This window comes from Bradyrhizobium sp. 26S5 (assembly GCF_036923295.1).
In the GTDB taxonomy this organism is placed as follows: Bacteria; Pseudomonadota; Alphaproteobacteria; order Rhizobiales; family Xanthobacteraceae; genus Bradyrhizobium; species Bradyrhizobium septentrionale.
Map to the genome: position 1 here is coordinate 8,379,037 of NZ_CP145948.1, position 57,203 is coordinate 8,436,239.

Annotated in this window: 54 protein-coding genes, 1 tRNA gene and 1 pseudogene (2 of these 56 only partly in view); 19 read left to right on the forward strand and 37 right to left on the reverse strand. The window is 63.6% G+C overall.

What is annotated here, in order from left to right:
* Positions 1-903, forward strand: partial view of an ATP-binding protein gene (locus tag V5279_RS39695; RefSeq protein ID WP_166302651.1) — the 3' portion only. The gene continues 612 nt to the left of window position 1, outside the view; the window shows 903 of its 1,515 coding nt (coding positions 613-1,515); the start codon falls outside the window, past its left edge; the stop codon is at positions 901-903.
* Between the two features lie 124 nt (positions 904-1,027).
* Here the strand turns inward: V5279_RS39695 and V5279_RS39700 are convergent, their stop codons facing one another.
* From V5279_RS39700 to V5279_RS39715, 4 genes are all read right to left on the reverse strand, one after another.
* The gene (locus V5279_RS39700) at positions 1,028-2,233 is read right to left on the reverse strand and encodes an MFS transporter (RefSeq protein WP_338701647.1); all 1,206 of its coding nucleotides are present in this window, start codon (positions 2,231-2,233) and stop codon (positions 1,028-1,030) included.
* A 109-nt stretch (positions 2,234-2,342) separates the two neighbouring features.
* Positions 2,343-2,834 (reverse strand): cupin domain-containing protein, encoded by a 492-nt coding sequence (locus tag V5279_RS39705; RefSeq protein ID WP_338692288.1) that lies wholly within the window; start codon positions 2,832-2,834, stop codon positions 2,343-2,345.
* Between the two features lie 126 nt (positions 2,835-2,960).
* The gene (locus V5279_RS39710) at positions 2,961-4,322 is read right to left on the reverse strand and encodes an NAD(P)/FAD-dependent oxidoreductase (protein ID WP_338692290.1); all 1,362 of its coding nucleotides are present in this window, start codon (positions 4,320-4,322) and stop codon (positions 2,961-2,963) included.
* Positions 4,323-4,362: 40 nt separating this feature from the next.
* Positions 4,363-4,857: a DUF302 domain-containing protein gene (locus V5279_RS39715; protein WP_338692292.1), complete on the reverse strand. Its 495-nt coding sequence runs from the start codon at positions 4,855-4,857 to the stop codon at positions 4,363-4,365.
* A 197-nt stretch (positions 4,858-5,054) separates the two neighbouring features.
* Between V5279_RS39715 and V5279_RS39720 the strand changes: the two genes are divergently transcribed.
* Positions 5,055-5,762 (forward strand): peroxiredoxin-like family protein, encoded by a 708-nt coding sequence (locus tag V5279_RS39720; protein WP_166308028.1) that lies wholly within the window; start codon positions 5,055-5,057, stop codon positions 5,760-5,762.
* Between the two features lie 34 nt (positions 5,763-5,796).
* On the opposite strand, the gene V5279_RS39725 is transcribed toward V5279_RS39720, so the two are convergent.
* The gene (locus tag V5279_RS39725) at positions 5,797-6,696 is read right to left on the reverse strand and encodes a LysR family transcriptional regulator (protein WP_338692294.1); all 900 of its coding nucleotides are present in this window, start codon (positions 6,694-6,696) and stop codon (positions 5,797-5,799) included.
* A gap of 168 nt (positions 6,697-6,864) precedes the next feature.
* On the opposite strand from V5279_RS39725, the pseudogene V5279_RS39730 reads away from it, so the two are divergent.
* Together V5279_RS39730 and V5279_RS39735 are read left to right on the forward strand one after the other, a co-directional pair.
* Positions 6,865-7,038 (forward strand): annotated as a pseudogene (locus V5279_RS39730) (3-hydroxybutyrate dehydrogenase); the annotation flags it as partial.
* Positions 7,039-7,126: 88 nt separating this feature from the next.
* On the forward strand, positions 7,127-8,281 hold the full coding sequence (locus tag V5279_RS39735) for a patatin-like phospholipase family protein (RefSeq protein ID WP_338692295.1): 1,155 nt from the start codon (positions 7,127-7,129) through the stop codon (positions 8,279-8,281).
* A 244-nt stretch (positions 8,282-8,525) separates the two neighbouring features.
* Here the strand turns inward: V5279_RS39735 and V5279_RS39740 are convergent, their stop codons facing one another.
* The 19 genes from V5279_RS39740 to V5279_RS39830 form a co-directional block, all read right to left on the reverse strand.
* Positions 8,526-9,839, reverse strand: a complete 1,314-nt coding sequence (locus V5279_RS39740) for an alpha-amylase family glycosyl hydrolase (protein ID WP_338692296.1) — start codon at positions 9,837-9,839, stop codon at positions 8,526-8,528.
* Positions 9,840-9,858: 19 nt separating this feature from the next.
* Positions 9,859-11,289, reverse strand: a complete 1,431-nt coding sequence (locus tag V5279_RS39745; RefSeq protein ID WP_338692297.1) for an MFS transporter — start codon at positions 11,287-11,289, stop codon at positions 9,859-9,861.
* 212 nt (positions 11,290-11,501) lie between these two features.
* Positions 11,502-12,587, reverse strand: a complete 1,086-nt coding sequence (locus tag V5279_RS39750; protein ID WP_338692298.1) for an FUSC family protein — start codon at positions 12,585-12,587, stop codon at positions 11,502-11,504.
* 44 nt (positions 12,588-12,631) lie between these two features.
* A complete protein-coding gene (locus V5279_RS39755) occupies positions 12,632-13,915 on the reverse strand; it encodes a 3-hydroxyacyl-CoA dehydrogenase (protein WP_338692299.1) in 1,284 nt (427 codons plus the stop codon).
* On the reverse strand, positions 13,912-15,129 hold the full coding sequence (locus V5279_RS39760) for an acetyl-CoA C-acyltransferase (RefSeq protein WP_338692300.1): 1,218 nt from the start codon (positions 15,127-15,129) through the stop codon (positions 13,912-13,914). The genes V5279_RS39755 and V5279_RS39760 overlap by 4 nt, the downstream gene beginning before the upstream one ends.
* Before the next feature lie 66 nt (positions 15,130-15,195).
* The gene (locus V5279_RS39765; protein WP_338692301.1) at positions 15,196-16,374 is read right to left on the reverse strand and encodes an acyl-CoA dehydrogenase family protein; all 1,179 of its coding nucleotides are present in this window, start codon (positions 16,372-16,374) and stop codon (positions 15,196-15,198) included.
* 11 nt (positions 16,375-16,385) lie between these two features.
* Positions 16,386-17,495: an acyl-CoA dehydrogenase family protein gene (locus V5279_RS39770; RefSeq protein ID WP_338692302.1), complete on the reverse strand. Its 1,110-nt coding sequence runs from the start codon at positions 17,493-17,495 to the stop codon at positions 16,386-16,388.
* Positions 17,492-18,949 (reverse strand): CoA-binding protein, encoded by a 1,458-nt coding sequence (locus V5279_RS39775; protein ID WP_338692303.1) that lies wholly within the window; start codon positions 18,947-18,949, stop codon positions 17,492-17,494. Before V5279_RS39775 ends, V5279_RS39770 begins: the two co-directional genes overlap by 4 nt.
* Positions 18,950-18,979: 30 nt before the next feature.
* On the reverse strand, positions 18,980-20,143 hold the full coding sequence (locus tag V5279_RS39780; RefSeq protein WP_338692304.1) for an acyl-CoA dehydrogenase family protein: 1,164 nt from the start codon (positions 20,141-20,143) through the stop codon (positions 18,980-18,982).
* On the reverse strand, positions 20,140-21,201 hold the full coding sequence (locus V5279_RS39785) for an acyl-CoA dehydrogenase family protein (RefSeq protein ID WP_338692305.1): 1,062 nt from the start codon (positions 21,199-21,201) through the stop codon (positions 20,140-20,142). Before V5279_RS39785 ends, V5279_RS39780 begins: the two co-directional genes overlap by 4 nt.
* 142 nt (positions 21,202-21,343) lie before the next feature.
* Positions 21,344-22,102: an IclR family transcriptional regulator gene (locus tag V5279_RS39790; protein WP_338692306.1), complete on the reverse strand. Its 759-nt coding sequence runs from the start codon at positions 22,100-22,102 to the stop codon at positions 21,344-21,346.
* 239 nt (positions 22,103-22,341) lie between these two features.
* Entirely contained in the window at positions 22,342-22,731 is a 390-nt protein-coding gene (locus V5279_RS39795; RefSeq protein ID WP_338692307.1) for a hypothetical protein, read from the reverse strand.
* Between the two features lie 62 nt (positions 22,732-22,793).
* Positions 22,794-23,726, reverse strand: coding sequence for a DUF2950 domain-containing protein (locus V5279_RS39800; RefSeq protein ID WP_338692308.1), 933 nt, complete (start codon positions 23,724-23,726; stop codon positions 22,794-22,796).
* Entirely contained in the window at positions 23,723-25,459 is a 1,737-nt protein-coding gene (locus V5279_RS39805; protein WP_338692309.1) for a DUF3300 domain-containing protein, read from the reverse strand. Before V5279_RS39805 ends, V5279_RS39800 begins: the two co-directional genes overlap by 4 nt.
* A gap of 82 nt (positions 25,460-25,541) precedes the next feature.
* Complete coding sequence (locus tag V5279_RS39810; RefSeq protein ID WP_338692310.1) at positions 25,542-25,865, reverse strand: hypothetical protein; 324 nt, start codon at positions 25,863-25,865, stop codon at positions 25,542-25,544.
* Complete coding sequence (locus tag V5279_RS39815; protein WP_338692311.1) at positions 25,862-26,698, reverse strand: hypothetical protein; 837 nt, start codon at positions 26,696-26,698, stop codon at positions 25,862-25,864. The genes V5279_RS39810 and V5279_RS39815 overlap by 4 nt, the downstream gene beginning before the upstream one ends.
* Positions 26,699-26,818: 120 nt before the next feature.
* A complete protein-coding gene (locus V5279_RS39820; protein ID WP_338692312.1) occupies positions 26,819-27,232 on the reverse strand; it encodes a hypothetical protein in 414 nt (137 codons plus the stop codon).
* 24 nt (positions 27,233-27,256) lie between these two features.
* The gene (locus tag V5279_RS39825) at positions 27,257-28,489 is read right to left on the reverse strand and encodes an HlyD family secretion protein (RefSeq protein ID WP_166302602.1); all 1,233 of its coding nucleotides are present in this window, start codon (positions 28,487-28,489) and stop codon (positions 27,257-27,259) included.
* Complete coding sequence (locus V5279_RS39830) at positions 28,482-28,925, reverse strand: hypothetical protein (RefSeq protein ID WP_175619449.1); 444 nt, start codon at positions 28,923-28,925, stop codon at positions 28,482-28,484. Before V5279_RS39830 ends, V5279_RS39825 begins: the two co-directional genes overlap by 8 nt.
* A 154-nt stretch (positions 28,926-29,079) precedes the next feature.
* Between V5279_RS39830 and V5279_RS39835 the strand changes: the two genes are divergently transcribed.
* Together V5279_RS39835 and ppk2 are read left to right on the forward strand one after the other, a co-directional pair.
* Positions 29,080-29,532: a hypothetical protein gene (locus tag V5279_RS39835; RefSeq protein WP_166302599.1), complete on the forward strand. Its 453-nt coding sequence runs from the start codon at positions 29,080-29,082 to the stop codon at positions 29,530-29,532.
* A 25-nt stretch (positions 29,533-29,557) separates the two neighbouring features.
* Positions 29,558-30,358, forward strand: a complete 801-nt coding sequence (ppk2, locus tag V5279_RS39840) for a polyphosphate kinase 2 (RefSeq protein ID WP_166302597.1) — start codon at positions 29,558-29,560, stop codon at positions 30,356-30,358.
* Between the two features lie 42 nt (positions 30,359-30,400).
* Here ppk2 and V5279_RS39845 read toward each other — a convergent pair whose 3' ends face one another.
* The 3 genes from V5279_RS39845 to V5279_RS39855 form a co-directional block, all read right to left on the reverse strand.
* Positions 30,401-30,835 carry a hypothetical protein gene (locus V5279_RS39845; RefSeq protein WP_338692313.1) on the reverse strand — a complete coding sequence of 145 codons (435 nt, stop codon included), beginning with the start codon at positions 30,833-30,835 and terminating at the stop codon, positions 30,401-30,403.
* 34 nt (positions 30,836-30,869) lie between these two features.
* Complete coding sequence (locus V5279_RS39850; RefSeq protein WP_166302591.1) at positions 30,870-33,620, reverse strand: decarboxylase; 2,751 nt, start codon at positions 33,618-33,620, stop codon at positions 30,870-30,872.
* 196 nt (positions 33,621-33,816) lie between these two features.
* Entirely contained in the window at positions 33,817-35,511 is a 1,695-nt protein-coding gene (locus V5279_RS39855) for a SulP family inorganic anion transporter (protein WP_338692314.1), read from the reverse strand.
* 150 nt (positions 35,512-35,661) lie between these two features.
* On the opposite strand from V5279_RS39855, the gene V5279_RS39860 reads away from it, so the two are divergent.
* Together V5279_RS39860 and V5279_RS39865 are read left to right on the forward strand one after the other, a co-directional pair.
* Positions 35,662-36,549, forward strand: a complete 888-nt coding sequence (locus V5279_RS39860; protein WP_166302585.1) for an alpha/beta hydrolase family protein — start codon at positions 35,662-35,664, stop codon at positions 36,547-36,549.
* A gap of 49 nt (positions 36,550-36,598) precedes the next feature.
* Positions 36,599-37,153: an invasion associated locus B family protein gene (locus V5279_RS39865; RefSeq protein WP_248114484.1), complete on the forward strand. Its 555-nt coding sequence runs from the start codon at positions 36,599-36,601 to the stop codon at positions 37,151-37,153.
* Between the two features lie 16 nt (positions 37,154-37,169).
* On the opposite strand, the gene V5279_RS39870 is transcribed toward V5279_RS39865, so the two are convergent.
* The 3 genes from V5279_RS39870 to V5279_RS39880 form a co-directional block, all read right to left on the reverse strand.
* Positions 37,170-37,517, reverse strand: a complete 348-nt coding sequence (locus tag V5279_RS39870; protein WP_312022829.1) for a response regulator transcription factor — start codon at positions 37,515-37,517, stop codon at positions 37,170-37,172.
* Positions 37,518-37,733: 216 nt separating this feature from the next.
* Complete coding sequence (locus tag V5279_RS39875; protein WP_338701651.1) at positions 37,734-38,366, reverse strand: response regulator transcription factor; 633 nt, start codon at positions 38,364-38,366, stop codon at positions 37,734-37,736.
* Positions 38,367-38,449: 83 nt separating this feature from the next.
* Positions 38,450-40,213 carry a sensor histidine kinase gene (locus V5279_RS39880; RefSeq protein WP_338692315.1) on the reverse strand — a complete coding sequence of 588 codons (1,764 nt, stop codon included), beginning with the start codon at positions 40,211-40,213 and terminating at the stop codon, positions 38,450-38,452.
* Between the two features lie 330 nt (positions 40,214-40,543).
* Between V5279_RS39880 and V5279_RS39885 the strand changes: the two genes are divergently transcribed.
* A complete protein-coding gene (locus V5279_RS39885; protein ID WP_166302573.1) occupies positions 40,544-41,212 on the forward strand; it encodes a helix-turn-helix domain-containing protein in 669 nt (222 codons plus the stop codon).
* An 8-nt stretch (positions 41,213-41,220) separates the two neighbouring features.
* Here the strand turns inward: V5279_RS39885 and V5279_RS39890 are convergent, their stop codons facing one another.
* Entirely contained in the window at positions 41,221-41,628 is a 408-nt protein-coding gene (locus tag V5279_RS39890) for an ion channel (RefSeq protein WP_414645877.1), read from the reverse strand.
* A 29-nt stretch (positions 41,629-41,657) separates the two neighbouring features.
* The gene (locus V5279_RS39895; protein ID WP_166302568.1) at positions 41,658-42,737 is read right to left on the reverse strand and encodes an AI-2E family transporter; all 1,080 of its coding nucleotides are present in this window, start codon (positions 42,735-42,737) and stop codon (positions 41,658-41,660) included.
* A gap of 247 nt (positions 42,738-42,984) precedes the next feature.
* Between V5279_RS39895 and V5279_RS39900 the strand changes: the two genes are divergently transcribed.
* A complete protein-coding gene (locus V5279_RS39900; protein ID WP_338692317.1) occupies positions 42,985-43,398 on the forward strand; it encodes a hypothetical protein in 414 nt (137 codons plus the stop codon).
* 29 nt (positions 43,399-43,427) lie between these two features.
* Here V5279_RS39900 and V5279_RS39905 read toward each other — a convergent pair whose 3' ends face one another.
* The 3 genes from V5279_RS39905 to aspD form a co-directional block, all read right to left on the reverse strand.
* The gene (locus V5279_RS39905; RefSeq protein ID WP_338692318.1) at positions 43,428-43,745 is read right to left on the reverse strand and encodes a hypothetical protein; all 318 of its coding nucleotides are present in this window, start codon (positions 43,743-43,745) and stop codon (positions 43,428-43,430) included.
* Between the two features lie 88 nt (positions 43,746-43,833).
* On the reverse strand, positions 43,834-43,986 hold the full coding sequence (locus V5279_RS39910) for a hypothetical protein (RefSeq protein WP_338692319.1): 153 nt from the start codon (positions 43,984-43,986) through the stop codon (positions 43,834-43,836).
* Between the two features lie 195 nt (positions 43,987-44,181).
* Entirely contained in the window at positions 44,182-45,813 is a 1,632-nt protein-coding gene (gene aspD, locus V5279_RS39915) for an aspartate 4-decarboxylase (protein ID WP_338692320.1), read from the reverse strand.
* 362 nt (positions 45,814-46,175) lie between these two features.
* On the opposite strand from aspD, the gene aspT reads away from it, so the two are divergent.
* Positions 46,176-47,867, forward strand: coding sequence for an aspartate-alanine antiporter (gene aspT, locus V5279_RS39920; protein ID WP_338692321.1), 1,692 nt, complete (start codon positions 46,176-46,178; stop codon positions 47,865-47,867).
* Here aspT and V5279_RS39925 read toward each other — a convergent pair.
* Positions 47,804-48,058: a hypothetical protein gene (locus V5279_RS39925; protein ID WP_338701895.1), complete on the reverse strand. Its 255-nt coding sequence runs from the start codon at positions 48,056-48,058 to the stop codon at positions 47,804-47,806. The genes aspT and V5279_RS39925 overlap by 64 nt on opposite strands.
* Between V5279_RS39925 and V5279_RS39930 the strand changes: the two genes are divergently transcribed.
* On the forward strand, positions 47,951-49,588 hold the full coding sequence (locus tag V5279_RS39930; RefSeq protein ID WP_338701653.1) for an aspartate-alanine antiporter: 1,638 nt from the start codon (positions 47,951-47,953) through the stop codon (positions 49,586-49,588). The genes V5279_RS39925 and V5279_RS39930 overlap by 108 nt on opposite strands.
* 109 nt (positions 49,589-49,697) lie before the next feature.
* Here V5279_RS39930 and V5279_RS39935 read toward each other — a convergent pair.
* A tRNA-Met gene (locus tag V5279_RS39935) sits at positions 49,698-49,774 on the reverse strand.
* A gap of 327 nt (positions 49,775-50,101) precedes the next feature.
* Between V5279_RS39935 and V5279_RS39940 the strand changes: the two genes are divergently transcribed.
* The 7 genes from V5279_RS39940 to V5279_RS39970 all read left to right on the forward strand — a co-directional run.
* A complete protein-coding gene (locus tag V5279_RS39940) occupies positions 50,102-51,535 on the forward strand; it encodes a coniferyl aldehyde dehydrogenase (RefSeq protein WP_338692322.1) in 1,434 nt (477 codons plus the stop codon).
* A gap of 116 nt (positions 51,536-51,651) precedes the next feature.
* On the forward strand, positions 51,652-53,259 hold the full coding sequence (locus tag V5279_RS39945) for a choline dehydrogenase (protein ID WP_338692323.1): 1,608 nt from the start codon (positions 51,652-51,654) through the stop codon (positions 53,257-53,259).
* Between the two features lie 301 nt (positions 53,260-53,560).
* A complete protein-coding gene (locus tag V5279_RS39950; protein ID WP_338692324.1) occupies positions 53,561-54,076 on the forward strand; it encodes a CvpA family protein in 516 nt (171 codons plus the stop codon).
* Between the two features lie 137 nt (positions 54,077-54,213).
* Complete coding sequence (locus V5279_RS39955; RefSeq protein WP_029079681.1) at positions 54,214-54,996, forward strand: SDR family oxidoreductase; 783 nt, start codon at positions 54,214-54,216, stop codon at positions 54,994-54,996.
* 38 nt (positions 54,997-55,034) lie between these two features.
* Positions 55,035-55,982, forward strand: coding sequence for an NADPH:quinone reductase (locus V5279_RS39960; protein ID WP_338692325.1), 948 nt, complete (start codon positions 55,035-55,037; stop codon positions 55,980-55,982).
* Positions 55,983-56,083: 101 nt separating this feature from the next.
* The gene (locus V5279_RS39965; protein ID WP_166299331.1) at positions 56,084-56,932 is read left to right on the forward strand and encodes an MBL fold metallo-hydrolase; all 849 of its coding nucleotides are present in this window, start codon (positions 56,084-56,086) and stop codon (positions 56,930-56,932) included.
* Positions 56,933-57,072: 140 nt separating this feature from the next.
* On the forward strand, positions 57,073-57,203 hold the beginning of the coding sequence (locus V5279_RS39970) for a fumarylacetoacetate hydrolase family protein (RefSeq protein WP_338692326.1). It continues 712 nt past the right edge of the window; 131 of the gene's 843 nt are visible here — the first part of the coding sequence; it begins with the start codon at positions 57,073-57,075; its stop codon lies beyond the right edge, outside the window.

Below are 57,203 nucleotides of genomic sequence, written 5' to 3' on the forward strand. Positions count from 1 at the left end.
TTCCTCGATATCGACATGGCGCGCGCCGCCGACCTGCTCGGCATGGAGCGGCGGCAGGCGGAAGCCTTCCGCGACCTCGAGCGCGGCCAATTCATGGCGCTCGGGCCTGCGCTCTCGCGCCGTCCGCTCGGCTTGCGCATCGGTCCAACGGATACGCAGCCGCGCAACGCGGCACCGCGGCTGATGCCGCTGCCGGAAGCCGCACTGAAGGACGCGCGCGCCATCATCCTGGCAGCGCCGCCGCCCGAGACCGTGCGGCCACAGCGCCGGGCGCCGTCGCCGGACCTGCTCAGCCAGCTGATGGCCGCCAAGCAGCCAGCGCCGGAGCCAAATCCCGAAGCCGCGGAGCAACCACTCAGCGCCGAGCAATTGGCCGAGCGGCGGGAACGGCTGGACCGCATCCTGCGCGCCATCCTCGCCGAACCCGATGCCGGCTTCCGCGCCATCGGCGTGCTCTATCAGGAGTTCGTGGTCCGCTGCCGCATCGAAGGGCTCGGTGCTGTCGTGCCGGAGCTGACCGATTTCCGCCGCATGCTGACGCGCGCCCGCGCCGGGCTCGGCACCGAGATGGCGGAAGACGACGCGTGGCAGGATGTCTCGATGCGCGCCGCGCTGCTGCCCGAGGACATGCAGGGCGTCTTCATGATGATCGCCCGCGCCGCGAAGGAAGGCTGGCCCTGCCCGAGCGATGCCGCGATCGCCCGCGCCTACGGCACCCACTCGCTGCGCCGCGCCCGGCATCTTTTGACCTATATCGAGGAACAGGGCCTGATCGTCTGCCAGCTCGACGGCGCCGGCCGACGGACCGTGACCCTCGTCGAACTCGCCTGGGCGACGGCGGCGGCCGATCCGAATGCGGATGAGGCGACGGCGGAAGCGGCGTATAACAGCTCAACCCTGTGATCCAATCGGTCAAGCAGCGAAGCCCACGATCGAGACGTGCCGTTCAACACGAAAAAGCCCGCCGAGAGGCGGGCCTTTTCCTCTCTTCCGGTCGAGAGATCGGGGTCCGTTTGGAGCGCACCTGCTAGCTTCGCAGCCGAAGCTTGGCGGTAAGGCAGCTACCCGCCGCAAGGGCCGCACCGACGCCTGCAACGCAGGCGACCCATCCGAATTGGTCGAACACTTGGCCAAGCACAGCACTGCCGACCAGGCCGCCGAAGAAATAGCAGGCAAGGTAGGTGCCGCTGGCAACCCCGCGGTTTGTTCGTGCCGCCTGCCCGACAAAGCCGGTGGCGCAGGCTTGTGCAAAGAAGGTGCCGACCCCGACCAGCACCATCCCGGCGAGCACAGCCGCCAGATGCGACGAGAGCATCAGCGGCAAACCCAGCATCGCGATTGCAAGACCGCCCCAAAGCGAGGAACGCATGCCAAACAGTGCCACGGCCTTGCCCGCCAGCAGCGTCGTGACGATCGAGGGCAGGAATACGAAATAGACAAGGCCCACCCCCATCATGCCGAGCGACAGCGGAGCGCGGACCAGGATGAAGTTGACGTAGGTAAAGGTGCCAATGAAGGCGAACAAGACGCAGAAGCCCAGGCCAAAAGCGGCGCGCAAGGCGGGATCGCGCCAATGCTCGGCCATGGCCGAAAGCGGCGATTGTGCCGGACCGATCGCTCGCATGGGCTGGACGCGCCGGATGGTGAAATAGACCAGCAGCGCGCCTGCGAGATTAAGCAGGGCAAAGAAATAGAAATTCGTCGCCAGGCCCAGATTGTCCGACACAGTCGCCGAGACGAGGCGCCCGATCAGATTGCTGGCGACGTTCCCGGTGATATAGGCCGCGAAGGCGCCGCTGGCATCCATCGCGCTGCACTGCTCTCCGAGATAGGCGAGCGTGAGCGTGAAGGCCGAAGCCATGCAGAGACCCTGCATGATGCGAAGAATGGTGAAGACGGCCAGGTTCGGCGCCGCCGCAAGCAGGGCTGTCGGGATCGCGAGCAGAAGCAGGCTTGCCAGAATGCCCGTCCTGCGGTCGATATGCGGGCTAAACGACCCGACCACCAGCCCTGCGACGGCCATGCCGATCGTGCTGGCGTTGACCGCAAAGCCCATCGCTCCGGGCGTTACGCCGTAATGCCGCGTCAGAGCCGGCAGGATCGCTTGAGTCGCGAACAGATCGACCACGGTCAGGAATGCGGTGAGGCCGATCAGCAGAGATCGCATCGCTACGCCGGGCGAATGACCGTGCGCTTGCATTGCCTTCGCCGTTTCCATCGGCATGTCGGTCATGGCGATAACTCCGGTGATGGAAAAGGGGGATGTGACGCCCGGGCGTGCGGGGCCAACACGGGAGTCCCGGCCGTCACATCCGGTAACGAGGCGTGGGGGTCGGCACTCGTTACATGTTGTGGTCGGCCGGATCCTTGCGGAGGTCGCCGACATAGAGAATGACGGTCTCCTTGCCGAGGTTCTTCCACCAATGAGAAGTTCCGAAGACCTCCGGTCGTAGGTCGCCGGCCTTGTGCACGATCGGATCGACGCAGTTGCTGGCGTACTCCACGATCTCGCCCTGCTGGACAAAGATCAGCGCCGGCCGGTCGTCATGGCTGTGCCAGGGCACGATGCCACCAGGCTCGATGGTCAGTCTGCGGAAGCGCAGTTCGCGGCCCTCGATATGCGCGGGCTGCTTGCCAAGCTCGATGGAGCCAAGCGTCACGTCCGCGACGCCGACCGGCTTGTAGTCCACCATCGAGCGGGCGTTGGGCTTCATCTTGTCGGCGGGACATTCGCCGGCGAAAGCGGCGGGCGATGTCGCAAGCGAAACGGCAATAGCGCCGGCGACGCCGAGAGCTTGCCAGATCTTGCGCGAGGTTGCGATGTCTTTGAACATGTCGTGGTCTCCTTGCTTGTTGTCGCGGCTCCGAAAGGCTGGCCGGCATGTCATCAGCATCGCGCAGAGCGTTTACTTCTGGAAATGCCGGTTGGCTGTTGAGTCGATAGCGGTGGGCTATGCGGCTCACGCGTGGCCGAGCATGTGCTTGATGTCGGAAGCGAAGGTCGGGTAGGCGTAGACGTGCTCGCGAAGCTCGCTTGCGCGGATGCCGAACTTCATGGCCAGGCCGAAGATGTTGACGAGCTCGTGACCGGCGTGGCCGACGAAATGGGCACCGAGGATGCGGTCGCTGTCACGATCGACGATGATCTTCGACCAGGCGACAGTTTCGGCGTAGGTTCGCGCCGAAAACCACTCCTGCATGTCGTTGACATGGACTTCCGCCGGCAGACCCTTGGCTTTTGCAGCGGCCTCGGTCAAGCCGACGGCGGCAAGGGCGGGAACGGTATAGACCGCGGTCGCGATGGCGGCATAGTCGGGGCTGTGCTTCGGTCCATCGACGATATTGCGGCCGACCAGATCGCCTTCGTAAGTCGCGATCGGCGAAAGCTGCGGTGAGGTTGGAACGACATCGCCGCAAATATAGACGCGCGGATTGGAGATCGAGCGCAGATGGCTGTCGGCGGCAATGCGGCCGTTGTCGTGATCGACCTGGCCGGCGGCAAGACCGAGCGCATCGACGTCGGCGATGCGGCCCGCGCCGTTGACGACCCAGTCTGCTTCGGCCGCTTTCTCGATGACCTCGTGAGTAAAGACAACGCGAAACCGGCCGCCACTCTCCTCGATACGCTCGATTCCAACACCCGTGCTGATCTGCAACCCGATACGCTCGCTCTCCGCCTGGAGCCTGGCTACCGCATCGGTGTCAATCGCAGGCAAGAGTTGCGGCAGCGCCTCCAGGATCGTGACCGAACTGCCGGCTCGCGCATAGACATGGCCGAACTCGAGAGAGATCACGCCGCCGCCGATGAAGATCACGGAGTCGGGGCGCTTGCTTTCGCGCAACATGTCGTCCGAGGTCACCATGTGTCGGGCGCCGGGAATGGACAGCGGCCGGGGCTTTGACCCTCCGGCAATCACGATGTGGCCGGCGTGAAGCGTGCGATCCGCGACTCGAATGGTGTCCGGTCCGACGAAGGTGCCGTACCCCTTGATCACCTCAACGTCGCGCCGCGCCATGGCGCGCGCAAGGTTTTCCGGGATGTCCTTGATCATGTCCTTCTCGCGCGCGATCAGGGCTGCCCAGTCGAGTTTTGGTCGGCCTACTGAAATCCGGTGTACGTCGGCGCGCTCGATGTCGTGAAGGGCCTGCCCGGCGGCGACCAACACCTTCTTGGGCGTGCAGCCGCGGTTCGGACAGGTGCCGCCGAGGTCGAGCGCTTCGATCATCGCGACCGACAATCCCGCACGCCGGACCGGGCCGGTCACGCCGATCCCGGCATTGCCGCCGCCGATGATCACGACGTCGTATTCTTGAGCGCTCATCGGCCCCTTCCTTCGTCAGCGACTGGAAATTGTCGGGCCATCATTTGGCAGTGATGGTAGAGGTGATCGATTTGACGACCACCGTCGCCATGTCGAATTGGGCGTCACGATCCCGGATGTTGTGACGTCGCGCGATCCAGGCGAAATCGGTCCAGACCGCCCAGAGGTCACCGTTGTCGTCCTGCGTCAGCAGCAGGCGGACCGGCCAGTCCAGCCCTGCATCGGGATTGGACGTGATGAATTGCGTGCCGAGCGGCGGATTGCCGAAGACAAGCAGGGTGGAAGGACGTAGCTTGATTCCAGCGGCGGCGGCGAGTTTCGATTGGTCGATCTCGTCAACGAACTTGATGCCCTTTGCGGCAATATCGGCCTTGATCCGGACGATTGCCTCGGACATCGGAACGGCGCTCTTGACGCGAACGATGCCGTTGCTGCGCTCGATCCTGGCATCGATCGGCGCCGCAGAGGCCCAGAGAAGCATCAAGACGAGAAAGGTGCCAAATTTGCCGAGGCGCAAGGTGTTGTGGCGGGACATGGACGCTCCTGTCGGGTAGGCGGTTTCCGCGACAGAATCACCGCTTGAGCTTCCGAAATGAAATGCCGGCCCGCTCTGGTATCGATAGCCCAATGCTATTGTGCTTCGTGCAATGCTGCTGGCAGAGAGAAAACGCCCCTTGTGGGGAGTTTACGTGGGAACTTACTTTGTGAAGGTCCGACATGCCGGAGCAAGGGATGACATCGCTTTCGCCAGCCGACGCCGAGCGGCTCAAGCTCGCCTTTGAGCGCTGCCGGGAGATGGAAGGCACTCTCAAAGAGCAGCTCCAGGCCTATGCGGAGGCAGGTCGGGAGATCTTTCCCGCCTATGGCGATGCCGTCGACCGCCTCGTCGTCAGGATCAACGAGAATGGCGGTGGAGAAAACGCGCCGCGTCCCGGCGAGCCGATGCCATCTTTTCTCCTCCCCGATGACAGCGGTCGCCTGGTTGCCTTACCGTCTCTGCTCGAGCGGGGTCCCATGGCCGTGATGTTCTTCCGCGGCCATTGGTGCCCCTATTGCCGGCTCAATGTCAGGGCTGTGATCAAGGCTTATGACCGCATCAAGGCCCTGGGCGCGGACGTCGTCGCCATCATGCCCGAAACGCAGGAATATGCAGTTAAATTCAAGACCGAGTCGGACGCACCGTTTCCGGTGCTGACCGATCTCGACAACGGCTATTCGCTGTCGCTCAATCTGGCGATCTGGCTCGGCGCAGAGATTGAGCGTCTGCTCTCCTATCTCGACATGGCGAGCTTTCATGGCAACGACGGTTGGGTGTTGCCGATTCCGGCGGCTTTTGTCATCGGGCGCGACGGCATGGTCAAGGCGCGCTTTGTCGATCCCGACTTCCGGCGCCGCATGGCGATCGAGGATCTGCTCGCAGCTCTAAGGGATGCGAGGTAGGCTCGTCCAGGCGACCCGCGCGCGCCTCATGCTCTCATGCGGCAGCGCTCTTCTCCAAAAACTGCCGCCAGTCGGAACCGCGCAGCATACGCATCACGGCAGATGCCACCGCGGTGCGTTCGCGGCCAGCAACGCCATAAAGATTGACCGCGCGTCGCGCATCGAGCCCCTCGACCGAAGCACGCTTGAGCGTCCGCGGTATCCGTGAGGTGTCGGGAACTATCGCGACGCCGATACCGGCCTCCAGCAGCGCAATGAGATCGCGCTCGCTCGAGATTTCATGACAGTGATCGACATCTACGCCGTGTTCCCGCAGGACGGCATTCAAGCGCGAGGCATGCTCGCAATATCCGCGAGACAAGAGCTGCTCGGAACGCAGATCATCGAGGTCGATCCCATCTCGCCCGGCAAGCCGGTGGTCAGCGTTGACGACGAGTCGAAAGTCCTCCGTAAACAGCGGCCAGGCGTCGAGCCGGTCCCAATCCGGGTCGAGTTCAGTCGCGATGCCGAGCTCGGCGTCGCCTTTCTTTAGCATTTCCCCGACTTCGCGGCCGTTGCCACGGAGAAAGCGAAATTCCAGTCGATTGAACTGGCGCTTGATCTGATCAAGGAAGGGAATCAGCAGGGACAGATCGATCGAGTGGGTGAGCGCGATCCTGAGCGCTCCGATCTCGCCGCTCTTGAACGACGAGGCGAGCGAGCGCGCACCGACGGCGGCCTCGTAGCATTGTTTCAGCAAGGGGTGCATGCGCTGACCGAGCTCGGTCAATCCGGCCGGACGCTCGCGGCGAAACAGGTCGCCGCCAAGCTCAAACTCGAGCTGCTTGATCGCCCGCGTCAGCGATGGCTGGGTGACATTGCACTCATCAGCCGCACGCGTGAAATTGAGCGTGCGCGCGACCGCGAGGAAATACCGAACCTGATGCATTTCCATGGTCGAACTCCCCTGATCCGGTCAGCAGTCTAGCCGATTGAGGGCCAAGGCGGCCATAGCGCACACCTATGGTTTTGGAAGCCAAAAGGCATTTCCGCAAATGCGTTTAGCGATGCAGATTTTGGCGACCGTCGGACACTGCCGACGATGCAAGCGGGATTTCAGAAGATGAATATCCAGGTCAAATCGCACGCCACCGTCGACGCCAGAATACTCTGTGGCAGGGCAGCCCTGGTGACCGGCTCAACCAGCGGGATCGGACTCGGCATCGCCCGCGCGCATGCCGCGGTGGGCGCAAACGTGATGCTCAATGGCTTCGGAGTCGCAGCCGAGATCGCCAGGATCAACGACGACGGCACATTAAGACAACGCCGGTAACAAAGCCGGGTGCGCTTGCGAATATTAAACCGGGCTCAAATGGGAGCAGGACATGCAGGACAGGACTTCGTCGGGACGCCTCAAATCGCTCGCCAAGGATCTCCCCGGCCAGGTGGTGCTTGTGTTGCAGGGCGGCGGCGCCTTGGGCTCGTACCAGGCCGGCGTTTACCAAGCCTTGCACGAGGCGGGCATCGAGCCCGACTGGATCGTCGGTACATCGATCGGCGCCATCAATGCCAGCCTTATCGCCGGCAATCGGGTCGAGGACCGGGTTTCGAGACTGAAGGAGTTCTGGAAGCGGATGGAGCAAAATCCCGTCTGGAATATCCGCACCGCCTTTCCCGACTTCAATGAGCGGCTGACCTACTGGGCGACCATTACACACGGAATTCCGGGCTTCTTCCGGCCAAATGCTCTGGCCCAGGCGGGTGACAGCTATCCGTTGGGTGCCGAACGGGCCGGCTATTACTCGACCGCGCCACTCGAGCAGACCCTGAGCGAACTCGTCGATGTCAACTTGCTCAACAGCTGTTCGCCCCGCCTTACGATCGGGGCCGCCCACGTGCGGACCAGCCAGATGCGCTATTTCGACAGCCGCGACGGCGAACTCACCATCAGGCACATCATGGCCTCCGGCGCCTTGCCACCGGCGTTTCCCGCCATCCGCATCGACGGCGAACTCTATTGGGACGGCGGTATTCTGTCCAACACGCCGACCGAAGTCGTGTTCGACGACAATCCCCGCAAGAACTCGCTGATCTTCGCCGTCCACCTGTGGAATCCGGCCGGTCTCGAGCCGACGACGATGGCGGAGGCGCTGAATCGGCACAAGGATGTGCAATATTCTAGCCGCATCATGAGCCACATCGCGCGCCAGCAGCAGGCGCATCGGTTGCGTCACATCATCAACCAGCTGGCCGAACGGCTCCCCGACAGCGAACGCAACACTCCCGAGGTGCGCGAGCTGATCGGTTACGGCTGTCAAACGCGCATGCACGTCGTGCGTCTGCTTGCGCCGCAGTTGGATCGCGAAACCCATACCAAGGACATCGATTTCAGCCCGCGCGGCATCATGCAACGCTGGGACGCAGGCTACTCGCACACCGCGGCAGCCCTCGAACACGCTCCGTGGACGGGCGAATTTGATCCGCTCTCAGCCGTTATCCTGCATGAACAAATGGAGCTGATGCCGGTCGCAGCGGAGTGAGGCGCGTTCCAGAAGACAGCGCCGTGAGCGCCGACGCGAGGTCAAAAAACAACCCCAACAAACCTTTCGGATTGCTGGGATTTTTCACTAACTTGGTTGCGGGACATGCAACCATCTCGAATTGCTATTTCAGGCGGTCGCCTAGGCATCGCGAGCCCATCGGAAAATGGAGTTTCGTCTGCTGAAGCGGTGAGCGGGCATAGCACAAGCTTGCATTTTGCGGAGCCTGCCCAGCAAACTGTCGCTAACCCAGGATAGCCCACCCATGCGGTGGCAGCGTAAGCTCGGTCCTGACGCCCGTCCTGCGCACCGCGCCTGATCCTGCGAGCCTGTCGACGCCGGAATCGACGGTACGACCGACCGCCGCGTCGGCCAGGTTCAGAGCAACCCATAGCCGATTGCCTTCATCGAATGCTTCCAAGACAATGTCCGTGTTGCGAAGCGCGACCATACGGGACTTCGCTCGATGGAGCCATGGATGCCTCCGCCGCAGTCCAATCAGCTCCTGATGCAGCCGGTATGTTGGCCAGCCGAATGGCGCCAGTTCGGCTGGCGCCGCCGGAAAGCTTGGGCGGATCGCGTCGTCACCTCCGGCACGGCGCTCCTTGATCCCGCGGAACGCCTGTTCGTCACCGGCGTAGATCGAGGGCGTGCCGCCACAGGTCATGAGAATGACCAGCGCGTGCGGGATATGCCGTTCGTCCAGAACCTGGCTCGCGATCCGCGTGACATCGTGATTGCCGATGAACGTCTGCGGCACGAACCGGTCGATCATCGCATTGTGCCGCGCGAGCGCCCATGCGAGCTCATGGAAGTTGCGATCGTTCAGGGCGCTCCAGATCGCCTTCCAAAGCTCGTATTGCGTGACCGCATCGACACCGGTCTCGTCGACGAAGCCGGCGTAGTCACCGTGGATCACCTCGCCGAAGATATAGGCGTCGGCATGCCGCGCGCGAACCGCGGGCAAGACGTGCCTCCAGAATTGCCGCGGGACAGCATAGGCCGCGTCGAGGCGCCAACCATCGGCACCGCGATCAAGCCAGTGATTCATCACCCGGATGACATAGTCGGCGACTGCGGGTTCGTCATGGTCGAGCGTCACAAGCTGGTGGTGACCTTCGAAGGTCGCGCAATCGGGCTCCCTTCCGTCCGCCGGCCAGGTCAGACGAAACCACGATGCATCCGGCGATAGCGGACCGCTGGCGACGGCGCGCCGGAAGCGCGGCGATTCGCGGCCGACATGATTGAAAACACCATCCAGGATGATGCGCAGGCCGCGGCGACGGGCTGCTGCGACCAATGCATCGAAGTCCGCGTCGTCCCCAAGCCGCCTGTCGATCAGGAGGTGATCGATCGTATCGTATCCATGGGTCGACGAGGCAAAGATCGGGCCCAGCAGGATACCGGATGCGCCGAGCTCCACGGCGTAATCGAGCCACCGGACAAGGTGGTCGAGGCGATGCATGACACCGGCGCACGCGCCGGCCTCGCGTTCGGCGTTAACGAAGCCGAGCGGATACACATGCCACCAGACGGCGTGCTTGATCCAGTTGCTCACCCGACCACCCGCGCCACGCTCACTCCTCAAGCCGGTCGCCACCCTTGACGAAGAGCATGCCGATCGCGCCGAGGGTCAACAGCACGGCGATCGGAGCGAGACCGACGGCCTGGGACTGAAAGCGCGCCGTCAGGATACCGACCAGCATCGGGGCGATCCACACCGTCGTGCTGGCGGTCAGGCCGAACAGCCCGAAATAGGAGCCGACGCGCATCGGTGGCACGATCTGAATGATCATGGCGCGCCCCGACGCGATCGAGGCCACCGCAAACGCCGTCATCGATCCTGACAGCAGCATGAAGGCGACCTCGGGCAGGGTTCGAAACACCGGGCCGTTCCACAGCGGCTGCGCGGCCGGGTCATGGGGCCAGAAAAAGATCATCCGGTCCGGCGTTGTGCCGAGGACCATGACCAACAGAACGACCGTAATCGATATCTGAAGGATGATGGCGCGGCGCGTGCCAAGTCGCGCGTTCAGGCTTGCCGCCAGCAAGCCACCGAGAGCGGCGAATGCGATCTTGACGACGGCAAAACTCAGCAGCTTGAAGCCGTGCCATCCCATCACACCCGAGGCATAGATACCTTCGAAGATGATAAGGGTGTGAAAGCCGTCGGCATAGAGGGTCCGGGCGATCAGGAATTTCAGCAGATCTGGCTGCTTTCGCAGACCGGCGATCAGGGCGAACACGTCCCTCGAGCCGAGGCGCACGGCCCTCGAAAAAGTCTCGCCCGATGCCGGCGCGTCGATGGTGAAGCGAAGGAGCATGAACAGACCGGCGCAGGCGAGCGCTGCGATCAGAGGCCCGATCAATCGCTCCATCTCGTGGCTTGCCTGCGACAATCCAAACAGCGGCGCGTCAGGGACCCCGAACCAATGCAACTGCCCGGGAAGGGCAAATCCCCACAACAGGAACGTCATGATGGCGACGGACACGAGATTTGCGACACCCAGGCTGACACCAGAGTAGCGGCCAACCCGCGACATCCCGACCGCCGGTCCCAGCATCGCGTTATGCAGGATCTCGGAATAGACGAACAGCAGATTGAGCGCCATCACGATCACCAGCACGGCATGGACCGACAGTGCGCTGCGGTCCGGCTTCGCCCACCACAGGCTGACCAGCAGCGGCAGCGAGATCAGGATGCAGGCGGTGATCCACGGCTTTCGCGGGCCCATCCGGTCGAGCGAGGCGCCGAGAAACGGCACTGTCACGGCTCCGACCAGACCTGCAACAAAGCCGTATCGGGCAAACAGCGTCTGACCGAGCACGGGATCGCCGATCATGACTTTGCTGACATAGGGCGCAAAGATGTAGATCTTGAGCAGAACCAGATACGGGATCCGCGTCGCCTCGTAGCCGATCCAGGACCACGCGCTGAGCGTCAAGGCGCGAGAGCCAGAGCTCGCGGCCGTGGCAGGTCGCGATACGGCGATAACATCTTCAGACATCCGGTGCGTTTCCCTGTGGCGTGACTGCTCCGGTCACGCGCGGTTGTTGCGACGGGCTCATTGCGATCAGGCACCACAAACCAGGTGACCAATGCCGGCCATTGTATCGATCCTATCGTCACTGATCGCGAACCGCCTCATCTGCGCGGGACGTACGTGCACTTCCATGGATATGGAAATACCCGTCGGCCCGGAGATCTTGCTCAGTCCGGTCATGGCTGTTGCCGTGCGAGCCGTGTCGCGATCCGCTCGCCGGCAAGGTTTGCGACAATGACGAGGCCACCGCCGATCAGCGTCGCGATCGTCCGCTCCACCAGCACCGATGCTTCGAGCGGCTGCTCGAAATCCATCATCAGCACGATCAGTGTCGTCATCATCGCCGAGTATGAGAGGTAGTGGCGCATCTTCAGCAGCGGGCGTGTGCCGGCGATCAATCCAATGCCGGCAATCAGGAGCCCCACGGGCGGATGGGCCGCGACGCCGAGGCCGGCAACGATCCCTCCGAGCGCGGCGCCGAGCGCACGCTGGGTGATCTTGACCGGCATGAGGTCGGTGCGTCGCTGAGCAAGAAGGACGACGGTCAACGAAATCCAGTGCAGGTGATGGCCGGGATAGGCGATATCGATCAGCGCGGCCGCCGCGAGACAGAACGCAAGCTTCAACGCATATTGCAGACCGGAGAATTGCCGGATCGACGCCGACCAGCGCGCGAACTTCTCCGCCCTTGTCGAAGACGGCCGGACTTCCTCCACCACCTGACTGCCCCGCATCGTCCGCGCGAACATACCGAACAGCAGCCAGAGCAGCGCCGTCCAGACCGCGCCACCGGTGAGCAGCAGCATCAGGAGCAGGCGGTGGGACATCGTTGCGGCAAGGCTCAGCGTGATGATGAGAAACAGGGTGAAGCGCGTGGTGACGATGGCGGCGGTGCGGCTGTAACCGCCGACGATCGCCGCGCCAACCGCCAGCAAAACCACCAGGATCCGTCCTGCCCAGCCTGCGTCGGTCAGGGCAACGGCAAGGCCCGCCGCACCGATCGTTGGCAACAGCGCGGGCGCAATGCCGCGGGCCTGTTCGCCCGCGCCGCGTCCGGCCGCCTGCGGTGCAATCGGCAGGCTGCCGGCGGAGGCGGCAAGACCAAGCGACAGGTTTCCGAGCATGGCCGCGAGTATGATCGGTCCGACGAAGCCGAGGCCGGCAACGATACCCTCACCGAATTCGATCTCGGTCTCCGCATTCCAGCGAAGCGCCTCGCCGAGGTGAGCCTTTGCGCGGGCCTTGTACCTGTCATTCAACATGGCGATCCGCTGGGCTTCACCCGGCCACGGCGATGCTCCGGGGATCAGCTCGCATGCCCACCCGACGCCGCGATGCGTGCGAGCCGCTGCGACAGTGCGCCATCCGGGCCGAGCGTGCCGGCATGGAACTGAAGACGCGTGGCGATGCGGCTGAGCCCGACGCCCTCCGCCCAGAGCATCGGGCCTCCCGTGCGCGCCGGCCAACCGTAGCCATTGAGCCAGACCACATCGATGTCAGAGGCGCGCTGCGCAATACCCTCATCGAGGATCTTGATGCCCTCGTCGATCATCGGATAGAGCAGCCGCTCCAGGATCTCATCGTCCGTGACCTGACGCGAACGGTAGCCGCGGCTCCTTGCAAGCTCGGCAATGAGCGCCTCGACTTCCGGCGAGGGCGTCGGGACACGCTCGGCGTCGTAGTCGTAGTAGCCCTTCGACGTCTTCTGTCCGCGGCGGTCACGTTCACACAACAGATCGCGAATGCTTTCGCCCTTCGAGGTCTCGCGCCGCCAGCCGAGATCGAGGCCCGCCAGATCGCTCATCTGGAACGGCCCCATCGGGAACCCGAATTCGGTCAGCACGCGATCGACATCCCAGGGTCTCGCGCCTTCGAGGATCAGCCTTTGCGCCTGCGCCTGTCGCCGGCCCAGCATGCGGTTGCCGATGAAGCCCGGGCAGACGCCCGAAACGACGGCGATCTTGCCGATCCGCCCGGCGAGGTCCATGGCGGTCGCAAGCTGCGACGGCCCGGTCTTCGCCCCGCGCACGATCTCCAGCAAGCGCATGACGTTCGCCGGCGAGAAGAAGTGCAGGCCGATCACCGCCTCGGGCCGGCGTGTCTCCGCCGCAATCGCGTCGATGTCGAGCCGGCTGGTGTTCGACGCCAGGATCGCGCCCGGCTTGGCGATCGCATCGAGCTTGCGAAACACATCCTTCTTGACCGCCATGTTCTCGAACACGGCCTCGATGATGAGATCGCTTTCGGCAAGGTCCTCGATGACGAGGCTCGGCGTCAGCAATGCCAGCGCGCGCTCGACGTCTTCCGCGGCAAGGCGGCCACGGCTTACGGCGCGCTCGTAGTTTTGGCGGATCGCAGCGATGCCCCGCTCCAGCGGAGCCCGGTCACGCTCGACGATCGTCACGGGAATGCCAATCGACAGGAAGTTCATGGCGATGCCGCCCCCCATCGTACCGGCGCCGAGGATGCCGACGCGTTCGATCGGGATCCGCGGCGTATCGGCACTCACACCATCGATCCTCGCCGCATCGCGTTCGGCGACGTGGATGTGCTGTTGCACCTCCGGCAGATCGGCCTCGCGCTTGCTCATGCAGTCCCTCCATGAAAAATCTCGAACAGGCCGGCAGCACCGATGCCGCCTGCGCAGCACATCGTCACCACGCCGTAGCGGGCCTTGCGGCGCCTCCCCGCCTGCATCAGATGTCCGACGCAGCGCGCGCCCGTCATGCCATAGGGATGACCGATCGCGATCGCGCCGCCCGAGACGTTGAGCCGCTCGTCGGGAATGCCGAGCCGGTCGCGGCAATACAGCAGCTGCGACGCGAACGCCTCATTCAGCTCCCAGAGGTCGATATCATCGCTCCGCAGTCCGTTGCGCTCGAGCAGCTTGGGTACCGCGAAAACGGGACCGATGCCCATCTCCTCCGGCGCACAGCCCGCAACCGCCATGCCGCGATAGGCGCCGAGCGGCTCGAGACCGCGCCGCTCCGCCTCCGCGGCCTCCATCAGGAGCACCGCCGCGGCGCCGTCAGACAGCTGCGAGGCGTTTCCGGCGGTGACAAATCGTCCCTGCTTGACAAAGCGCCCGCCTGCGAACACGGGCTTGAGCTTCGCGAGATCTTCGAGGGTGGTTTGCGGACGATTGCCCTCGTCCCGCGTCAGCGTAACCTCCCTGACGGTGGTTTCGCTGCTGGCGTGATCTGTGACCGCCATCTCGGTCTTGAGCGGCGCGATTTCCCGGTCGAAGCGGCCTTCGGCCTGCGCTATCGCCGTCCGTTGCTGCGATCGCAGGGCATAGTCGTCCTGCGCTTCGCGACTGATGCCGTAACGCTCCGCGACGAGCTCGGCCGTCTCGATCATCGAGCTCGTGAGACCCGTCGCATGGCGGAGAATCCAATCGTCCCACGCCCGATAACGATTGACCTTGTCGTTCTGCACCAGGCTGATCGATTCCAGGCCGCCGCCGATCGCGACCGGTGCACCGTCATTGATGATGTACTTCGCGGCGGTCGCGATCGCCATCAGACCGGACGAGCATTTGCGATCGATCGACATCGCGGCGACGCTGTCGGGAAGTCCGGCGCGCAGCGCGGCGTGACGAGCTACGTTGTTGCCCGAGGTCCCCTGTTGCTGGGCGGCGCCCATCACCACGTCGTCGACCTCGGCCGGATCGAGCCCGGCGCGCTCGACGACCGCGCGAATGACGTGGCCGCCCAGCGTCGGCGCCGTCGTGTTGTTGAACGCGCCTCGATAGGCCTTGCCGATCGGCGTCCGCGCCGTCGAAACGATCACAGCTTCGCGCATCAAAACTTCTCCTGTCGGGAACTTCCCGTCGATCAACCGCCCTGGGCTTTGGCCTGTGTCCTGCGTTCAACTGAGCTCGGCCGACGAATATCCGAGGATGGCGCGCGCGATGACGAGCCGCTGGATCTGGCCGGTACCCTCATAAATGTCGGTGATGCGGCCATCGCGCAGGAATTGCTCGACCGGATGATCGTGGCTGAGGCTCATTGCCCCCAGCAGCTCCATCGCGCGCTGCGGACCGCTGCGGCAGAGCTCGCCGCCCTTCGCCTTTGCGACCGATGCCTCAAGATTGTTGGGTTCGCCGCGCGCCGCGAGCCAGGCTGCGCGCAGCACCGTCAGCGTCGCGGCCTCGATGTCTGCCTCGAGTTCCAGCAGCGTCTGCTCCGTGGCGGTCCGATCGTGCGGCCCCTTGTCCCAGTCGACCGCGATCCCTTCCGCGGCCAGGTGATCCCGCGCATACCGGAAAGCGCCGAGCGCCTTTCCGATGCCGCCCGCGGCGACGGTCGGACGGGTGATGTTGAACGTCTTGAGGACCCCTTTGTAGGAGGCGGAGCCCTCGTCCGCGCTTTGCGGCACGCGCTCGTCGCCACCGATCAGATGGTCACGCGGGATGCGGCAATCGCGAAACGCGTAGGCTGCGGTATCGCTGCTGCGAATTCCGAGCTTCTTTTCCTTGCGGACCAGCTCGAACCCGGCAGTACCCTTCAGCACCAGGAACGATTTGATGCCGCCGCGACCCGCCGCCTTGCTGACGGTCGCCCAGACGATCGTGCCGTGGCACCGCACGCCATTGGTGACGAAGATCTTGTCGCCATTCAGCACCCACTCGTCGCCATCGAGCACAGCGGTCGCCTGGATCGCCTTGGTATCGGATCCGGCACCCGGCTCGGTGATCGACATCGCCAGCATCAGATGCCCCCACCGTTTCTGCTGCGCGGGCGTGCCGGCCGCGCCCAGCGCCGCATTGCCTAGCGCCGATGGCGCCTGGCGCAACGGCACGCCGTTGTGTGCCTCGCGCTCGATCTTGATCAGCATCTGCATGATCACGGATGGCGTGTCGTCGCTCGGCCGACGTCGCATCCGTTCGAGCAGCGAGGGGAACGCCGCGGCCTCGGCGAACGCCTTGGGCAGGATTTCGTCCTCGTGCGCGTCGTAGTGCCGCGCGTATTTCTCGCTGGCCTTTGCCTCTTCGGCTACTCTCGAAAGAATTTCCCGATCAGTGTCGGAAAGCGTGAAATCCACCATGCTCTGCTCCTTCACGCCGCCGCAAGCGCGCCGTGGATGGTCAGCATCCGCGCGTTGCGCAGCCACATCTCGAGCGGAAGGTCGCGGATATAGCCGTGACCGCCGAATATCTGCAGCCCGTCATCGGCGATCCTGATCGCGCGGCGGTTGACGTAGTTCTGCGCAAGGACGGCCGTTTTCGAAACATCGACTCCCCGATCGAACGCGGCAGCCGCCTTCCAGACCAGCCAGCGCATGGCGTCGCACTCGATATGCATGTCGGCGAGCGTGAAGGCGATCGACTGCTTCTTCGCGATCGGCTCACCGAATGCGACACGTTCCCTGGCGTATGGAATCGCGAAATCGGTCACCGCGCGCGCCAGCCCCACGGCGAGTGCCGCACCGCCGATACGCAGGCTGGCCAGCAGGGGACGGATATCCGCGCCACCGCCTTCGCCGAGGATCGCGGCAGCCGGAAGCGGCACGCCGGCAAGCTCAACCCGGGCAAATCCCATCGGCGTCAGGCCGATGGTGCCGCTCTCGCGGGCGATCGTGACGCCCGGGGCACGCGGAGGGACGATGAAGGCCTTGATCCCGTCGATCCCCGGCGCGTCGGATGCCCGCGCGAGCACGAGCATGTCCTCGGCCTGCTCGCCCAGAGGGACCAGCCGCTTGACGCCGGTGATCCGCCAACCGTCCTGATCCGGTTCGGCGCGAGTGACGATCCGCGACGGATCGAACGCAAGCGCGTCCTCATGCAGCGCGAGCGTTGCCACGCGGCGTGAGGTCCCGCAGAATTTCGGCAGGTCACGCTTCCTCTGCTCTTCCGTCCCGAGGTCAATCAGCGGGTTGACAAACAGCGACGACGCAACGGCGGTGCCACCGAGCCCGGCGCATCCGGAGCCCATCGCTTCCAGCATCAACGCGCCCGTCAGGGCCGAGCGCGACGCACCGCCGCCGCCATAAGCCTCCGGAATCGCAAGTGAGGCCAGCCCTAGGGACCACGCTTCGTCGAGCAAGTCAGCCGGCGCGGCGCACGCTTCGTCGGCCCGCCGTGCCCGCGGCGCCAGCTCGTTGTTCGAGAACGCGAGGAGCATGTCGCGAATCTGGCGTTGTTCGTCAGTGACATCAAAGCTGATCATGACGCCACGGCTTCGCCGCCGAATGCGCGCGTATGGTCGTCGCCGCCGACCGTGCTCAGTGCGCGCATGGCGACGACAAGGTCCCGGGCTCGCTCGAACACCGCAAATCCCGCAGCCGTGAGCGCTTCGCGCGCGAAGGGCGACAGCAAGGTGTAGCTGTAGATCAGAACGGGCTTCGATCGGCGCGCGCGGAGCGCGCTGAGCGCCTCCACGTCCAGCGAGATGCTGCGGTCGTTCGACAAGGACAGGGCAAGCACGACGGAATCGACCTCCTCGCCGTCGAGCAGCACTTCGAGCGACTGAAGGACGCCACCCGTGAAGATGCCCTGCGCGGTGACGTCAATCGGGTTCGCGGCGGAGCCATAGGAGGGGAACGTCGGCCGAAGCCGCGCCTGCAGCTTCTGATCCAATACGGGAACGTTAAACCCTGCTTCCGTGAGGCATTCGCTCAGGACAGCTCCGGCGCCGCCCGCCGTCGTGACAATGCCGACGCGACGACCCGCAGCAATCGGGTTGGTCAAGCGTCCGAGCGCTGCCGCAACCGCATCGTCGGGATCAGCGACCGCGATCACGCCGGTGGCCGCGAACATCGTATCAAAATCCGCAGCCACGCCGGTATCGCTTGCGGTGTGTGCGACAGCCGCCCGACGGCCAGCTTCGGATCGGCCAATCTTGATCACGATCACCGACCTGCCCGCCGCACGCGCCTTACCCGCCGCGACAGCGAACCGTTCGAAGTCACGAACCTCCTCAAGGTAGGCAATGATGGCCGCGCAGTCGGGATCGCCTGCAAAATGCGTGATGAAGTCGACTGCGGTGAGATCGCACTCATTGCCCGTCGTGACGACATGGCCGATCTTCAGGCCGGCGGCGCGCCCGCGACTGAACAACGAGAAGCCGAGGCCCCCGCTCTGCGCCACGATCGCCACGCGACCGGCAGCCGCATTTTGCGTCGGGTCCGGATGCAAGGGCTCCGCGGCCGCGCTGAATGTCGCCGCGACGCGTCCGCCGACATTATAGAATCCCTCGCAATTCGGACCGCAGATACGAATCCCGGTGCGTCGCGCGATCTCCGACAACCGCGACTGGCGCTCGGCCTTCGCAACGCTTTCTTCAGCAAATCCCGAGGAAATAATGATCGCCGCACGAACGCCAGCCGCGGCGCATTGCTCAACGACGTCGCAGACCAGCTCCGCCGGGAGGGCGATGATGGCGAGATCGATCGAGAACTCGACCGCGGCAATGGCGGGATAGCAGGGCAAGCCGTTGACCTCGCGGTAGCTCGGATTGACCGGTGCAATCGGTCCGGTGAATCCGGCGCGGCGCAGCACCCGCAGCAACATGCCGCGGATCGAGCGCTGTTCGGCGGGCGCGGCGCCGATGACGGCGATCGAGCGGGGTGCCAGAAAGGCGGCGATCGACGCCGCGTCCGATGGGCGGAGGATTTTGTTCAAGGGACCATCCATGCAATGTTTCGGATCGCGTCAGCGCGGCAGTCCGACGAGATTTCTCGCCATGATGATGCGCTGGATTTGCCCGGTGCCCTCGACGATGTTGAGCGCCTTCGCATCGCGAAACAGCTTCTCGACGAGGTGATGACCGGCCCCCGCCTCGAGCCCGACGATCTCCATGCCCGCACTGGCGAGATCCTGGGCGGTCTCCGCGGCAAACACCTTGGCCATCGAGGCGTCCACGATGTTGGGGATCCTGTTGTCGGCCTTCCAGGCCGCGCGCAGTGTCATGAGCCAGGCTGCGCGAAGCTGCCGGTACATCGCCTCCAGCCGGTCGCGCACCCGTATCGACCTGAACGCGCCCGACTGCGTCGCAAAATTCAACGCCTCGTCATAGGCGGAGCGCGCCAAGCCGACGGCGCTCGCCGCGACGCCGACGCGCGTGGTGTTGAGCGTCCCCATCGTTGCGCCGTAGGCGCTCGACTTCGACGTCCGTTCGGGCCGCTCGCCGCCCAGGATGTTGTCGTGCGGGACCTCGCAATCCTCGAGGATGAACGAGACCGACTCATAGGCGCGGAGCCCCATCTTCTTCTCGATCGTGATCCCGGTCATGCCGCGGTTACCACGCTCGATGAAAAACGACCGCTGCCCGGCCCGCCCCTTGTCGGGATCGAGATTGGCCTGCACCAGCACCCAGTCGGCGCGAGCGGCATTGCCGATGAAGCACTTGGCGCCATTGAGCAGATAGCCGCGATCGGTGCGTGTCGCGCGGGTGCGGAACGCCGCCGTGTCCGATCCTCCGCTCGGTTCCGTCAGCGCGAAGCTGCCCCAGCGCGGAATGTCAGTGCCGCGGAATGGCCCAAGGAAGCGCTCTCGCTGCTCCGGCGTGCCGGCAGCGGTGACGATCGGCGCCGGCAGTCCCGGTCCTGGCGCAGCGACGCCCATGCCACGATCCCAATAGGCATTCTCCTCATTGATTGCGGCCATTCGGACCGCGGGACCTTCAGGCATCGCGCCGTCGTCGGCCGGCACGGGATGCCTCCTCCGGAAATCGACATACGCGGCAAAATAGGGATGATCAGGCGGCAACGGCGCGCCGTTGCGATCGGCCTCGAGTCCGGCGCGCCGTACCTCGCGCAGCCCCCATTCCCGAACCTGTTCGATATACGCATTGAGCGCGGCGCTGAAATTGTTCACGCGGCGATCCTCTCCGAGATTGTAGCCGCGAGCGCCGCGCCGGCCTGCTCGCGCGCGGCATCGCATCCGCCCGCCAGCAGGCCGAGCGCGCGACAGTCCCGCATCGCCTTCTCGACAGGGAAGTCACGCATGAAGCCGTGCCCGCCGAGGATCTGAACGCCATTCGGACCGACGAAGCGGCTCGCCTCAATGGCATCGACGAAAGCCGCCGCCGCCGCACCGACGGCGCGGCCTTCGCCGGCATCGATCGCCAGCGCCGCATCTTCGATCAGAAGCCCCAACCGCTCGACGGCGACGTACATATCGACGATCAGGAATGCGAGCGCCTGATGATGGGCAATCGGCTTGCCGAACGCGACGCGGTCGAGCGCGTAGCTGCGCGAAAACCGGGCAGCATCGGAGAGCACACCCCAGATCAGCGACGCGTAGTAGACCCTGATCCTGGCCAGCGTGCGCGCCGCACGCGCCGGATCATGCCATGCCAGAATGGGCGTGCCGTCAAACATCACGCTGCTTGCGCCTGCGGCGTGCAGGGCCGAGCCAGCGACGGGCTCGAACGCAAAACCCTGCTTCAACAGCCACGCGCCCTGCGGACCAAGACCGACGAGCACATCCGCTCCTGCGGCAGGTATCCAGGCCACCCGGCCTGCAACGCGGGCACCGGCAACATCCCCGGCACCAGGATCCATCACCAGGACGAAGCGAACGTCAGACTGCCCGAGGTTCAGCTGAAGCGACTTCAGGGCTTCAACCCCGCCGAAGGCCTCGATCACGTAGATCGCCGGCGCGAACCGGTCCAGCGCAAGCGCGGCGCCGGCGTCGGCTTCAGCGAGCAAACGGTTGGTCCTGACACGATGGAGCAGACCGAGGCCGGCACCACCGGCTTCCTCGGCGACATCCAGCGCCTCGAAGCCCAGCGCGGCGAAGCGCTCCCGCACGTTTTCGCTGACCGTGCGCGCACTTTCGAACTCGCGAAGACGGGGACGCAACTCGTCAGCCGCGAATCGCCCGATCGTCCCGGCGATGATCTCGTCGCCTTCTCCCCGCGCAAAGTCCACGCTTAACCTCCCGTGCCGATTGTGCCGGGCGATCTGCTAGCCGGCTCGTCATTCGCCGGCAAGTTAGATCGGGGAGGTCGCGCCTCGCAATCCGTTACAGGCATATGCCTTGCACTTCCATATCCATGGAAATGGAAGGCGATCAGCTTTTGGCATTCCTTGGCAGGAATCGACGGATCGCGCCGTGCAGCGCCGCGACGTTCTGATCGAGATGCCGCTCGAGGCGGTACACCGGCCCGCCAAGCGCTATGACGAAGCTGCGGGTGAACGGCGCTTGCGGCAGTGGCATCGCGATCACGCCGATGCCTTCACTGTAGATGCCGCGGGAGAAGAAGTAGCCCTGCTTGCGGATGCGCTCGATGTTCGCCATCACGTCTTTCAGCGCCACGCGGTGGCTACGCGTCGGCTCCGCATGATTGCTGCGGTAGACAAGCGTGTCGATCTCCTCGTCCGACTTGCTGCTGAGCAATGTCAAACCGACACCGCAGCGTGCCAGCGGGCGCAGCGATCCCGGCTCGGCCGAATAGGCGAGCGCCTGGTTTGAGCGCAGCACGTGCACATATTGGGCGCTGATGTCACTCTGGGTCCCCACGATCACCGTTTCGCGGGTGCGGTCGCGCAATTCCTCCATCAGCGGCAGCATCCTGATTTCGCCGAACAGCTGCTCCGACACCCATCGCCCCAATACCGCGATCCGCATCGTCGGCAGATAGGTCTGCGTCTTGCGATCGTACTCCAGATAGCCCAGCGTCACGAGACTCTTCAGCATCGCCGCGCCGCTTGAGACGGGGTAGCGTAGTTCGTCGCAGATCGCCTTGAGGCCGAGCGGGCGACGCGCGCGATCGAAGAATTCCATGATCTCGAACACGCGCCGTGCCGACTTGATCGCGGCATCCGCCATCGCACCCTCCAGGACGTCGATCCGTGTATGTGGAAGAGGCTTTCATATACGTGTTTGCACACTAACGCCACTCCCTGGCGCCTGTGAGGCCGGCTCGTCGGCAGGGATGCCGATGCTGCGGGGACGGACCTCCGAGCTCGGATTCGAACCATAGGAAACAGTGGGGAGCAGTGCAGCGGCGGGGAGAGTGTCAGTCAACCCCAGCCTATCGTCAGCGATAGGCTGAATACAGCTCAAGTTCATCGCAACGAGATTGTGAGCCCGCCGAGGTTTGCGGCAAATTCCAGTCCTGCTTTCGGCCCTTTGAGCGTAAGCAGAACACCGCGTTCGTTACGCATACTCACGCCGCCCACGCCGGCAGCCCATGCGCCGCCTCCTCCGACCAGCGTATAGCTGCCGGCGAAATCGTTGACCTCCCTGATGCCAGAGGCGGTGCCTTCCAGCCAGGTCACCGACGCACCCGCGCTTAAGCCGAGGCTGAAGCCAGACACGATGAACCGATAGTGCCGCGCACGGTAGGTGAGCGTGCCGCTCCCGCCGCCACCACCCACGACGAGAGCCGCCTTCACGAACTTGACCTGGACATGGCCGGTCGCCTGTGCGGAGCATGGCGCGACCGACAGGATCATCGCCACAAGCGCCAGTATGACGGGACGGACCGTGCATCGCATCGCTGCAGCCCCCTCTGAGCTCAGAAATTTGTAAGGTCGACTTTCTTCCAGGTGTGATCCGGATCGAAAACGATCATGCGCTTGGCTAGAAAATCGGTACGTGAGCCGAGATCCTTTTGATAGACAGTGCCTGCGTGGTTGACCAGGAACGTCATGACGCCGGAATTGGCGTATTCGGCGGGATAGGCGACCAGTGCAAATCCACCGATCATCTTGCCCTTCACGACATAGTTCAGCGCGCCGCCCGGGGCGTCGGAGCCCTGCGCTTTCAGGATCCGATAGTAGTATCCGTGGTACGGCGCGCTCTGCTCGCCGACCTTGTAGCCCTCCGCCGCGGCCTGGGCCGCCAGCTCACCGAGCGGACTCGGGTCCTTGTCGTCGCGCCAGAACAATCCGTCGGTCTTGCCCGGCCTGCTGACGATGCGCTGGGCATAGGCGCCCACACCCTCGCCGCGATCCTTCTCGGCATATTCATTCTGAGCGTCGACATAGGCGAGACAGGTCTGGATCGCAGCAAGCTCGTTATTGCCAATCCTGCGGTAGAGGATTTCGCGACGTCCCGCAGCCGCGTCAAAACTCCAGCCGTCATGGTTGTTGACGAGGGGAATCGGGAACGGGAAGTCGTCGGGCCCCAGAATCAGGGTGGCCTTCTTATTGTCGTCGGCCTTGATCGAATGCTTGGCGTCGTAGGCCGAAAGGAAGCGCTGTCGCGCATTGGCGTCGGCGACATCGTCGCCGGACTCAATGATATCGGCAGCATCGCGGCCCAGCACCTTCAGCATGGCCCGGCTCGTGCCGGTCTTGACGGCGGTCGCCAAGGCGGACGCTGCGTCTTCGGGATTGGGGAAGCCCTGCTGGGCGCGAGCCGGAGACAGCAGCAGAGCGAGTGCTGCTGCCGCAGCGATGCTGACGGAAGCAATGCGATTCGATCGCAAGGACGAAAAGCCTGTCATCGTGATGCCTCCGACCGAGATGGAATCTTCGCACCAGTGGCACGCCATTCGTCGTAGCTGCGAAGCTTGAGACCGAGCCTGTCGTAATAGACCCTGAGATAGCCGTCGGCGCCGCGCGTCACCGCCGCTGGCATGACGTGCTCGACTTCCTGCGCCATCACGCCGACATAGGATTTGCTGCTGCCGAGATAGCTGAAGCGGTAATAGCCGAGGCCGTTGGCGAGATATCCAAGCAGTTCGATATCGTGCTTGAGCGCGATGTCGGAACGCCGTCCGCCGCCACCGCCGCCGCGGAAGCCGCCGCCTCCTCCTCCACCACGGAAGCCGCCTCCGCCGCCACCCTGGAATCCACCGCCGCCACGACCCGCGAAGCTTGCTCCGCCGCCGCCGCCGCGCGGCATGCTGGCCATGCTCGATCGCCCCCGCGCCGATGCCGCCGCAGCTGCCCGTCCGGACGACACGTTCATGGCGCCGCCGCGATTGCCGCCGCCACCGCGATTGGCCGCAGCTGCGCGGTTACCGGCATTGCCGCGGTTGGCGGCCTTTGCGCGATCGCCGCTCCCCTTTGCTCCGGCTCGATCGCCGCCACCCTTTGCTCCAGCTCGATCGCCGCCGCCCTTTGCACGATCTGAAGCACCTGCGCGATCACCGCCGCCGGGCCGATCGCGCGTGCCGGCACGATCTCCGCCGCGGTCACCACCACGGTCACCCGCACGATCCGCCGCACGATCTCCTGCTCGGTCGCCCGCCCGATCTCCGGCGCCCTGGTCAGGACGCAGCACTTGCTGTCCGTCACGGCCGCGGAAATCCATCCGGTCCGAGACGCCGGCCTTCACATTGTTGCCGCCGAACCGCTGCTGGACGTTGGTGTTGCTGTAGCGGACGCCCTGGCGATGCGCCGGGTTGTGCTGCCAGCTGTTGCCGATGTTGTTCACCCGGTTGTAGTGGTTGACGTAGACGTTGCGGTTGCCCCAGTTGCACCCGCCGCCCCAGTAGTTGCCCCAGCGGCCAATTGCCCATCCCGCGCCGAACGCCAGGCCGGTCGCGATGACGCCCGCGCCGATATAGGACGGATACCCGAAGTAGTCAGGCGGATATTCCGCGTAGGGCCAGGTGCCGTAGACTGTAGCCGGTTCATAATAGGGCACGTACATCGTATTCGGATCTGCCGACTCGATTACGACCACCTGCTTGTTCTCTTGTGTTTGAACGCTGACCTTCTGCTGCTTGGTCGTCACCAGCTTCTTGTTGTCATAGGCCTTCGAGCGCAACCGCTGAATCGCATCCATCACATCCGGTTGTTGCGCGAGCACCGCATCGCCCAGATTTTTGGTCCAATCGATCTTTTCGCTCATCATCGAAATAACGTCGGGCGTGCTCGCAAGCGCCTTCACACTGTCGTCCCAGGCCTGCTTCTCGACCTCGGTCTTCAACGCATCGCCTTTTAGATTCTTGCGCTCCTTCAGCCAGCGATCGGCCTGCACAATTTCCAGCGGGTATGTCGACGCCGCCAGCACGTTGGCCAGCAGCTCGTCGGGATAGAGCGCAATCGGCGCGACCAGCGCTTCGAGCTGCTCGGGCTTCAACAACTTGTCAGCCGGCTGCGCTGTCGGCGCAGCTGCCTGTGGCTGACTACTCTGCGCAGGCGGCTTGTCGGCGGTTTGCGCCACCGCAGCGACGGGGATGGCCGATACCAGCGCAATCGCAACCAGAGTCTTGCCCCAACGGAACATCGCGACCTCCATCGACACCGGCGGTCGACAGCATCGGCCACGGCCGTGTCCCTCCTTTGATCGAGATCAAGGAAAGCGTCGCTCAGCTTCCGGCCGGACCCGGCTGCTGCGATGCAAGATAGGCACGGCGATCATGGATCAGGTTCTCGAGCCGATGGGCTGCAACGTTCACCGCGGTGACGGCACGCTCGGCCTGGTCGTCCGCGACCGGCTGCTTACGCTGCGTCCGCAGCACCTGGTCGATTTCGCGCTCGATCTCTTCCAGCTCCGGCATTTGCTCAGCCGCCCGGATCCGAGGCCCCAGGGTATAAAGCATGTCGAGCGCCTCCTGTCGGCTCTGGGTCTCGACCGGCCGGAGAAATTTCCAGGCCGCGGCGAGCACCGATGCAAGGCCGCCCGCGATCATCGGCGCCAGGAAAATCGCATTTCCCCATTGATCGACTGGGTCAAGTCGCCAATCAGGTCGTTGCCAAGCTTCTTCTGCGCCACCAGGTAGAATGAGGTCCGCAGCGTCGTCAGGTCGTCGGGGGGAATTGGTGGCGAGCCCCGCAATGTTCCCTTGGGCACGTCGAAGCTTTCGTAGGCCCGCTCCCTTTCGGCGATCGCGCCCGCCGACTCGATGGCAATCATCAGGGGGCCGGTTCGCGCGGTGTGCGGGAGAACGCCGCGCAGCAGGGACAGATATTTCTCGGTCAGAGGCATCACGACCAGGATGGCGCGGACCTCCTTGGCCTCCAGCGCCCGGCGCGCGTCCGAGGGCAACAGCGGCTTGAACGTCACGCCCGCGCGCGCGAGATCGTATTCGTCCGACAACACCTTGATCAGCTTCTGATTGGCCTCGAACCCGATCACGCCGAGCGTGGCGCGCTTCAGCTCCGTCACGTCAGATATCGAAGTACCGGGCGGAGCAATGATCAGTGCGACGGCGTGGGCCAGCACGATCACGGTCTGGGCCTGCGACAGGTCGCCGACATCGCCGCGCACCACCGCGAGATCGACCTTTCCGGACGCGAACGCAGCGGCAGACTCGAGCGGCCCCGTGGTCTGGACCAAGCGCAGCCGGACCGTCGCCTTCGACTCCGTGAGCTTGCCCGCGATCGCCGAAATGAGCTTGTTCGCTTCGCCATCGAGCGAACCGACGGCGACGGTGAGCGTTGTCGGCCGAAGATACCAGCGATAGGCCAACAAGCTGGCGCCCCCGAGCATCAGAACGAGCCCGGCCACCAGGGCGATGCGCAACGACCTTGGTAAACTGCGAGGATCCACGGAGCGTCACTCGATCAATCCGGCGTTGACCGGATTCTGCTTAACAACGCTCAATATATCGGGCCGCAGAAATTGGTCAAAGGCTGCATTCCGCTAGAGCTTGCAGCGATGATAGGAAACCTGCATCCCCTCGACGCCCGGAAACTCGCGCGTGATGGTGTCGTCGTCGACAACCTTGAGGAAAAACTGCACGTTGGACACCATGATCCCCGAAGCGCAACTCACAATGATATTGAGGTCCTTGCCATCATCCTTGCGCGACTTGATCTTGCAGTTCTCGAACTTGCCCCTGAGGCGATCGGACTCGGCGATGAACCCGCCGCCATAGATCCCGGAGAAATTCGTGAACGTGACCTGGTTCGCCCTGCCCTTGCGGGCGAACACCTTGCCGCATTGGTCCGCGCTCGTGGCCCAGGCGCCGGCGAGATCGAACGCGTGCGCGGAGTCCGGCAATCCGAGGATCATGCCCGCCACCACGATTGCGCGAAGCTTGCCGTCCGGTTTCATCTGCCGTCTCCCTGTTCGCGCCCGTCAGTGACCACTCAAGACCAGCGTCTGGATCGGCAGCAGCAGCGCCTGGATCCGAAGCAGCAGCGCATGAACGAGCGCGGTCGCGTCGACGACGTGCAGGGCAAAACCCTTCAACGCGCCGGTTTTCGGATCGGCGATCACGTCATGGTTGCTGGTGTAGGCATTGACGATGCAACTGCTGCCCGGTGTCACGCCGTCAAGGCCGCCCTTGTAGAGCGGCTCAAGGAACACGAGGATCGAGCCGGGCTTTTGCAGGCTCTGCGGGTCGATCAACAGCTCGGTGGCCCGAAACTGGCCGGCGGCGATGAAATCCTGCACGCTGGTGACGACCAGCGGAATGATCACCCAGGGTTTCGACATACACGCGGCTTCCGCGACCATGCCGGGCTTCATGACCTGCGCCTCGATCTGCCCGAACCCCGCCTGCAAACTGTTCCGGCCGGCTTGGTCGGGTATCAGGATTCCGGCCGGCCGCATGATCTGGGCCACAAGATCTCCGGGGCGAACGAGGAATTGCTCGACGCGGCCATCGACGCCGGCACGGATGAAAGTCTTGTCGAGATCCACTTGCGCCTGCGCCTGCGCGGCCTCGGCACTTGCCTTCTCGGCCGGCAGAAGCGTAGTGACGCGCAACGTCGCCGATTGCTTGACGGCGCTAGCGGCATCGACGCCGGACTGCCGCTGATCAACCAGCACCTGCAGCTTCTCGATGTCGCGTTGCGGCACAATGCCGGGATTGCGGCGTTGCAATTCGCTCTTCACATCCAGCTCGTCCTTGGCTTGCTGCAAGGAGGCTTTCGCCTCCCCGATCTGAGCGTCCGCCTTGACGACATCGGCCTGCGCCGAGATCAGCGACGCATCCACCTCGGCGATCTTTCGCCTGGCTGTCTCGAGCGCAGCTTCTTGCCTCGAACTATCGAGCCGGAACAGGACGTCCCCCTTTTTCACCGATTCGGTGAAGCCGACATTGACCTCGACGACGCGGCCGGAGCCCTCGGGCAGGATCGGCACGGTCCTGAAGTAGATCGCCGCGGAGGTCGTCGAGGGATGAAAGTAGAAGATCATCGTGATCAGCGAGATCGTGAGCATCAGGCAGCCGGTGATACCCCACCTCAATTCGTACCAGACGGAGAAGAACGTGATCTCCTTGCCGAACCGCTTGCCTTGCCGATAGCGGCGGTAGAGGTAATCCGGCAGGATCGTCACCAGCGAGCAGATCATCAGCTCAAGCATGGTTGTGCACCTCTTGCTTCGCGGGCGTCCGGACGTCGGGACTGCCGCCAGATACGGATTCGGCTTCCGGTTCGGCAGCGGGCGCGCCCGGCGTAGCGTCGGCAATGCGCTCGACGGAATCGGCAATGCTGCGCATCGGCGTGCCGAAATCCGGCAGGTCGATGAGTGCCAGCAGCAGGCCGGCGACCCAGAAGATATGCATGTGGGTGAAAAGTGATATCAGGCCGAGGACGGCGACGATCTCAAACTGCAGCTTCTGCGACTTGTGCGCCATGCGCTCCGGCAGGCTGTGCAGCTTCCAGTAGAGGGTACCAACCCAGAAGACTGTAGCTACAAGGAAAATGCCCATCACCACCATCAGGGTGTCCGACCCGTCGACGCCGGGAATGAAGAACGGCAGATGATGGGGGGCTGCCGGATGCATCTGTTCGCTCAAATTTTATCTCCGTTCCGGGCGCTGGCGCTTCGCAGCCGTGCCTCGCACCGTGCCTTTCTTCCGTGCGGCTTGCTTGATTTGGATCAAAGAAGACGGTCGGCTTGCTCCTACCGTTCTCGGGCAAGGCTCAAGATCGATCCCAGGAGTCCCGGCCATGCGAGACAAAATCGATGACCTGATCCCGAAGGCGCATGAAATCCAGAAGCAGGCGGCGTTCAAGGAAGCGGAGAAGGCCGAGGAACACGCCAAGCGTGCGGCTGCTGTGGAGGCCGAGAAGCGCGCCTTGATCGAGCGGTTGAGCAAGCCGTCCGGTCTCAGCGAAGACGAGAAAGTCAAACTGGCCTCGACAGTGATTCAGCGTGCGGTGCGCAACGGGCTGACCGAAGTGCAGGTCTATCGCTTCCCCAACACGCTGTGCACCGACAAGGGGCGGGCCATCAATCAGATGGAGGCGGGATGGGAGAAGACGCTGACAGGCATACCCAAGGAAATATACCAGCTCTGGGCGGACTATCTGCAACCGCGTGGCTACCGCATCCGCTACCAGGTCGTTGAATACCCCGGCGGCATGCCCGGCGACATCGGCATCGTCATTGCCTGGGGCTGACAGCTCAAACGATGGACGGGGATCGATGGCGAAGGAAAACTCCTCCGGAAAGATGAAGCGCAAGCAGTATGAGGAAGAGCTGCACAAGCTGCAGATACAGCTCTGCCATCTCCAGGAATGGGTGGTAGCGAACAAGCTCAGGGTCATCGTCCTGTTCGAGGGGCGCGATGCGGCCGGCAAGGGCGGAACCATCAAGGCCTTGACCGAGAAGGTCAGCCCGCGTGTATTTCGGGTGGTCGCCCTGCCCGCGCCATCCGATCGTGAGAAGTCCCAGCTCTTCATCCAGCGCTACATGCAGCAGTTCCCTGCCGCCGGCGAAATCGTCATCTTCGATCGCAGCTGGTACAATCGCGCTGGCGTCGAATATGTGATGGGATTCTGCACACCGGCGGAGCACAAGCGGTTTCTCTCGCTCTGTCCGCAGATGGAGCAGTACATCATCGAGGGCGGCATCATCCTGATCAAGCTGTGGCTCGAGGTCGGAATGGACGAGCAGGAACGCCGCTTCAGGGCCCGGATCGACGATCCGCTGCGGCAGTGGAAACTGAGCCCGATGGACACGGAGTCGTACCGGCGCTGGTACGACTACTCCCGGGCACGCGACCTGATGTTCAAGGCGACGAGCTCGAAGCACGCGCCCTGGCACATCATCCGCTCCGATGACAAGCGGCGGGCGCGACTGAACTGCATTTCGCACCTCCTGAAGACGATCCCCTACGGACGGGTGAAGCGCGACAAGGTGAAACTGCCCAGGCGCTCCGACAAAGGGCGCTACAACGATCAGGCCGGTCTGCGGGGAATGAAGTTCGTCGAGGAACGCTACTGAAAGACCAGGCCGCACCGGATGCGCGGCCTGGGCCCTTCCGGCCTATTTCAGGCGGATCGTGACACCCCCCACGGCGGCCGAGACTTCGGCGCCGACCTTCGGACCGCTGAGCTGCAGGATCACGCCATTGGCGTTCTGCAGCTGCACGCCTCCGGCGCCCGCGGCGATCGCACCTCCAGCGCCTGCGGCGCTGTAGGAACCTTCGATTGAGCCGGGCCCCCTCAGGTTGATCGCGCGCCCGACAAGCTTGGTGGTCGAGGCGCCGATCGTGAAGCCGACGCTCATGCCCGACACGGTGAACGGATAATGCTTGCCGCGCAGGGTCAATACGCCCTCGCCGCCTCCGACACCAACGATGAAGCCACCCTTGGTGAAGATGACGGCGACCGCGCCGGTTTCGGCCAGCGACGGCGTGCCGAAGCCAGCCAATCCGATTGCCAGCGCGGCAAGAGCTCCAAGCAAATCCACTTTCCTCATGATTTCCCTCCAGGGATCGGTTGCGCTAACGGATCTATGATGCAGCCTTGAGCTTCGGCGCTGACGCCTTCGGCTTGCCCATCCTAGCGAGAGCCTCGGTCGTCACGAGCTTCAGGCCCTCGGCCGCGTCGTAGCCATGGATCTCCTTCACATCGAGCTTGCGCATAAAGTCGATCGTCTCCTGCGTGATGACCTGGCCAGGGACCATGATCGGGAAGCCCGGCGGATACGGGATCACGAAGCTCGCGGACACGAGAGCGGGCCCGTTCTTCAGGCGCCTGTCGATCTCGGGGTCGTTCAGGCGAATGTATTCGCATCCAGCGGGGTCATAGGCCGAATAGAACCCGCTGCGGATGTCGCCTTCGTTCGTCCTGGTGCCGGCATCGCCGCGATAGGTCTCGTGGAAATGCGAGAAGTTCGGCAGGTCGGGCACGTCCTTCATCAGGCTGTTGACCCGCACGTCGAAAGCGACCTTGGCGTTCGCTCCGCCTTTGGCCAAGGCCTGATCGATTTCACCGGAGATTTCGGCCAACACCCGGACAAGATGCGCGACATCGCTGCGCGTATTGTTGATGTTGGACTGGATCAGGACCGAGTTGCGCGACGTCTTGTTGACCTGGATGTTGTAGCGGTTGGCGAGCAGACCCTTGAACTGCGTTCCGTCGTACCCGGCCGTGCCGCAGACCAGCGTCATGCGGGTCGGATCGAGGCAGAACTCGTCGTCGTTCAGGCTCTTCAGGGCGCTCGCCCAGTTGGTACCGGCCGCCAGATAGTCGGTGAAGCCGCTCTGGCGATACTCCTTGGGGACCATCGCATCCGCACCCAGGACGCGGAAATACCGGGAAATCAGCGGATTGGTGTTGACCGCATTGCGGATGGCGAACGCGATCTCCATTGCATTGGCCACCAGTCCATAACCCTCGAGCTCCATCTGGCGGCGCGAGACGTCGAGGCTTGCGATCAGCTGCTGGTTCGGGCTGGTCGAAGCGTGCGTGAATACGGCCTCCTTGAACTGCGCTTCGACCGTGTGAAATTCGATGTCCTTGACGGACAGCATCGAGCCCTGCCGGATTGCCGACATCGACTTGTGCGTCGAGTTGGTCTGGTAGACCCGCAACCGGATCTGACGCGGATCGGGGATGAGCCGGGTCTTGAGCAGCACCTCCTCCGACGGGTTCTTGCCGAGTTCGGCCTGCTGCTTCTCGTAGGCCGCAACCGATTTGGGATCGCGCATCCAGGCTTCGATCTCGTTCGCCGCGCCCATCGCGGTTCGTCGCCTCAGGAATGGCGAGAACCGCGCGAAGCCGAACCAGGCCTCGTCCCAGAGGAAGATCAGGTCAGGCTTGATCGCGAGGCATTCCTCCATCACCCGCCGCGTGTTGTAGATGTGACCATCGAAGGTACAATTGGTCAGGTCGATCATCTTGACCCGGTCGAGCCGGCCATCCGCCTTCGCGTTCAGAAGCGCCTGCTTGATCGTCTTCAGCGGCACCGCGCCGTACATCGAGTATTCCGTCATCGGGAATGCCTCGACGTAGAGCGGCTGCGCGCCCGCCAGCACCATGCCGTAATGGTGCGACTTGTGGCAGTTGCGATCGACGATCGCGATGTCGCCGGGACCCAGCAGCGCCTGCACCGCCATCTTGTTGGAGGTCGAGGTACCGTTGGTCACGAAGTAGACGCGGTCGGCACCGAGTGCGCGCGCGGCCTTCTCCTGCGCCTTCTTGATGTTGCCGGTCGGCTCCAGCATGCTATCGAGGCCGCCGGTGGTGGCGCTGCTCTCGGCAAGGAACAGGTTCAGCCCGTAGAATTCGCCCATGTCGCGGATCCAGTCCGACTTGAACACGGACTTGCCGCGCGCGATCGGCAGCGCGTGGAAGGTGCCGATCGGCCGCTGCGCGTATTTCTTCAGATTGTCGAAAAACGGCGTGTCGAAGCGGTCCTGCACGCCTTCCAGAATTGAAAGGTGCAGTTCGAGGATATCCTCGACCGAGTAGAACACCCGTCGCACCACGTCGGCCTCAGGATTGCCGGCCAACTCCTCGACGTCGCGATTGGACATGAGGTAGAGATCAAGCTCGGGACGGATCCGCTTCAAGATATGGGCCAGCCGTAGCGCGGAAGCATCGGACTCTTCGTTGAGCCCCATGGCGCCAGTCATGGCACGAAGCACAGGCGCATCGTGGCGCGAGCGCAACCCGAAGCCTTCATTGATCACCACCGCCGCAATGTTGGGGTTCAGCATTGCCGCACAGAAGGCGTCCTCGAGACTGCCCACCATCACGGGCTCATAGATGAAGGCGTCGACCGGACGCCGCAGCCTGCGCCATTCCGCCAGGAGTCCCGGCCAGTTGCTGGCTGGCACCCCGGTCACGATCAGGGTCTCGAAGTAAGGACGGCGCGCCGCCGATTGTCCGAGAGTTGGCGGGAGCAAATCGGGAACGTCACCATTGCCCTCGTCCTGCGTGCTCCAGTCACTGCCATGCTGGCGGAAGGATTTTGTCTGAAGTGCCTGCGCGATCCGCGTCGAAAGCATATGCGAGGTGGCGGCATCGCCCGCCGCCGCGGCTTCCTTCAGCGCCGCCATCAAACGAAGGCCCGGGTAGCCGTGAAACTCCTCGGTGACCGCAAGCGCCGACAGCGCCTTGTCGTACGGCGCACGGTCACCGCCCCGGCTCCACGCCTTTGCCGCCTCGACCAGATCTCGCCAATTGTCGGCGCGTCCGCCGGGTCCGGAGAAGAATTGGTCGATACGCTGCTGGGCCTGCTTCGCGTCGTTGGCCATGAATGTCTCCCGATCTTAGCGGTGTTCCGATCTTGACGGTGTTCCCCGTCCGAGCGTACGAACCGCGCACACCGCCCCCTTTGATCCAAGTCAATCCGCAGCGGTTGAGACAAACCTTGTCGCCACCGAGCGATCGCGACGTCTTGCGATGCAACAAGGCTCGAATGTTAGGAAACGGTCCGCGGGACAGCGCACGTCAGTCGTTTGCCTGCGGCTTCCTGCTGCTCAATACGCTGTCGAGCGTCCGCATCCAGTCGCCGCTGTCGGTCTTGTCGGCGAGACCATCCGCCTGAAGCAGATCCCGCAACTGCGCGTGCGCGCCGACGATGCAGAATTTGATGCCGCGCGAGGCGAGTTCCTGGTGCAGATCGTGCAGCATGCGCGACCCCGCCAGGTCGATGAACGGCGAGGCCGACAGGTCGCAGGCCACCAGCTTGACGTCGGGGGACGTCTGCAGTGCAGCCAGCACAGTTTCGAAAATCGTCTCGGCATTGACATAAAGCAGCGAGGTTTCCGGGCGGAAGGCGATGATCCCGGTCAGCGGTTCCACGTCGTCATGGCGCGCCCGGTCGGAATAGCGGCCGCTGCCAGGAAGGCGGCCAAGAAATGCGACATTGGGCTGCGACGCACGCAACAGCAGCAGGAAGATAGAGGCGGCGGCCGCCAGCAGTACGCCCTGCAGGATCCCGAGGAACAGCACGGAGACCAGCGCGATGACCGCCGCATAGAAGTCGATCCGGCTGATCCGCCGCATTCGGGCAAGCGCCGGAATATCGACCAATTTGTAGACGGCCGAAAAGACGATCGCGGCAAGCACGGTCTTCGGCAGATTGGTCAGGAGACCCGTGAAAAACAGCAGGCAGAGCGCAAGGGTTGCCGAACAGAACACGAGAGCCAGCGGCGTTCGCGCGCCGGCTGCGTCATTCACGGCCGACTGCGACAGCCCGCCGGCGACGGGATAGCCATGCCCGAAGGCTGCGGCGAGATTGGCCGCGCCGAGCCCCAGAAACTCCTGCCGGACATCCAGTGCATAGCCGTGCTTTGCCGCGAAGCTTCGCGCCGCGGACACGCCCTCTACGTAAGCCAGCACGAGACATCCGGCGGCGATGGGAAACAGATCGTCAAATTTGAGCAGGCCGAACGTCGGTACCGCAAGGGTCGGCAATCCGGTCGGGATCTTTCCGGTCACGGGCAATCCCATTTCCGCAAGCCCAAGGACGGAGACCGTGAGGATCGACAGCGCGACCACGGCGAGACCAACAGGCTTTCCGGGCAGCCTGCGCTCGCCGAGCAGGAGCAGCACGGTCGCAGCCACACCAATGCCGAGCACCAGCGGCCTGGTATCGCCCAACTGGCCGGCAAGCTTGATCGCACGGTCGAAAAAATTGTGGCCGCCGCCTGCCACGCCGAACAGGCTCGGCAGCTGGCTCATGATGATGGTGAGCCCTGCCCCGGCCTTGAAGCCCACCAGAATGCTGTCGCTGATCAACCGCACCAGCAGGCTGAGCCTGAACAGCCAGGCAATCAGGCAGAGCAGCGCCACGCTGAAGGCAACGAGGCTGACGATCTGCCCGTAACGTGTGGCGTCGCCGCCGGCCAGCACGCCGACGGCGCCGGCGATCATCAGCGAGATCGCCGAGGTCGGTCCCACCGCGAGTTGCCGCGACGAGCCGAGCAAGGCGTAACCCACGCCGCCAAGCAGGTAACCGTAGACGCCGACCTGCGGCGGCAGCCCGGCGAGCCCGGCATAGGCCAGCGACACCGGGATCGCGTAGGCGGCCAGCGTGACCCCGGCGATTGCGTCCGCACCAAGCCAGGATGCGCGATAGTCGGCAAGCCAACTCGCCGGCGGAAACCGTCGGACCCAACTCGTCTCGCTCAGGATTGACATCAAGCCCGCCGTATCAAGCCGCATTGGACGCATGTGGTTGCGCCGGGGCGGACCGATCCACGTTGATTCAGATCAAGCGTGGCCCTCGCAGATCAGCACTAGGATTGCCATGACCTGCACATTTGTCCGCGGACCGCCGGAGGGCATGACATGCGTCAGCACGGCTTACGAGCCCTCGCAGCTGCAACACTTCTGTTGCTCGGTCTGGCCACCCCGGCACGCGCCGACGACAACGGCGCGCCCCAGCGCATCCAGGAAGAAATCTGGGCCTTGCCGCTCCCGCTACCCATGTTCGCTTATCTGGTTCGACCGCTCGGCGACGGCCCCTTCCCGCTGGTCATCATGAACCACGGCGTGTCGCTGAACGCCCGGGATCGCAGCTTCTTCCCGCTGGTCGAATTTCGCGACGCCGCAATGTGGTTTGCACGGCGCGGTTATCTCGTGGTCGCGCCCGTCGGCACCGGCTATGGCGCAGCGGCCATCGATATTCCCGAACGCGGTCTTTATGGCCCGTTCTTCTCCAAGATCGGGAAATGCACCAATCCCAATTTCCTCGATCCCGGCCTCGCCGTCGCGCAGGTCGATCTCTGGATCATTGACTACATGGCCGCCGAAAAACGCACCCTGCCGGACGGCGTCATCGTCGTCGGGCAGTCGGCCGGCGGCTGGGCCGCGATCGCCCTGTCGAGCCTCAACCCGCCGCAGGTCAAGGCCATCATCACCTTCGCGGCAGGCCGCGGCGGCCGCGTCGATGGCAAGCCCAACAACAATTGTGGCCCGGACAAACTGGTCGAAGCGACCGGCGTGTTCGGCCACACGTCGCGGGTGCCCATGCTGTGGCTCTACATCGAGAACGACACATTCTTCGGCCCGGCCCTGTCGAAGCGAATGTACGAGGCTTTCACGCGCGCCGGCGGCAAGGCCGAGTACCATCTACTGCCGCCGTTCGGCGACGAAGGACATTTCCTGATCGGCTCTCCCGATTCCATTCCCACCTGGTCGCCATTGGTCGAGCGATTTCTGGACAAGGTTCGCTAGGCGCAATCTCGCTGGAGGAGTACCCATGGTCCGATATGGTCCCTTGGCGATGTCGGTGCTGTTTGCGGTCAGCATCGGTGCTTCGCACGGTCAACAGACGCCCTCGCCGCCCGCCGCGGTCAAGGACGGCGCCGAGGTAGCCCCGCGGGGGGCACGCGCGGCGCGGGACGTCAAGTATGGCGAATGGCGAAAGGTCTGCTTCACCGCCGCCGGCGCCAGGACACTATGCCGAACGACGATCACCGGCACCCTCGGGACCGGCCAGACGGCCGTTCGCGTCGATCTGATCGAGCGCGAAGACGGGACCTCCCGCCTCCAGCTATTCCTGCCGGTCGGGATGTACCTGCAAGCCGGCGTCAAGCTGTCGGTCGACCAACAGAAGGTCCATCGCCTGCCCTATACCTGGTGCGTGACCAACATGTGCATCGCGGCCGATGTTGCCGATCCCAAGCTGCTCGAGGAAATGGATGGCGGAAAGGCGCTCTCGGTTGACGTCGTCGACACCAGCATTTTGACGGTGACGACGTCGGTGCCGCTCGACCGCTTTGCAACTGTCCGCAAGGGAGCACCCGCACTGACGCTCGACCAAGCCATTGACGAATGATTGAGACCCGCGATCGCTAGACTGCGCCCGCCAACAATTGTTCGATCGGCTGCATCAGCGATTTTGCCGTGAACGGCTTGGTCAGATAGGCCACGCAGCCCGATGCCATTGCGGCCATCCGTGTCGCCGGGTTGTCATTTCCGGTGATGTAGATGACCGGGACGTCGATGCCCTGATCCGCCAGGCGGTGCCGCAGTTCGATCCCTGAACCATCGCTGAGATTGATGTCCAGGATCAGACACAGCGCGCCATCGAAGCTGCCATCTCTCAGCAAGGCATTTCCGGTCTCGAATAATCTGGATGCAAATCCATATTCCCGCAGCAGCCGTCCGATTCCACGGAGCATGGAGGGGTTGTCATCCACGACGAAAACTAGTTTCGCGGTCGGCAAATCCTGCGGGCCTCTACCCTATCGAGAAGCAAAATCTCGACTTGTTGCCCAACGTCGGTGCCTGGACGAAGGACACATTGAAATCTCACCGGCGCGCGACATCGCCGTGGCCAATATCGGAGATACGCGCCGTCACAGAGCTTTCATATTGTACCATGGGACAGGAGGCCACAGCTGCCTCCGGGCGGATTAACCCTTAACTTCGCCATCAAGCTCGCGCATGCCGAGCCGCTCCGCGATCGAGACGAGCTCGGCAAGTGACTGCACCTGCATCTTCTCCATGACCTGGTGACGATGCGCCTTGATCGTGCGTTCCGTCGTGCCGAGTTCATAGCCGACCTGCTTGTTGATCCGACCGCGTACAATCAGATCGAACACCTGCCGCTCGCGTGGGGTCAACTTCGCCAGCAGCGCGCGGAGGGAGTCGAGCCTGGTCCGCTGGCTGCGGGCCAATTCGTGCCGCGCAACGGCGCGATTGATTGCCTCGATCAGCTGCTCTGATGCAATCGGCTTGGTCAGAAAATCCTCGGCTCCGGCCTTGATCGCCTGCACGGTCGTCGCTGTGTCCGCATGTCCGGTGAGGAATACGATCGGAAGCGTCGACTCCAGCTCGTTGAGACGGATCTGCAGCTCCGGACCGCTCATTCCGGGAATGCGCACGTCCAGCAGGATACAGCCGGCGTCTTCGTCGCTTGGCAATTGATCGAGCAGTTGCCGGGCCGATGCATACGTCGCCACACGGTAGCCGGCGAGCTTGAGCCTGCGCTCAAGTGCTGTGCGAAACGAGGCGTCGTCGTCGACAATATGCACGTAAGCGTGCATTACGCTCCCTCCTTCGCGACCGACGGCAAATCCTGCGTTCGTTAAATTAGCACTGCCTGCTGCCAAAGTAAGACCCAAACGCGCTATGCCGCCAGCGGCAATGAAAGATGGAAAACCGCTCCACCACCGGACTGGTTCTCGGCCCAGATCTGACCGCTATGCGCCAGAACGATGGTCCGCGCGATTGACAGGCCAATGCCCATTCCCTGCTCCTTTGTGGTGAAGAACGGATCGAAAATCTCGTTCAGCCTGTCCTGGGGAATTCCCGGACCGGAATCGCAGATCGAAATCACAGCCGACGCCCCTCCATTGACTTCGGTACGGCCGATGATCGTGCGTCCGTAGGGCATCCTGGCCATCGCGTCCATGCTGTTGACCACGAGGTTAAGAATGACCTGCTGCAACTGAACCGGATCACCTTCCACCAGCAGGGTCTGCGGCGACGTCTGCAGGTAGATCGCGACGTTGCGCGTCGAGGCCTGCAGCTTGAGGAAATCGAATGCCTCCCGCATGGTTTGGTTGAGGTCGATCTCCTTTTTCTCAAATGGCGCACGCTTCAGCAGGCTGCGCATCCGGCGGATCACCTCGCTCGCACGCAAATCATCGCGCTTGATGTCGGAAATGATCTCCCGCACCTCCTGGAGGTCGGGCGTCGGCGAACCGAGGATCAACTCCGCCGTCTCGGCATTGGTCAGGATCGAGCCAAGCGGCTGATTGAGCTCATGGGCTATCGAGGACGACAGCTCTCCGGCGGTCGCCTGCCGATTGCTGTGAGCAAGCTGGGACAGGCGATTGCGGGCCTCGACCTCGGCCTTTCGTCGCATGTACCGCTCGTGCAGCAGGAACGCGATCAGCATGGTCTGAAGCAGCAACGCCGCAGTGAACGCAACGGCCGGCCAGCGATATTTTTCCAGGAAGGTCGGCTCCTCGAAGCGGATTTCGCTGCCTTGCGGCAGACTGGCTTCGCTGACATTCCAGCGCTGCATCTGCCGCCAGTTGAAGATCGGCTTCACGGCATTGATGACCGACGGCGGCAGGTTTTCCGGCGCCTCTCCATCCAGGATCCGCAGCGCCCTATGTGCTGCTTCGGCACCGATCAAGGACGGTACGATCGTGAATCCGCCTATGCCACCCGGCTCGAGGAAGGTTTCCGCCGCGACCACGATGGGACGATTGGCCTTCGCCGCGACAAATGCGAGGGCATCCGAGGGCGGATAGTAGTTGCCCTTGCCGTCGCTATAGAGGCCCGTGTAGATGATCGCGCTGTGGTCGGGAAGCGCGGTAACCCGCTCGACGACCTCAGGCATCGGACGTCCGATAATCTCGATAATGTCGAGGCCCGGAATGCCGGCCGCAGCCTGGTCTTTCCAGTTGCGAAACAGAACTTGCCGTTCCCAATCCGCACCGACAAGCACAACGGTTTTGAGGTCTGGTACCACGGCGCGGGCGGCCGAGACGGCATCCTTGAACTTCAAGGTCACGATGCCGCCGGTGACATAGGCAGGCGGTCGCATTCGCTTGAAATCATTCTCTTCGACCAGCGCAAACACGATTGGCGTGTCGGGCCAAAGTTGCGGGCGCCAGCGGAGCACAAGCTCGAGCGCAGCCGCTCCAACGGCAACCACGACACCGATCGGTCGATCGCGATATTTCGTCTCGAGAAACCGCCGAAAGCCCTCCTGATAGGCCTCACCGCCGAAGCGATTGAGATCGAGACTTTCCGAGTAGATTGTCGTCGGAGCGTGACCGTGCGCGCTCACGGCATCCCGCAATCCAACAAAGACCTGATAGAAGAACGGGCCGCGTCGATCGGACTGGTCCAGCACCAGCATGGAATGCGGACGCATCTCTTGCGCCCGGAGACCGGCCGGCCACAGCAAGCTAGCCAGCAGAACGATCAATCCAGAGAGCCGAATTGCCTTGCCCATAGCGCTCGGAGCCGGAGACCAACGGGTTCAAGAAAAACTAGCACGGTTATCGTCGCAAATGCTGAAAAGTAATCCAACACTCGCGTACCAATTGCGAACAAATTGCCGCATTTCCGGGCCCCCTGTCCTTTGGGACAATGGCCTCAAGACCAATAGAGCCTGGTCGGGCCGTGTCGTAGTCATTGCACGCGGACAAGCATTTTCGAACCACTACGGACGCCGCAAGGTCATAGTGAAGAGGGTTGGTCCATGTTCGCTCGCGTCAATGTCAGACCGGCCAATGTACCGAGCGTCCTCGGTGGGCTGACCGCCCCGCATGCCAACTTCATCACCAGCGAATTCCACTACAGAAGGGGCGCCGAGATCTACGGCGAGGCGGAGCCCGCGGAGTACGTCTACCAGGTCGTTTCAGGGGCTGTCCGCAGCTACAAGCTCCTCTCCGACGGACGACGTCAGATCGGTGCTTTTCACCTCGTCGGGGACATTTTCGGCCTTGAGAACGCCGAAACCCATCGCTTCACAGCCGAAGCCGTCGTCGACACGGACGTGCGCCTGATCAAGCGGATGAGCCTCGAACGGGTGGCCCATTCTGACTCCGTCCTGGCTCGCAACCTGCTGATCATGACCACCAGCAACCTGCAGCATGCCGAAGACCATATGCTGCTGCTCGGCCGCAAGACCGCGTTGGAGCGGGTCGCCGCGTTTCTGCTCGAGATGGATCGACGGCTGACCGGCGTCGGCGTCGTCGCCCTGCCGATGTGCCGGCGCGATATCGCCGACTATCTCGGGCTGACCCTCGAAACCGTATCGCGAGCACTATCCAAGCTGCACGCCTACGGAGCCCTCGACTTCCTCGGCTCGAACCAGCGCGAAATCATGCTGGTTGACCGCGACCAGCTGTCCAGGCTGGACAACTGACCGGCACATTACGAGGATTTCGTGAGCGTCCCCTGGCGTTCGATGGTCTTTTGCAGCACCTCGAACAGGACCGCAGTCGACCAGCCGAACATCAGGATGCCGTTCATGGCGGCCATCGGGCCGACCAGCAGCCACTGCTTGACCGGAACGACGTCGCCATAGCCGAGCGTGGTGTAGTTCACAAAGGCGAAATAGAGCAGATTGCTGGCCGCGGGCGCTGCACCAATCACAAGATAGGCCAGTGACCACACCACGATCTCCAAGGTATGAGCCACCATCAGAATCAGCGCGGTCGCGACCATCACGCCGCTGAGCTCCAGCTCAAACCGGCCTGCGGCGCTCAGGGCGATATTCCGCATCAGTCCGATCACCACGACGGTGAACAACGAATGCAGCGCAATATTGATCGCACTCACCGCCAATCCCGCGAGGAGCTGAAACAGTATCATCGCTCACCCGCCAGCCGGGCACGGTCGTCCCGGATCCACGCGGTGATCAACTCCCAGGCGACCGCGAGAATGATTGGGCCGATGAACAGGCCCACGATGCCGTGGGCAAGCGTGCCTCCGATCACGCCGACGAAGATGACGAGCGCCGGCGTGGTCAGGCCCCGCCCCATGACCAGCGGCTTCAGCACATTGTCGAGGACGCCGACCACCAGGAAGAACAACGTCAGCGCGAGTGCCGTCGTGAAGTCCTTGGCCAACCAGAGCCAGATGATGACGGGGAACAGCACGATCGCCGCCCCAATCTGCACGATCGCCAACAGCATCACGACAAACGCCAGCAGGCCCGCGTTCGAGATCCCGGCCAGCTTGAACCCAATGCCGGCGAGCAGCGATTGCAGGACGGCGACACCGATGACGCCCTGGGAGACCGCCCGAATTGTTGCGCCTGCGAGGTCGAGGAAGTGCTCGCTCTGCTCCGGCACGATACGGGACAGGAAACCCCTGCATGCCGCGGCAAGCTGCCGGCCATGGGGAAACAGGAACCCCGCGAGCACGACCGCCAGCAGAAACTTCAGCATCCCGACGCCGGCATTGCCGGCAAACGCAAACAGGACCCCGGCCAGCGGCTTCAGATGCGGCACGACCTCGCGCAGCACGGCGCGCAGATTGGTCGACGCCCGATCCCAGAAGTCATAGAGCGGGCCGCCGATCAGCGGCCAATCCTTGATCTCCGGCATCGGCGATGGCACGACAACGTTACCGGCGCTCAGTTGTCCAGCGAGCTCTCTCACCCCCTCCACCGCCCCGATCCCGAGCCAGGCCGCCGGTCCGATGACGACAGCCAATGCGATCAGGGTCAGGACCAGGGCGGCGATGCCCGCATGGCCGCCGAGCATCCCTGTGAGCCAGTTGAAGACCGGATAGAGCGCGACCGCGAGCACGACGCTCCAGGCCAGGATCGGCACGAACGGGCGGACCAGGACGAACGACCAGTAGATCAGCAGCGCCAGCAATCCGAGACGAATTGCGAGCTGGATGAATTCGTCTCCGGCCACGAGCTGGCGAAGGGTTTTCAAGAACGTGCTCTCGATTGAGCGTCAACAGGCACGCAGAAAGCGGTGCCATCGCCCTGGCACGCATCGCTTGATCCAGATCAAGCGTCACGCGTCCGCCACGCCAAAGGCGCCCTCATGGTCACATTGATTCAAATCAAGCATCAGCCGCTGGCAGCTGACAGGTTTGGCTGCACCTGATCTGGAAGTCGGCCGTGATTTGTCTGTCGTTGGATCACGACTGCCGTGTCACCCCGCTGTGGAGGACGTGATGAAGAACACCAAAACCCTGCTGGCCTTGATCCTGCTTGCGAGCACGGTGGACGCGGGTCATGCAGCCCCGCTGCCGACCAACATCGCTGCCATGAAAGGCATGGTCGACAATGGCGCCGTTCAAGTCCGTTGGGGCGGCTGGGGCGGCGGCTATCGCGGTGGCTGGGGCTATCGCGGTTGGAGAGGAGGCTACGGCGGTTGGGGTTATCGAGGATGGGGCGCCGCCGCTGCCGGTGCGATCGTTGGCGGAGCCATCGCAAGCGCGGCCTATGGCGGGTATCCCTACTACGGCGGCGGATATGGCTATGGCTCCGGATACGGCTACGGCTCCGGATACGGCTATTGCCCGCCTGGCGGAGGTTACGGCTATTCGCCGGCCTACTACGCCCAGCCGCGCTATTACGGTTGGTAGGTCGGCCGTGGAACTGGCCTTCAGTGACGTCACCGGAGGCCGAGCAACGAACGCCGATAGCCACTACCGCGCGCTTCGTTGCTGCACACGAAACTGCCGTCAAAGCCCCTGCCATAGCGGCTCTGGCCTTTGAGATAATAGCGTCCGCGGCGGAAATCGAGCCAGACCACGGCATCGCCAGGGCAATGCCGCTGAGCCTGGGCTTCATAACGGAAGGACGTTAGCGGCAGTGCGACCGTTTGTTGTGCAAAGCAGAACAGGACAATCGCGGCCGAGAGCCCGATTCCGAACCTTGCTGCCAGATGGCCTCGACGTCCGGTCGAATTTGCAACTACTTTGAAGCGCATTTCTTGCCGCCCGGACTGGTGCTTCCGGTTGCAGGCGCCTGAACTCGTCGCCGACATCAATTCGGCCAGCTTCAGATGAGGGGCTCGCTCAGAGCGACAGCAATCCAAAGGCAAACGCGACAGTCGACAGCATCCCGGCCGTCATGACCATCAACCTGAAGGCAAAATCGCCATCGATCGCTTCAAGCCAGCGATGAAACGCTCGCCGAAATATGTCGCCGCCGTTCCCCATGATGGTCATGGTAGATCACGGAGAAAATCGAGTGACCAGTGCAGCTTGTGCCAGACAATTGGAATTGCGTGCGACAAGCTGGCTCACCCAATCGGACTATAATAGCCCGGTTGACCGCGCGGCGCCCTGAATGGCGAATGACCTGGCAGCCTTGTCAGCGACAGCTCGCGCGCCGGAGATCAAAGTTCCAACCGCGTGGAAAGCTCAGCGCTTTGCGCCTCCCTTATTCCCGGTCGCCGCTTCGTAGGCATCGCGATAGCCTCTGGCGATGGCCCGGACACCTCGTCCGATATCGTCGTAGACATCGTCGGGCAGGTTCGCGAGCGATACCCGAAGCGACCATTCGGGTGCATCGAAGCCGCCTCCGTTCAGCAGCACGATTCCGTGGGCTTCGGCCAGCCTGAACGCGAGATCCAATGGGTGGACATTCTTCTTCAGGTGTTCAACGGCATCGTCGCCGATGTTCTTTCGAGCCCAGAACTCGAAATCGATAAGGCCGTAATAGGCATCGTAGTTCGGGTTGGGGGTTAGCTTGTCGGCAAGCCCGAGCCCGTCGAGCAGCGACCACAGGCGTTTGTTGACGATTTCCATGCAGGCCGCCTGATAGGCCTTTTTCACGTCCAGCATCTCCGAGAGCGAGAACAGGCTCATCATCACCTGCTGCGGCAACGATAGTCCCGCGGTGTGATTGAGCGCCACGTCGCGGCTGTCGGCCACGATGCGGTCGATCAGCTTGAGCTTGCGCGGCTCCAGCGTCAGCGGCCCGTAGCGCTTGTCGAGCGCTTTCACGGCAGCATCTGGAAGCTTGGCGATCATCTTGTCGAAGATGTTGTCTTCGTGGATGGCGATGGCCCCGAGCCGCCATCCCGTGCAGCCGAAATACTTCGAATAGGAGTAGACGCCGATGGTGTTGTGCGGCAGCTCGCCCAGCAGCGAACGGAAGTTGTGCACGAAGGTTCCGTAGACGTCGTCGGTGAGGATCATCAGGTCGGGGCGCTTGGTCTTGACCAAATTGGCCAACTTGGCAATCGTCTCCTTGCTCAACGCCATCCCCGGAGGATTGGACGGATTGACGACGAAGAAGGCCTTAACCTTCGGATCTTCCAGCTTCTTGATTTCCTCGTCGGTGAACTGGAATTTGTTTTCCTGCGGAGCCCTGATCTGCACGACCTTCAGATCGTAGTCTTCCAGGTGCGTCATCTCGATGTAGGGCGTGAAAATCGGCGTCGCCAGCGCAATCGTATCACCAGGCACGAGCAGCCGGTTCGCTTTCAACGACTTGAAGAGGTAGCACATCGCCGCCGTGCCGCCCTCGACCGCATAGATGTCGAATTTTCCGGCCGGCCGGGGCTCGCCGCAGACGGCCCACATCAGATATTCGTGCACGATCTTTTCGTTATGCACCAACATGCGGTCCGGCACCGGGTAATTGTCGCCGATGATCGAATCGACGAGTTCGTGGACGAAGGCGTCGGGATCGAAGCCGAATTTCTTGACCGCAAAGGGCAGCATCTCGGTCAGGAAGCTCGCGCCCGGCATGTCCTTGTGCTGGGCGAGCCAGGCCTCGAACCGCCCGGCAATCCCCTTGGCCTGCGGCATCCCGCCGATGCCCGCCGGGTGGTCCATCACCCGCTTGCTCTCGGTGATGGCGAATTGTCCGAGCAGGAAGAAGCCCTCGCGCGGCGTCGTGGCGATCCAGTTGGGGTTGCCCCGCCCGGCGTTCAGAAAGGCCATCTGACTCTGCTTCGAAGCGCTCTTCGCGAGGTTGATCAGCTCATCCTTGATCTCGAAGGGGCTCAACGCCTCGAATTTCTTTAAGGTCAGAAGATCGGCCATTTGACACTCCCGGGGACGGTGCGAGCGGTTGGAACGCAGGCGGACAGGCGCCTTGCCTGCGCAATCGCGGTCAGCTTGATCCGCAGCCGGTGACGAGCCTTGATCTATGTCAACGGTCTCCTGCTGGTGATGCGACCGCATGGACAGATGGCCGCGTCTCGAGGCAATCGTGCGCGCCACGCGCATGTTGTCGGCAAGACGATGAAACCGCTGGGCTCTCGCAGTTGCGGTTGACATAGATCAACATCCTCCTCGCCAATCGCCGTCTGATGCCGGTCGATACGGTTGCTCGCCCTTTTCGGCCCCGCGCGAGATCGAAGCGTGCATGCCGAAGCCCCGGGACAGCATGAACGGGTGACATCATGATCGATTGGTTCTTCCAGACGCTCCGCACCTACCCCGAAATCGCGATCTTCCTCTCTTTGGCGCTGGGCTACTATTTCGGATCCTTCACCTACAAGGGTCTCGGTCTCGGCGCGGTCACTGCGACGCTGGTCGCCGCGGTCATCATCGGCCAGATCGGAATCACGATTTCGGGGCCGCTCAAGCCGTTCTTCTTTCTGATGTTCCTGTTCGCAATCGGTTATGGCGTCGGACCGCAATTCGTGCGTGGCATCGCGCAGGACGGCATTCCGCAGGCGATTTTCGCGGCCGTGGTCTGTGTGTTCTGTCTTCTCTCGGCGTATTTCGGCGCGAAGATCGCCGGCTATGACGTCGGATCGGCTATCGGGCTCTATGCCGGCTCGCAGACGATTTCCGCGTCGATGGGACTTGCGACCGACGCCATCAACCGCCTTGGCCTGCCCGCAGACGAAGCCAAGAAGCTGCTCGATGCCATGCCGGTCGCCTATGCCGTGACCTATATTTTCGGCACGGTTGGATCGGCGATCGTCCTGGCCCTGCTCGGGCCCGCGCTGCTCGGCATCGATCTCGAGACGGCATGCAAGAACTACGAGGAAGAGCATGGCGGCAAGAAGCAGCTGGGCGGCCCGGGGACGGCCTGGCACCAGTTCGATTTGCGCGCCTACCGGGTTCGCGAGCGCGGGCCTGTCGTCGGCAAGACGGTCGAGCAGGCAGAGGCACTGATTCCCGATCAGCGCATCTTCGTCCTCCGGCTGCGGCAAGGCGGAAAGATCGTGGAGGCAACCTCCGACACCGTGATTCACGCCGGCGATGTCGTCGCCGTAGCCGGCCGCCGCGACGTGCTCGTGCAGCTGATCGGCGAGCAGGCGGAGGAAGTGGACGATCGTGAGCTGCTGGCGGTGCCGATCGAGGGCGTCGATGTTTACGTGACCAGCAAGGACGTCGATGGCAAGACGCTGGAGGAACTGGCGAAAGCGCCGGGCGCTCGCGGCGTTTTCCTGCGCAAGATCACCCGGGGCGCGATCGCCACCGAGATCCCGATCCTGCCGAACACGAAGATAAACCGGGGTGACATCGTCACCCTGGTCGGCCGCACGGCCGATGTCGCCGCCGCGACGACCATGCTGGGCCGGCCGGATCGTGCGACCGACATTGCCGACGTCGCGTTCATCGGCGCAGCCATTGCGATCGGCGCCCTTGTCGGCGCCTTCGTCTACAAGATCGGAAGCGTGCCGCTCACTCTGTCCACCTCCGGCGGCGCGCTGATCTCCGGTCTGTTTTTTGGCTGGCTGCGATCCGTGCACCCGACCTTCGGCCGCATCCCGTCACCCACGGTGTGGTTCATGAACTCGGTCGGCCTGAACGTCTTCATTGCCGTGGTCGGCATCTCCTCGGGACCGGGATTTGTCGCCGGATTGCAAAAGCTCGGCTTCAGCCTGTTTCTCTGGGGCGTCGTCGTGACCACGGTGCCGCTGATCCTGGCGATGTTCGTCGGCAAATACCTGTTCCGCTTCCACGACGCGATCCTGCTCGGATGCTGCTCCGGCGCGCGTACGACCACGGCCTCGCTGGGCATGATCAATGACCGCGCGAAGAGCCAGATTCCCGGCCTTGGCTATACCGTCACCTACGCGGTCGGAAACACGCTGCTGACGATCTGGGGCATGGTGCTGGTGATGATGATGACGTAGCCGCGGCGAGCGACGATGTTGAAACGATGGTGATTTGGCTGCAGCAGTTTCTCGTCCGTTATCCGGAGCTCGCACTGTTCCTGGTGATCGCGGCGGGCTACTGGATCGGAAGCTTCAGGATCGGCGCCTTCAGCCTTGGCCCGGTGACGGGCTCGCTGTTCGCCGGCCTCGCGGTCGGCGATTTCGCGCATGTGCCGGTCTCCAGCATGACCAAATCGTTCCTGTTCCTGCTGTTCCTGTTCGGGGTGGGCTATTCGGTCGGTCCGCAATTCGTGCTGGCGATGAAGCGTGACGGGCTGAAGCCGATGCTGATGGCCATTGTCGTGAGCCTCACCGGTCTTGCGGCGGCAATCGTCGTGGCACGCGTGCTGAAACTTGACCCCGGCCTCGCGGCCGGACTTATGTCGGGAGCCCTGAGCCAGAGCGCCGCAATGGGAACGGCGACCGACGCAATCAATGGGCTGCCCGTGTCCGAGGCACAGCGCGCATTGCTTGTCTCGCACATCGCGGTGGCCGATGCGGTCTGCTACATCTTCGGCTATGCTGGCGTGATTACATTCTGCACGATCATTGTTCCGACGCTGCTGAAGATCGATCTGAAGACGGAAGCGCTCAAGCTGGAGCAAACCCTGGGCATCACGCGCGCCAAGCCCGGCCTGGCGTCCGCCTGGCGCAAGTTCGAGCTGCGCGCCTACCGGCTGGATGACGACGCGGCGATCGCCAGGCTAACCGTTGCCGCGGCCGAAGCTCGCGTGCCCGGGCAGCGCGTGTTCATCCACCGCATTCGCCGCGGAGAGCGCATCCTCGAGGCGGAGCCTGGAACGATGCTCGCGGCGGGCGATGTCGTCGCACTGTCCGCACCGCGCCAGATCATCGTGGAGCTGGTCGAACCGCGCGGCGAGGAGGTCGAAGACCAGGAGCTGCTCGATATCCCTCTGATCTCGGCCGACGTGTTCCTGATCAACCCGAAGCTCGCGGGCAGCAATCTCCAGCAGGCCTCGGAACAGACTTGGGCGCGCGGCCTCTATTTGCGCTCGCTGAGCCGGGGTGGCGAGGCACTTCCCATTGCTGCCGGCGTCGTCCTGCAGCGCGGCGATCTGCTTCGCGTCGTGGGTCCTGAACCGGTCGTGCAAAATGCAGCCAAGAGCATCGGCGTTATCGTTGCGCCGAGCACCAGCATCGATTTCGTGGTGCTGGGGCTAGCGATTTTCCTCGGCGGCCTCGTTGGCGTTCTCCTGAGCTTTTCGGTTGGTGGTGTCACGATCTCGCTGAGCACCAGCGTCGGCACCTTGCTCGCCGGACTTCTGGTCGGCTATCTCCGCACCCGTCTGCCAACTTTCGGCCGGATCCCCGACGGCGCGATCAGCCTGATGACGTCGCTCGGACTGGCGGCGTTTGTCGGCCTTACCGGGATTCATGCCGGACCGATCTTCCTTTCCGCGATACGGGAGTCGGGCATCGGCCTGCTTCTGGGCGGCATGATCGTAACCCTGCTGCCCCAGATCGTCGGCTTCTGCTTTGGCCATTTCATCTTGCGCATGAATCCGATCCTCTTGCTGGGGGCGTTGACTGGAGCACAGACGGTCACGGCGGCGATGGCTGCCATTCAGGAGCGCTCGGGTAGCTCTGTGGTGGTGCTCGGCTATACGCCCGCCTATCCGATCTCGAACATTCTGCTGACGACTTGGGGATCGGTGATGGTGGTCGTTTTCGCCGGATGAGCCGTGAGAGCCCAGCCCTCCGCGCCATTGACCTTGTCGGGGCGACCGTTCGACTCAAAAACAAAAACCCAGCAATCCATTGAGATTGCTGGGTTTCCATTGTCGATCTTGGTTGCGGGGATAGGATTTGAACCTATGACCTTCAGGTTATGAGCCTGACGAGCTACCGGGCTGCTCCACCCCGCGTTAAACCGTTGCGTGCCTTGCTGAAAGAGAGCCTGAGCCGGTCGGCCAACGCATCAGATGGCGCCGATCGATCCGTCCGGAGGCTTCCTGAGAAGGCGACCCGGGCCGAAGCCGTCGGGTGCGAGGGGTATGTATCAACGTGAGTGCGGTTTGGAAAGCCCCGGATGCGGGTTTTTGAGGTTTTTGTGACGCCGAAATCTGTGGTTTTCCTAGCAAATTTACCGCCCGGAACCCGCTCTTGCCAGATCACGCGCAAAAGCGGAGCTTGGCGCCCAACAAGATCCGTCAAGGAAACGTCGTCCGAGGGGGAACGCCGAGGGGAACGCCATGGACCGGCCATTGAAGAGCCCGGGGCTGCATGCGCTTGAGGAAGCCTTTCACCGCCAGATCGAGCTGTCACGGAGCGAGCCGGCGCCGACATTGCAGGCGCGGCTCGACCGGTTGCGCCGCCTGCGCGCCGCGCTGACCGAGAACGAGGCGCGATTCGGGGCGGCAATCTCGGCCGATTTCGGCCACCGCTCCACCGTCGAGACCGCGATCGCCGAGACCATGCTGGTGCTCGGCGAGATCAAGCATGCGGCCAAGCACCTCAAGGGCTGGATGGCGCCCGAAAGGATCCCGACCACGGTGCAGTTCGCGCCGGCCAAGAACCGGTTGATCCCGCAGCCGCTCGGCGTGGTCGGCATCATCGCGCCCTGGAATTATCCGCTGCAGCTGACCTTGGCGCCCGCAGTCGCCGCGATCGCGGCTGGCAACCGCGCCATCATCAAGCCGAGCGAATTGGTACCGCGGTTCGCCGAGCTGCTGGCCGAGGTGATCGAGAAGAAGTTCGACACCACCGAGCTCGCGGTCACCGATATCGACGACGACATCGCAAAGGCCTTTGCCGCGTTGCCGTTCGATCATCTGATCTTCACCGGCTCGACCCGGGTCGGCCGGCTGGTCGCGGAAGCCTGTGGCCGCAACCTGACGCCGGTGACGCTCGAGCTCGGCGGCAAGTCGCCGGTGATCGTCGACGGCTCTGCCGATATCGACGAAGCCGCGCAACGTATCGCCTATGGCAAGCTGCTCAATGCCGGCCAGACCTGCATCGCGCCCGACTACGCGCTGGTGCCGCAGGCCGCGGTGCAGCCCTTTGCGATGCGGCTGCAGGGCCACATGCAGCACATGTTCGGCACCGACCCCGCCAACGCCGACTACAGCTCGATCGTCTCGAACCGGCATTACACGCGGCTGGAGGGCCTGGTTGCCGACGCCGCCGCGAAGGGCGCGACCATCATGCAGCCGGCGACGCCGAACGATCCCGAGTGGAAGGCGAGGCGCAAATTCCCGCCCACCGTGATCGTCGACGCCACGCCCGAGATGACCGTGATGCAGGAGGAGATCTTTGGACCGCTGCTGCCGGTCATGGGCATGCGCGACGCGACCGAGGCGATCGCCTTCATCAACAAGCGCGACCGCCCGCTGGCGCTGTACTGGTTCGGCACCGACAACGCCGCCCGCGACGCCGTGCTGACACGCACGGTGTCCGGCGGCGTCACCGTCAACGACTGCCTGTTCCATTTCGCGCAGGCCTATCAGCCGATGGGCGGCGTCGGCGCGTCCGGCACCGGCGCCTATCACGGCGAATGGGGATTCAAGACGCTGACCAAGCTGAAGCCGGTGTTCTACCGCTCGCGCTTCAACCGGCTCGCCGATCTCTATCCGCCCTATGGCGCGAAGATCGCACGGCTGGAGAAGCTGATGCGGTTGTTGTCGTAGCGCGTACGCCGTCATTCCGGGATGGTCCGAAGGACCAGACCCGGAATCTCGAGATTCCGGGTTCGATGCTGGCGCATCGCCCCCGAATGACGAACAAGAACAAGCAAGGGGGAAACGTGACTGACACATTCGATTTCGTGGTGGTGGGCGCAGGCTCGGGCGGCTGCGCGGTGGCGGGGCGGTTGTCGGAGGATGCGGCGACCTCGGTGGCGCTGCTCGATGCCGGCGGCAAGAACGACAACTGGGTCGTCACCACGCCCGGCGCCATCATTCTCATGCTCTCCGGCAAGATCAACAACTGGGCATTCGACACGGTGCCGCAGAAGGGCCTGAACGGCCGCATCGGCTATCAGCCGCGCGGCAAGGGGCTCGGCGGTTCGAGCGCCATCAATGCCATGGTCTATATCCGCGGGCATCGCGCCGACTACGATCACTGGGCTTCGCTCGGCAATACGGGCTGGAGCTACGACGACGTCCTGCCCTATTTCAAGCGTTCGGAGCACAACACCGAGCTCGACGGCGAATATCACGGCAAGGGCGGCCCGCTCAACGTCACGGGTCTGCAGTCCGACAATCCGGTCAAGGAGATGTTCCTGCAGGGCGCGCGCGAGGCGCAGTTCCGGATCCGCGACGATTTCAACGGCGCCGAGCAGGAAGGCCTCGGCATCTACCAGGTGACCCAGAGGAATGGCGAGCGCTGGAGCGCAGCGCGCGGCTACATCCATCCCCACATGGGCCGCCGGCCCAACCTGCGCATCGAGACCCAGGCGCAGGCGACGCGCATCATCTTCGAGGGCAAGCGCGCCGTCGGCGTCGAATACATGCAAGGCAAGCAGAAGAAGGTGCTGCGCGCGCGGCGCGAGGTCATCCTCTCGGCCGGCGCGTTCCAGTCGCCGCAATTGATGATGCTGTCGGGCGTCGGCGACGCCGCGGCGCTCGGCAAGCATGGCATCGCCAGCGTGCATCATCTGCCGGGTGTGGGACAGAACCTGCAGGATCATCCTGATTTCGTATTCGGCTTCGCCTCCGACGCACCTTATTTCTCGGGGCTGTCGTGGGGCGGCATCGGGCGGATCATCAAGGGCATCGGGCAATACCGGCGCGAGCGGCGCGGCCCGATGACCTCGAACGTCGCCGAATGCGGCGGCTTTCTGAAGACGCGACCTGACCTCGACGTCCCCGACATCCAGCTGCATTTCTGCATGGCCATGGTGGAAGACCACGGCCGCAAGCCGCGCTGGGGCACCGGCTTCTCCTGCCATGTCTGCCTGCTGCGCCCGGCAAGCCGCGGCAGCGTGTGGCTGAACAGCGCCGACCCGCTGGCAGCCCCCGCGATCGATCCGAACTTCTTCGGCGAGGACAGCGACATCGAGACCATGGTCGCAGGCTTCAAGATGACGAAGCGGCTGCTCGACGCGCCGGCGCTGCGCGCGCTGCAGCAGAAGGACATGTTCACATCAGATGTCCGCACCGACGACGACATCCGCAGCATCCTGCGGGCGCGCTCCGACACGGTCTATCACCCGGTCGGCACCTGCAGGATGGGCACCGGCGATCCGCTTGCGGTGGTCGATCCGAAGTTGCGCGTACACGGGCTCGAAGCGTTGCGCGTGGTCGATGCTTCGATCATGCCGACATTGATCGGCGGCAACACCAATGCGCCGACCATCATGATCGGCGAAAAGGCCGCCGACATGATCAGGGCGGAGATGCGGGCGGGGTAGCCACTTTGTCATTCCGGGGCGCGACGAAGTCGCGAACCCGGAATCCATTGAGCCGCAGGTTCGGTGGATGAATGGATTCCGGGTTCGCGCTGCCGCGCGCCCCGGAATGACGACTGTGGAAGGGCCGAGTCAAGCCCGGCAATGACGCCCCCGCGAAGCGCCGGCGATGAGGATGATTTCTTTACCGACATCGAATAGGCCGGACATCCATAGGTTGCCGGATTGAAGCGGACGATTGATCACTACAATTGTCCCTGATGTAAGCCGGTTTCATCAACCGGGGGACCGGGAATACCTTTCCATGAACCTCTTCGACATTGTCGTGACCCTCGGGTTGCTGTTCGCGGTGGTCACCGGCTTCACGACGGGCCTGCTGCGCAGCGCGGTCACGATCCTGGCTTATCTCGTCGCCATGCCGCTCGCGGTCGCCGCGATGGCGATGATGGGGCCGCACATCGCGACGCTTCCGTCGTCGCCGTTTCCGCCCAACGGCGTTCTGCTGTTCGGCCTGTTCCTGCTGATCGGCGTCATCCTCGGGAAAATGGCGCGGACGATGCTCGACGACACCATCGGTGCGGAGATCGGGATCGGCGACCGGCTCGGCGGCGCGCTGCTCGGCGCGATCAGGGTCGGCCTCGTCGTGACCACGCTGGTGGTGGTGTTCGATCAGCTGGTGCCGGTTGCCAGGCAGCCGCAATTCCTCAACGGATCGCAGTTGCGGCCGTTGTTCTCCGCGGCCGGACAGGCCGGATTCCGCTCATTGCCGCCCGAAGCCGCTATGGCGATCGAGCGGTTGCGGCGGGAGCAACACATCTAACCCACGGTGCTCGGCCGGCTGTTCCGGTCCGGCATGCACTTATGCATTGCACCTCCCTTACCTGCGCCGCCGGGCTTGGCTAGACTGGCGCCATCAAAACCTTACAAACCGACCCGACATCACAGGGAGTGAAACTCGTGGATCTTGGAATCAAAGGCCGCCGCGCCATCGTCTGCGCATCGAGCAAGGGACTGGGCCGCGCCTGCGCGATCGCGCTCGCCAATGAGGGTGTGCATGTCACGCTGACGGCGCGCGGCGCCGAGGCGCTGAAGCAGACCGCCGACGAGATCCGCAAAGGCCATCCCGCCGTCACCGTCACCGAGATCGTCGGCGACATCACGACCCCGGCAGGACGCGAGGCCGTGCTCAAGGCCTGCCCCGATCCGGACATCCTGATCAACAATGCCGGCGGCCCGCCGCCCGGCGATTTCCGCAACTGGACCCGCGACGACTGGATCAAGGCGATCGACGCCAACATGCTGACGCCGATCGAGCTGATCAAGGCGACCGTCGACGGCATGATGGCGCGCAAGTTCGGCCGCATCGTCAACATCACCTCAGCGGCGGTGAAGGCGCCGATCGAGATCCTCGGCCTGTCCAACGGCGCCCGCGCCGGCCTCACCGGCTTCGTCGCCGGCCTGTCGCGCAAGACCGTGATCAACAACGTCACCATCAACGGCCTGCTGCCGGGCCCGTTCGACACCGACCGTCTGCGCGGCACCGGCAAGGCGGAAGCCGAAAAGCGCGGCCTTTCGATCGAGGCCGTCATGACCGAGCGCGCCAAGCTGAACCCCGCCGGCCGCTTCGGTCATCCCGATGAATTCGGCTACGCCTGCGCCTTCCTGTGCGGCGACAAGGCGGGCTTCATCACCGGGCAGAACATTCTGCTCGATGGCGGCGCCTTCCCGGGCACGCTGTGAGGGCAGTCTGGTACGAGCGGACAGGAGCGGCGCCGACGGTGCTTACCGTCGGCGAGATGCCGACACCTGAGGCCGGCCCCGGCGAGGTCCGCGTTCGCCTCGAGGCCTCCGGCGTCAATCCGGCCGATGTCGGCCGCCGCAGCGGCAACTATCGCGCGATGGAATTTCCACGCGTGATCCCGAACAGCGACGGCGCCGGGATCATCGACCAGGTCGGTGAAAGCGTCAGCCGCTTTGCGGTCGGCGACCGCGTCTGGCTGTTCAACGGCCAGCGCAATGGCCGCGCCTTTGGCACCGCGGCCGAATACATCACGCTCGCCGATTATCTGGTGACGCCGCTGCCGCAGGACGTGTCGTTCGCGGCAGGTGCGACGCTCGGCATTCCCTGCATGACCGCGTGGTGTGCGCTGTTTGCCGACGGTCCGATCGCGGGGCAGACGGTGCTGGTCACCGGCGGCGCCGGCGCGGTCGGCCACTATGCCGTGCAGCTCGCAAAATGGGGCGGTGCCCGCGTCATCGCCACCGTGAGCTCGCAGGCCAAGGACGTGGAAGCGCGGCTCGCCGGTGCCGACACGGTCGTCAACTACCGGACCGAGGACGTCGTCTCGAAGGTGATGGCGTTCGCCGAGAACCGCGGCGTCGACCGCGTGATCGACGTCGATTTCGGCGGCAACCTCGCGACCACGCTGAAGATCATGGCGATGAATTCGACGATCGCGGTCTACGCTACCAACGGCAACCGCACGCCGACGCTGCCGGTGCGCGAATTGATGGAGAAATGCATCACGGTGCGGTCGCTGGTGCTGTTCGCACTGCCGCCGCCACTGCTCGCGGCCGCGCAGGCCGATATCACCAAGTGGCTGGAGTCGGGCGCCCGAGTGCACAACATCGCCGGCCAATTCGCGCTGGCGGAGACCGCCGACGCCCATCTCGCCGTCGAGAAGGGCGACAAGATCGGCACCGTAATCGTCGACTGCGCGCGGTAGTCGCCAGGCTGACGCAGGAAGCGCCGACTTGATCCATTGCGCCGCCACGCGGAAGCAAGCATGGTCCGGCGACAGAGCAACAAAAAACCGGGATACGCCGCATGCAATGGACGATCGGCAAGGTCAAGATCACAAAAGTCGTCGAGCTCGAGACCGTCGGCAGCACACGCTTCATCCTGCCGCTCGCCGGCCGGGAAGAGATCCAGAGCCTGCCCTGGCTGATCCCGCATTTCGCCAACGAGGAGGGCCGGCTGAAAATGTCGATCCATTCGCTGCTGGTTGAGACGCCGGAGCACCGCATCATCGTCGACACCGGGCTCGGCAACGACAAGCAGGGCCGCAATGTACCGACCTGGAACAACCGCAGCGATCCGTTCCTGGAGAAGCTGACCGCGGCCGGATTCGCCCCTGACAGCATCGACACCGTGCTGTGCACGCATCTGCATGTCGACCATGTCGGCTGGAACACCAAGCTCGTCGGCGGCAAATGGGTGCCGACCTTCGCCAAGGCGCGTTACGTGTTCGGCAAGACCGAATACGATTACTGGCGCGACCACAGCGACGATCCCGCCCACGCCGCCGTGTTCGCGGACTCCGTGAAACCAATCGCGGATGTCGGCAAGGCCGAGCTGGTGCCGAGCGACCACCGGCTGACCGAGGAGATCACGCTGATCCCGACGCCGGGTCACAGCCCCGGCCACATGAGCATCCACATCAAGTCCGGCGGCGAGCAAGCGCTGCTGACCGGCGATGCCGCGCATCATCCCTGCCAGATGTATCACCTCGACTGGTCTGCGACCGTGGACTCCGATCCGAAGCAGTCGGCCGCGACGCGGCGCGACTTGTTCTCGCGCTTTGCCGATACGCCGACGCTGGTGATCGGCGGGCATTTCAGCGCCGGCCACATCCAGCGCGACGGCGACGCGTTCCGCTTCATCGCGCTGGGCTGATCGGCCCGAACTGGCCTTGAAATAAGGCTTGGCAGCAATGCAGCGCGCTCATGGCGGTTGAATTTCCGGGCGCGCTGTTCCATGAAGCGTGTCGAGGTATAGCAGTAACAATCCTCAGGACATCGAAGGGAGTGATCAACATGAAGCTTGTTCGTTATGGCGAAAAGGGTGCGGAAAAGCCCGGTCTGATCGACAAATCCGGCCAGCTGCGCGACCTCTCGGCCCATCTGAAGGACCTGACCGGCGACGCCTATTCGCCGGAGTCGCTGAA

What these genes read in the sequence shown, in the direction of transcription:
- V5279_RS39700 (WP_338701647.1), bottom strand. Translation starts at nt 2,233, where the DNA reads ATGACCGACATGCCGATGGAAACGGCGAAGGCAATGCAAGCGCACGGT.
- V5279_RS39705 (WP_338692288.1), bottom strand. Translation starts at nt 2,834, where the DNA reads ATGTTCAAAGACATCGCAACCTCGCGCAAGATCTGGCAAGCTCTCGGC.
- V5279_RS39710 (WP_338692290.1), bottom strand. Translation starts at nt 4,322, where the DNA reads ATGAGCGCTCAAGAATACGACGTCGTGATCATCGGCGGCGGCAATGCC.
- V5279_RS39715 (WP_338692292.1), bottom strand. Translation starts at nt 4,857, where the DNA reads ATGTCCCGCCACAACACCTTGCGCCTCGGCAAATTTGGCACCTTTCTC.
- V5279_RS39720 (WP_166308028.1), top strand. Translation starts at nt 5,055, where the DNA reads ATGACATCGCTTTCGCCAGCCGACGCCGAGCGGCTCAAGCTCGCCTTT.
- V5279_RS39725 (WP_338692294.1), bottom strand. Translation starts at nt 6,696, where the DNA reads ATGGAAATGCATCAGGTTCGGTATTTCCTCGCGGTCGCGCGCACGCTC.
- V5279_RS39735 (WP_338692295.1), top strand. Translation starts at nt 7,127, where the DNA reads ATGCAGGACAGGACTTCGTCGGGACGCCTCAAATCGCTCGCCAAGGAT.
- V5279_RS39745 (WP_338692297.1), bottom strand. Translation starts at nt 11,289, where the DNA reads ATGTCTGAAGATGTTATCGCCGTATCGCGACCTGCCACGGCCGCGAGC.
- V5279_RS39750 (WP_338692298.1), bottom strand. Translation starts at nt 12,587, where the DNA reads ATGTTGAATGACAGGTACAAGGCCCGCGCAAAGGCTCACCTCGGCGAG.
- V5279_RS39755 (WP_338692299.1), bottom strand. Translation starts at nt 13,915, where the DNA reads ATGAGCAAGCGCGAGGCCGATCTGCCGGAGGTGCAACAGCACATCCAC.
- V5279_RS39760 (WP_338692300.1), bottom strand. Translation starts at nt 15,129, where the DNA reads ATGCGCGAAGCTGTGATCGTTTCGACGGCGCGGACGCCGATCGGCAAG.
- V5279_RS39765 (WP_338692301.1), bottom strand. Translation starts at nt 16,374, where the DNA reads ATGGTGGATTTCACGCTTTCCGACACTGATCGGGAAATTCTTTCGAGA.
- V5279_RS39770 (WP_338692302.1), bottom strand. Translation starts at nt 17,495, where the DNA reads ATGATCAGCTTTGATGTCACTGACGAACAACGCCAGATTCGCGACATG.
- V5279_RS39790 (WP_338692306.1), bottom strand. Translation starts at nt 22,102, where the DNA reads ATGGCGGATGCCGCGATCAAGTCGGCACGGCGCGTGTTCGAGATCATG.
- V5279_RS39795 (WP_338692307.1), bottom strand. Translation starts at nt 22,731, where the DNA reads ATGATCCTGTCGGTCGCGCCATGCTCCGCACAGGCGACCGGCCATGTC.
- V5279_RS39800 (WP_338692308.1), bottom strand. Translation starts at nt 23,726, where the DNA reads ATGACAGGCTTTTCGTCCTTGCGATCGAATCGCATTGCTTCCGTCAGC.
- V5279_RS39805 (WP_338692309.1), bottom strand. Translation starts at nt 25,459, where the DNA reads ATGTTCCGTTGGGGCAAGACTCTGGTTGCGATTGCGCTGGTATCGGCC.
- V5279_RS39810 (WP_338692310.1), bottom strand. Translation starts at nt 25,865, where the DNA reads ATGATCGCGGGCGGCCTTGCATCGGTGCTCGCCGCGGCCTGGAAATTT.
- V5279_RS39820 (WP_338692312.1), bottom strand. Translation starts at nt 27,232, where the DNA reads ATGAAACCGGACGGCAAGCTTCGCGCAATCGTGGTGGCGGGCATGATC.
- V5279_RS39825 (WP_166302602.1), bottom strand. Translation starts at nt 28,489, where the DNA reads ATGCTTGAGCTGATGATCTGCTCGCTGGTGACGATCCTGCCGGATTAC.
- V5279_RS39835 (WP_166302599.1), top strand. Translation starts at nt 29,080, where the DNA reads ATGCGAGACAAAATCGATGACCTGATCCCGAAGGCGCATGAAATCCAG.
- ppk2 (WP_166302597.1), top strand. Translation starts at nt 29,558, where the DNA reads ATGGCGAAGGAAAACTCCTCCGGAAAGATGAAGCGCAAGCAGTATGAG.
- V5279_RS39845 (WP_338692313.1), bottom strand. Translation starts at nt 30,835, where the DNA reads ATGAGGAAAGTGGATTTGCTTGGAGCTCTTGCCGCGCTGGCAATCGGA.
- V5279_RS39850 (WP_166302591.1), bottom strand. Translation starts at nt 33,620, where the DNA reads ATGGCCAACGACGCGAAGCAGGCCCAGCAGCGTATCGACCAATTCTTC.
- V5279_RS39855 (WP_338692314.1), bottom strand. Translation starts at nt 35,511, where the DNA reads ATGTCAATCCTGAGCGAGACGAGTTGGGTCCGACGGTTTCCGCCGGCG.
- V5279_RS39860 (WP_166302585.1), top strand. Translation starts at nt 35,662, where the DNA reads ATGCGTCAGCACGGCTTACGAGCCCTCGCAGCTGCAACACTTCTGTTG.
- V5279_RS39865 (WP_248114484.1), top strand. Translation starts at nt 36,599, where the DNA reads ATGTCGGTGCTGTTTGCGGTCAGCATCGGTGCTTCGCACGGTCAACAG.
- V5279_RS39875 (WP_338701651.1), bottom strand. Translation starts at nt 38,366, where the DNA reads ATGCACGCTTACGTGCATATTGTCGACGACGACGCCTCGTTTCGCACA.
- V5279_RS39880 (WP_338692315.1), bottom strand. Translation starts at nt 40,213, where the DNA reads ATGCGTCCGCATTCCATGCTGGTGCTGGACCAGTCCGATCGACGCGGC.
- V5279_RS39885 (WP_166302573.1), top strand. Translation starts at nt 40,544, where the DNA reads ATGTTCGCTCGCGTCAATGTCAGACCGGCCAATGTACCGAGCGTCCTC.
- V5279_RS39900 (WP_338692317.1), top strand. Translation starts at nt 42,985, where the DNA reads ATGAAGAACACCAAAACCCTGCTGGCCTTGATCCTGCTTGCGAGCACG.
- V5279_RS39905 (WP_338692318.1), bottom strand. Translation starts at nt 43,745, where the DNA reads ATGCGCTTCAAAGTAGTTGCAAATTCGACCGGACGTCGAGGCCATCTG.
- V5279_RS39910 (WP_338692319.1), bottom strand. Translation starts at nt 43,986, where the DNA reads ATGACCATCATGGGGAACGGCGGCGACATATTTCGGCGAGCGTTTCAT.
- aspD (WP_338692320.1), bottom strand. Translation starts at nt 45,813, where the DNA reads ATGGCCGATCTTCTGACCTTAAAGAAATTCGAGGCGTTGAGCCCCTTC.
- aspT (WP_338692321.1), top strand. Translation starts at nt 46,176, where the DNA reads ATGATCGATTGGTTCTTCCAGACGCTCCGCACCTACCCCGAAATCGCG.
- V5279_RS39925 (WP_338701895.1), bottom strand. Translation starts at nt 48,058, where the DNA reads ATGCGCGAAATCGCCGACCGCGAGGCCGGCGAACAGCGAGCCCGTCAC.
- V5279_RS39940 (WP_338692322.1), top strand. Translation starts at nt 50,102, where the DNA reads ATGGACCGGCCATTGAAGAGCCCGGGGCTGCATGCGCTTGAGGAAGCC.
- V5279_RS39950 (WP_338692324.1), top strand. Translation starts at nt 53,561, where the DNA reads ATGAACCTCTTCGACATTGTCGTGACCCTCGGGTTGCTGTTCGCGGTG.
- V5279_RS39965 (WP_166299331.1), top strand. Translation starts at nt 56,084, where the DNA reads ATGCAATGGACGATCGGCAAGGTCAAGATCACAAAAGTCGTCGAGCTC.